At 58.6% G+C, this 56,670-nt stretch carries 56 protein-coding genes and 1 pseudogene (2 of these 57 only partly in view); 24 read left to right on the forward strand and 33 right to left on the reverse strand.

What is annotated here, in order from left to right:
• Positions 1–727, forward strand: partial view of an ABC-F family ATP-binding cassette domain-containing protein gene (locus tag LG290_RS16020; protein WP_499835635.1) — the final stretch only. Its footprint begins 1,232 nt before the window's first position; only the last 727 of its 1,959 coding nucleotides appear in the window; the start codon falls outside the window, past its left edge; its stop codon occupies positions 725–727.
• 23 nt (positions 728–750) lie between these two features.
• Here LG290_RS16020 and dtd read toward each other — a convergent pair whose 3' ends face one another.
• The 8 genes from dtd to LG290_RS16060 form a co-directional block, all read right to left on the reverse strand.
• A complete protein-coding gene (gene dtd / locus LG290_RS16025; protein ID WP_499835636.1) occupies positions 751–1,188 on the reverse strand; it encodes a D-aminoacyl-tRNA deacylase in 438 nt (145 codons plus the stop codon).
• Between the two features lie 27 nt (positions 1,189–1,215).
• Positions 1,216–2,025, reverse strand: a complete 810-nt coding sequence (thiD, locus tag LG290_RS16030; protein ID WP_499835637.1) for a bifunctional hydroxymethylpyrimidine kinase/phosphomethylpyrimidine kinase — start codon at positions 2,023–2,025, stop codon at positions 1,216–1,218.
• A 101-nt stretch (positions 2,026–2,126) separates the two neighbouring features.
• Positions 2,127–3,236: a TRAP transporter substrate-binding protein gene (locus LG290_RS16035; protein WP_499835638.1), complete on the reverse strand. Its 1,110-nt coding sequence runs from the start codon at positions 3,234–3,236 to the stop codon at positions 2,127–2,129.
• A 90-nt stretch (positions 3,237–3,326) separates the two neighbouring features.
• A complete protein-coding gene (locus LG290_RS16040; RefSeq protein ID WP_160418420.1) occupies positions 3,327–4,730 on the reverse strand; it encodes a TRAP transporter large permease in 1,404 nt (467 codons plus the stop codon).
• A complete protein-coding gene (locus tag LG290_RS16045; protein WP_499835640.1) occupies positions 4,730–5,302 on the reverse strand; it encodes a TRAP transporter small permease subunit in 573 nt (190 codons plus the stop codon). Before LG290_RS16045 ends, LG290_RS16040 begins: the two co-directional genes overlap by 1 nt.
• 168 nt (positions 5,303–5,470) lie before the next feature.
• Complete coding sequence (locus LG290_RS16050) at positions 5,471–6,268, reverse strand: endonuclease/exonuclease/phosphatase family protein (RefSeq protein ID WP_499835641.1); 798 nt, start codon at positions 6,266–6,268, stop codon at positions 5,471–5,473.
• The gene (locus LG290_RS16055) at positions 6,269–6,901 is read right to left on the reverse strand and encodes a thiol:disulfide interchange protein DsbA/DsbL (RefSeq protein ID WP_499835642.1); all 633 of its coding nucleotides are present in this window, start codon (positions 6,899–6,901) and stop codon (positions 6,269–6,271) included.
• Between the two features lie 137 nt (positions 6,902–7,038).
• Positions 7,039–7,659, reverse strand: a complete 621-nt coding sequence (locus LG290_RS16060; protein WP_499835643.1) for a c-type cytochrome — start codon at positions 7,657–7,659, stop codon at positions 7,039–7,041.
• Between the two features lie 326 nt (positions 7,660–7,985).
• Here LG290_RS16060 and yihA point away from each other — a divergent pair, with 326 nt between their 5' ends.
• Positions 7,986–8,633 (forward strand): ribosome biogenesis GTP-binding protein YihA/YsxC, encoded by a 648-nt coding sequence (gene yihA, locus LG290_RS16065; protein WP_499835644.1) that lies wholly within the window; start codon positions 7,986–7,988, stop codon positions 8,631–8,633.
• Here yihA and LG290_RS16070 read toward each other — a convergent pair.
• Positions 8,563–9,366 (reverse strand): HAD family hydrolase, encoded by an 804-nt coding sequence (locus tag LG290_RS16070; RefSeq protein WP_499835646.1) that lies wholly within the window; start codon positions 9,364–9,366, stop codon positions 8,563–8,565. The genes yihA and LG290_RS16070 overlap by 71 nt on opposite strands.
• A 162-nt stretch (positions 9,367–9,528) precedes the next feature.
• On the opposite strand from LG290_RS16070, the gene LG290_RS16075 reads away from it, so the two are divergent.
• From LG290_RS16075 to phoU, 5 genes are all read left to right on the forward strand, one after another.
• The gene (locus LG290_RS16075) at positions 9,529–10,491 is read left to right on the forward strand and encodes a PstS family phosphate ABC transporter substrate-binding protein (protein WP_499837129.1); all 963 of its coding nucleotides are present in this window, start codon (positions 9,529–9,531) and stop codon (positions 10,489–10,491) included.
• Between the two features lie 94 nt (positions 10,492–10,585).
• Positions 10,586–11,701: an ABC transporter permease subunit gene (locus LG290_RS16080; RefSeq protein ID WP_499835647.1), complete on the forward strand. Its 1,116-nt coding sequence runs from the start codon at positions 10,586–10,588 to the stop codon at positions 11,699–11,701.
• On the forward strand, positions 11,698–13,134 hold the full coding sequence (gene pstA, locus LG290_RS16085) for a phosphate ABC transporter permease PstA (protein ID WP_499835648.1): 1,437 nt from the start codon (positions 11,698–11,700) through the stop codon (positions 13,132–13,134). The genes LG290_RS16080 and pstA overlap by 4 nt, the downstream gene beginning before the upstream one ends.
• A complete protein-coding gene (pstB, locus tag LG290_RS16090; protein WP_499835649.1) occupies positions 13,134–13,949 on the forward strand; it encodes a phosphate ABC transporter ATP-binding protein PstB in 816 nt (271 codons plus the stop codon). Before pstA ends, pstB begins: the two co-directional genes overlap by 1 nt.
• Positions 13,950–13,989: 40 nt before the next feature.
• Positions 13,990–14,715 (forward strand): phosphate signaling complex protein PhoU, encoded by a 726-nt coding sequence (phoU, locus tag LG290_RS16095; RefSeq protein WP_160418430.1) that lies wholly within the window; start codon positions 13,990–13,992, stop codon positions 14,713–14,715.
• Between the two features lie 39 nt (positions 14,716–14,754).
• Here phoU and phoR read toward each other — a convergent pair whose 3' ends face one another.
• The 8 genes from phoR to argH form a co-directional block, all read right to left on the reverse strand.
• Positions 14,755–16,047, reverse strand: coding sequence for a phosphate regulon sensor histidine kinase PhoR (gene phoR, locus LG290_RS16100; RefSeq protein ID WP_499835650.1), 1,293 nt, complete (start codon positions 16,045–16,047; stop codon positions 14,755–14,757).
• A 1-nt stretch (position 16,048) separates the two neighbouring features.
• Positions 16,049–16,738 carry a phosphate regulon transcriptional regulator PhoB gene (gene phoB, locus LG290_RS16105; protein WP_160418432.1) on the reverse strand — a complete coding sequence of 230 codons (690 nt, stop codon included), beginning with the start codon at positions 16,736–16,738 and terminating at the stop codon, positions 16,049–16,051.
• A 152-nt stretch (positions 16,739–16,890) separates the two neighbouring features.
• Positions 16,891–17,817 (reverse strand): tyrosine recombinase XerC, encoded by a 927-nt coding sequence (locus LG290_RS16110; RefSeq protein ID WP_499835651.1) that lies wholly within the window; start codon positions 17,815–17,817, stop codon positions 16,891–16,893.
• On the reverse strand, positions 17,810–18,520 hold the full coding sequence (locus tag LG290_RS16115) for a DUF484 family protein (RefSeq protein ID WP_499835652.1): 711 nt from the start codon (positions 18,518–18,520) through the stop codon (positions 17,810–17,812). Before LG290_RS16115 ends, LG290_RS16110 begins: the two co-directional genes overlap by 8 nt.
• A gap of 47 nt (positions 18,521–18,567) precedes the next feature.
• A complete protein-coding gene (gene dapF / locus LG290_RS16120; protein WP_499835653.1) occupies positions 18,568–19,401 on the reverse strand; it encodes a diaminopimelate epimerase in 834 nt (277 codons plus the stop codon).
• Complete coding sequence (gene lysA, locus LG290_RS16125; RefSeq protein ID WP_499835654.1) at positions 19,401–20,672, reverse strand: diaminopimelate decarboxylase; 1,272 nt, start codon at positions 20,670–20,672, stop codon at positions 19,401–19,403. Before lysA ends, dapF begins: the two co-directional genes overlap by 1 nt.
• Positions 20,673–20,831 carry an LPS translocon maturation chaperone LptM gene (lptM, locus tag LG290_RS16130; protein WP_499835655.1) on the reverse strand — a complete coding sequence of 53 codons (159 nt, stop codon included), beginning with the start codon at positions 20,829–20,831 and terminating at the stop codon, positions 20,673–20,675.
• Positions 20,831–22,234 (reverse strand): argininosuccinate lyase, encoded by a 1,404-nt coding sequence (gene argH / locus LG290_RS16135; protein ID WP_499835656.1) that lies wholly within the window; start codon positions 22,232–22,234, stop codon positions 20,831–20,833. Before argH ends, lptM begins: the two co-directional genes overlap by 1 nt.
• A gap of 255 nt (positions 22,235–22,489) precedes the next feature.
• Between argH and hemC the strand changes: the two genes are divergently transcribed.
• From hemC to LG290_RS16155, 4 genes are read left to right on the forward strand one after another with little or no spacing between them, the layout of a single operon-like run.
• On the forward strand, positions 22,490–23,434 hold the full coding sequence (gene hemC / locus LG290_RS16140; RefSeq protein WP_499835657.1) for a hydroxymethylbilane synthase: 945 nt from the start codon (positions 22,490–22,492) through the stop codon (positions 23,432–23,434).
• Positions 23,431–24,210: a uroporphyrinogen-III synthase gene (locus tag LG290_RS16145; protein WP_499835659.1), complete on the forward strand. Its 780-nt coding sequence runs from the start codon at positions 23,431–23,433 to the stop codon at positions 24,208–24,210. Before hemC ends, LG290_RS16145 begins: the two co-directional genes overlap by 4 nt.
• A gap of 17 nt (positions 24,211–24,227) precedes the next feature.
• A complete protein-coding gene (locus tag LG290_RS16150) occupies positions 24,228–25,736 on the forward strand; it encodes a uroporphyrinogen-III C-methyltransferase (RefSeq protein WP_499835660.1) in 1,509 nt (502 codons plus the stop codon).
• Positions 25,733–27,016 (forward strand): heme biosynthesis HemY N-terminal domain-containing protein, encoded by a 1,284-nt coding sequence (locus tag LG290_RS16155; RefSeq protein ID WP_499835661.1) that lies wholly within the window; start codon positions 25,733–25,735, stop codon positions 27,014–27,016. Before LG290_RS16150 ends, LG290_RS16155 begins: the two co-directional genes overlap by 4 nt.
• 122 nt (positions 27,017–27,138) lie before the next feature.
• Here LG290_RS16155 and LG290_RS16160 read toward each other — a convergent pair whose 3' ends face one another.
• From LG290_RS16160 to LG290_RS16190, 7 genes and pseudogenes are all read right to left on the reverse strand, one after another.
• Positions 27,139–27,798, reverse strand: coding sequence for a hypothetical protein (locus tag LG290_RS16160; RefSeq protein WP_499835662.1), 660 nt, complete (start codon positions 27,796–27,798; stop codon positions 27,139–27,141).
• A 104-nt stretch (positions 27,799–27,902) separates the two neighbouring features.
• Entirely contained in the window at positions 27,903–30,686 is a 2,784-nt protein-coding gene (locus LG290_RS16165) for a two-partner secretion domain-containing protein (protein ID WP_499837130.1), read from the reverse strand.
• An 81-nt stretch (positions 30,687–30,767) separates the two neighbouring features.
• Positions 30,768–30,842: pseudogene (locus tag LG290_RS16170) on the reverse strand (ESPR-type extended signal peptide-containing protein); the annotation flags it as partial.
• Positions 30,843–30,907: 65 nt separating this feature from the next.
• Positions 30,908–32,596, reverse strand: coding sequence for a ShlB/FhaC/HecB family hemolysin secretion/activation protein (locus tag LG290_RS16175; protein ID WP_499835664.1), 1,689 nt, complete (start codon positions 32,594–32,596; stop codon positions 30,908–30,910).
• A gap of 580 nt (positions 32,597–33,176) precedes the next feature.
• The gene (gene aroQ, locus LG290_RS16180; protein ID WP_499835665.1) at positions 33,177–33,623 is read right to left on the reverse strand and encodes a type II 3-dehydroquinate dehydratase; all 447 of its coding nucleotides are present in this window, start codon (positions 33,621–33,623) and stop codon (positions 33,177–33,179) included.
• A 20-nt stretch (positions 33,624–33,643) separates the two neighbouring features.
• Positions 33,644–34,057, reverse strand: a complete 414-nt coding sequence (locus tag LG290_RS16185) for a fluoride efflux transporter FluC (protein ID WP_499835666.1) — start codon at positions 34,055–34,057, stop codon at positions 33,644–33,646.
• Entirely contained in the window at positions 34,051–34,443 is a 393-nt protein-coding gene (locus LG290_RS16190; RefSeq protein WP_499835667.1) for a fluoride efflux transporter FluC, read from the reverse strand. Before LG290_RS16190 ends, LG290_RS16185 begins: the two co-directional genes overlap by 7 nt.
• A gap of 160 nt (positions 34,444–34,603) precedes the next feature.
• On the opposite strand from LG290_RS16190, the gene LG290_RS16195 reads away from it, so the two are divergent.
• Both LG290_RS16195 and LG290_RS16200 read left to right on the forward strand, forming a co-directional pair.
• Positions 34,604–35,020 (forward strand): DUF72 domain-containing protein, encoded by a 417-nt coding sequence (locus tag LG290_RS16195; RefSeq protein ID WP_499835668.1) that lies wholly within the window; start codon positions 34,604–34,606, stop codon positions 35,018–35,020.
• Between the two features lie 225 nt (positions 35,021–35,245).
• A complete protein-coding gene (locus tag LG290_RS16200) occupies positions 35,246–36,589 on the forward strand; it encodes a sodium-dependent transporter (protein WP_160418447.1) in 1,344 nt (447 codons plus the stop codon).
• An 83-nt stretch (positions 36,590–36,672) separates the two neighbouring features.
• Here LG290_RS16200 and LG290_RS16205 read toward each other — a convergent pair whose 3' ends face one another.
• Positions 36,673–36,894, reverse strand: coding sequence for a PA3496 family putative envelope integrity protein (locus LG290_RS16205; RefSeq protein ID WP_499835669.1), 222 nt, complete (start codon positions 36,892–36,894; stop codon positions 36,673–36,675).
• 242 nt (positions 36,895–37,136) lie between these two features.
• Between LG290_RS16205 and LG290_RS16210 the strand changes: the two genes are divergently transcribed.
• The 4 genes from LG290_RS16210 (at position 37,137) to LG290_RS16225 (ending at position 43,139) form a co-directional block, all read left to right on the forward strand.
• Positions 37,137–38,603 (forward strand): dihydrolipoyl dehydrogenase, encoded by a 1,467-nt coding sequence (locus LG290_RS16210; RefSeq protein ID WP_499835670.1) that lies wholly within the window; start codon positions 37,137–37,139, stop codon positions 38,601–38,603.
• 207 nt (positions 38,604–38,810) lie between these two features.
• Positions 38,811–39,665 carry a transcriptional regulator HexR gene (gene hexR / locus LG290_RS16215; RefSeq protein ID WP_160418450.1) on the forward strand — a complete coding sequence of 285 codons (855 nt, stop codon included), beginning with the start codon at positions 38,811–38,813 and terminating at the stop codon, positions 39,663–39,665.
• A 64-nt stretch (positions 39,666–39,729) separates the two neighbouring features.
• On the forward strand, positions 39,730–41,931 hold the full coding sequence (uvrD, locus tag LG290_RS16220; protein WP_160418451.1) for a DNA helicase II: 2,202 nt from the start codon (positions 39,730–39,732) through the stop codon (positions 41,929–41,931).
• Positions 41,932–42,050: 119 nt separating this feature from the next.
• Positions 42,051–43,139: a TRAP transporter substrate-binding protein gene (locus tag LG290_RS16225; protein WP_499837131.1), complete on the forward strand. Its 1,089-nt coding sequence runs from the start codon at positions 42,051–42,053 to the stop codon at positions 43,137–43,139.
• 73 nt (positions 43,140–43,212) lie between these two features.
• Here the strand turns inward: LG290_RS16225 and LG290_RS16230 are convergent, their stop codons facing one another.
• Positions 43,213–43,635 (reverse strand): acyl-CoA thioesterase, encoded by a 423-nt coding sequence (locus LG290_RS16230; protein WP_160418452.1) that lies wholly within the window; start codon positions 43,633–43,635, stop codon positions 43,213–43,215.
• A 245-nt stretch (positions 43,636–43,880) separates the two neighbouring features.
• On the opposite strand from LG290_RS16230, the gene cysZ reads away from it, so the two are divergent.
• Both cysZ and LG290_RS16240 read left to right on the forward strand, forming a co-directional pair.
• A complete protein-coding gene (gene cysZ / locus LG290_RS16235) occupies positions 43,881–44,612 on the forward strand; it encodes a sulfate transporter CysZ (RefSeq protein WP_499835672.1) in 732 nt (243 codons plus the stop codon).
• 83 nt (positions 44,613–44,695) lie between these two features.
• Positions 44,696–45,181, forward strand: coding sequence for a copper chaperone PCu(A)C (locus LG290_RS16240; RefSeq protein WP_499835673.1), 486 nt, complete (start codon positions 44,696–44,698; stop codon positions 45,179–45,181).
• 23 nt (positions 45,182–45,204) lie between these two features.
• Here the strand turns inward: LG290_RS16240 and ubiA are convergent, their stop codons facing one another.
• Positions 45,205–46,095 carry a 4-hydroxybenzoate octaprenyltransferase gene (gene ubiA / locus LG290_RS16245; RefSeq protein ID WP_499835674.1) on the reverse strand — a complete coding sequence of 297 codons (891 nt, stop codon included), beginning with the start codon at positions 46,093–46,095 and terminating at the stop codon, positions 45,205–45,207.
• A 59-nt stretch (positions 46,096–46,154) separates the two neighbouring features.
• Positions 46,155–46,646 carry a chorismate--pyruvate lyase family protein gene (locus LG290_RS16250; RefSeq protein WP_499837132.1) on the reverse strand — a complete coding sequence of 164 codons (492 nt, stop codon included), beginning with the start codon at positions 46,644–46,646 and terminating at the stop codon, positions 46,155–46,157.
• A 128-nt stretch (positions 46,647–46,774) separates the two neighbouring features.
• Here LG290_RS16250 and LG290_RS16255 point away from each other — a divergent pair, with 128 nt between their 5' ends.
• From LG290_RS16255 to yccS, 4 genes are all read left to right on the forward strand, one after another.
• Positions 46,775–47,947, forward strand: coding sequence for an NAD(P)/FAD-dependent oxidoreductase (locus LG290_RS16255; protein ID WP_499835675.1), 1,173 nt, complete (start codon positions 46,775–46,777; stop codon positions 47,945–47,947).
• A 133-nt stretch (positions 47,948–48,080) separates the two neighbouring features.
• The gene (locus tag LG290_RS16260; RefSeq protein WP_114485402.1) at positions 48,081–48,353 is read left to right on the forward strand and encodes an HU family DNA-binding protein; all 273 of its coding nucleotides are present in this window, start codon (positions 48,081–48,083) and stop codon (positions 48,351–48,353) included.
• Complete coding sequence (locus LG290_RS16265) at positions 48,353–48,709, forward strand: hypothetical protein (protein ID WP_499835676.1); 357 nt, start codon at positions 48,353–48,355, stop codon at positions 48,707–48,709. The genes LG290_RS16260 and LG290_RS16265 overlap by 1 nt, the downstream gene beginning before the upstream one ends.
• 76 nt (positions 48,710–48,785) lie before the next feature.
• Positions 48,786–51,020: a YccS family putative transporter gene (yccS, locus tag LG290_RS16270; protein WP_499835677.1), complete on the forward strand. Its 2,235-nt coding sequence runs from the start codon at positions 48,786–48,788 to the stop codon at positions 51,018–51,020.
• Here yccS and recG read toward each other — a convergent pair.
• Together recG and LG290_RS16280 are read right to left on the reverse strand one after the other, a co-directional pair.
• Positions 51,011–53,092: an ATP-dependent DNA helicase RecG gene (gene recG / locus LG290_RS16275; RefSeq protein WP_499835678.1), complete on the reverse strand. Its 2,082-nt coding sequence runs from the start codon at positions 53,090–53,092 to the stop codon at positions 51,011–51,013. The genes yccS and recG overlap by 10 nt on opposite strands.
• On the reverse strand, positions 53,089–54,024 hold the full coding sequence (locus tag LG290_RS16280) for a hydrogen peroxide-inducible genes activator (protein ID WP_499835679.1): 936 nt from the start codon (positions 54,022–54,024) through the stop codon (positions 53,089–53,091). The genes recG and LG290_RS16280 overlap by 4 nt, the downstream gene beginning before the upstream one ends.
• A gap of 124 nt (positions 54,025–54,148) precedes the next feature.
• On the opposite strand from LG290_RS16280, the gene LG290_RS16285 reads away from it, so the two are divergent.
• Positions 54,149–55,030 carry an SDR family oxidoreductase gene (locus tag LG290_RS16285; protein ID WP_499835680.1) on the forward strand — a complete coding sequence of 294 codons (882 nt, stop codon included), beginning with the start codon at positions 54,149–54,151 and terminating at the stop codon, positions 55,028–55,030.
• Positions 55,031–55,047: 17 nt separating this feature from the next.
• Here LG290_RS16285 and thpR read toward each other — a convergent pair whose 3' ends face one another.
• The 3 genes in view from thpR to LG290_RS16300 are tightly spaced (at most 55 nt apart) and all read right to left on the reverse strand, a layout consistent with a single transcriptional unit that may run on beyond the window.
• Positions 55,048–55,569 (reverse strand): RNA 2',3'-cyclic phosphodiesterase, encoded by a 522-nt coding sequence (thpR, locus tag LG290_RS16290; RefSeq protein ID WP_499835681.1) that lies wholly within the window; start codon positions 55,567–55,569, stop codon positions 55,048–55,050.
• Between the two features lie 5 nt (positions 55,570–55,574).
• Positions 55,575–55,964: a RidA family protein gene (locus LG290_RS16295; protein WP_160418461.1), complete on the reverse strand. Its 390-nt coding sequence runs from the start codon at positions 55,962–55,964 to the stop codon at positions 55,575–55,577.
• Between the two features lie 55 nt (positions 55,965–56,019).
• Positions 56,020–56,670 carry the end of a RelA/SpoT family protein gene (locus LG290_RS16300; RefSeq protein ID WP_499835682.1) on the reverse strand. 1,485 nt of this gene lie beyond the right edge of the window, so 651 of the gene's 2,136 nt are visible here — the last part of the coding sequence; its start codon lies beyond the right edge, outside the window; it ends in the stop codon at positions 56,020–56,022.

The raw sequence follows: 56,670 nt of genomic DNA on the forward strand, positions 1-56,670 counted from the left end.
CGACCAGGAAATCCGCAATTTTCTGGGGGGCTTCGGCTTTCATGGCGATGACGCCTTCGGCAAGGTGGCGACCTTCTCTGGCGGGGAGAAAGCCCGGCTAGCATTGGCCTTGGTGGCTTGGGAAAAACCCAACCTTTTGCTGCTGGATGAGCCCACCAACCACCTTGACCTGGAAATGCGCGAAGCCTTGACCGAAGCCTTGGCGGCATTCGAAGGGACCGTCATCCTGGTATCGCACGACCGTCACCTCTTGCGAGCCACGGTGGATGAATTCTGGCGCGTGGCTGACCATCGCGTCGAACCATTCGATGGCGACCTCGAGGATTATCGCGCCTGGCTGAAGGCGCGTTTGGAAAACGTGCGCCGCGACACCCGCAACGAAAAAGCCGAACGCCAGGCAGAACAGGGGGGTGGCGAAAGCCGCGAAGAGCGCAAGGCAGCACGCAAGGCAGCCGCCGAATTGCGCGAAAAATTGCGCCCGCTCAAGCGCAAGCGCGACAAGGTCGAACGTGAGATGGAAACCACTCAGCAGGCACTCAGCCAAGTGGAGGAACAGCTCGGCGATGCCGACCTCTATACCGATAGTACACGCAAGGAAGAGCTGACCCGGACATTGGCGCGCCAAGCCGAGTTGACCACTCGCCTCAATGCCGCCGAACAACAATGGCTGGCCGCAGAAGAGGAACTCGAAGCCATGGAGGCCGAGTTAGTTTCCAGCAACGACTAACCAAGCGCTGAAAGCCACGAGCCTCAGCTTTCCAGCAGGAAAGTCACCGGGCCGTCATTGATCAGCGATACCTGCATGTCGGCGCCGAATTGCCCACTGGCGACAATCGGCCAGGCACGTCTTGCCTGGGCAAGCAGGTAAGCAAACAATTGCTCCCCCTCGGCGGGCACGGCAGCACTGGAAAAGCCCGGGCGCAGCCCTTTACGCGTATCGGCAGCCAAGGTGAACTGTGGCACCAGTAATATGCCGCCCTCTACTTGCTGCACGTTGAGATTCATCTTGCCATCGACGTCGCTGAAGACCCGGTAATGCAGCAACTTGTGCAGCAGCTTGTCAGCCGCCCCCTGATCATCCTGTTTTTCCACTCCGACCAGCACCAGCAGGCCCTGTTCGATGGCACCTATGCTGGTACCGGCGACGCTGACATCCGCACGGCTGACACGCTGAATCAATGCCTTCATGTTGCCTCCTTTTGGGCGATTAACCGTTTACCACCAGCAGTGAAAATGATGAACCGGACCTTGGCCCTTACCCACCTTCAATCGATGGCTTTGCCCTAAAGCCTCGCTCAACCAAGCCTTGGCAAAGGCTACCGCTGAAGATAATTCATCGCCTTGGGCCAGCCGTGCGGTAATCGCGGAGGATAACGAGCAACCGGTACCGTGAAGGTTAGGGGTCTCGACGCGTCGGCCTTCCATCCATTCGCAGCTGTCAGCACCGATAAGAAGGTCAGGGCAGTCGTTTTGCTCCAGGTGGCCGCCCTTGAGCAACACGGCTTTCGCCCGCAGTCGACGCAAGGCAGGCGCCAGCGCCAGCATTTCTTCCCGGCGCCGGGGTGCCGGTAGCCCCAACAAGACGGCAGCTTCCGGCAAATTAGGCGTAATGACATCCGCCAGAGGCACCAGAACGTCGCGTACGGCAGCGATACCCGCGTCATCCACGAGCGTATCGCCACTCTTGGCCACCATGACCGGATCGAGCACCACCCAGCGCGGTCGCTTTCGAGCCAAGGCCTGAGCAATCACCTCGGCGACATCAAGGCTCGCCACCATGCCGATTTTTACCGCATCGATGCGCACATCTTCCAACAGGGTGTCGAGTTGTTGGCCGATAAATGCCGCCGGTACAGGACAGACGCCAGCCACCCCTTGGGTATTCTGGGCGGTCAGCGCGGTTACCACGCTGGTGGCATAGGCCCCCAGGGCCGAAAACGTCTTGATATCCGCCTGGATACCGGCACCGCCCGAGGGGTCGGAGCCGGCAATGGTCAATACATTGGAAATAAAGTTTTTTGCCATGACATCCTGCTTCGCGGTCCTTGAAAATAGCGTGCCCCAGTGTACGCAAAAAGCCGCCCGTAGGCGGCTTCGTGCTGAAGGGCTTCTTTTATCCCGTCAGATCAATCGACAGTGCCGCCTTCCGGGTTGCGAGCATTGTAATAGGCCTGCTCGGAAATCGCATGGTAGTTGACGACCTTATCTTGGAAGTCACGATACGATTCATGGATGCGGCCTGCCAGCTCGCTGGATTCGGCCAGCTCAGCCACCACATCATCAGAGTGCTCGCGGGCCTGTTCCAGTACATCGTCAGGGATGCGACGCAGTTCGACATCGTGCTCGTTGAGCAGCGTTTCGAGCGCATCGTTGTTACGGGCGGTGTACTCGTCCAGCACCGACGCATTGATGTCGCGCACGGCGGTTTTCAGAATCGCCTTCAGATCGGCAGGCAATGCTGCCATGGCTTCTTCGTTGATGATCGCCTCGAACATCACGGTCGGCTCGTGCCAGCCCGGATAGTAGTAATAGTCCGCTGCCTGGTGCAGGCCGAAGGCCAGGTCGTTGTAGGGGCCGATCCATTCGGTGGCATCGATGGCGCCGGACTGCAGCGAGGTGAATATCTCGCCGCCCGGCATGTTGACGATAGCCACGCCCATGCGATTCATCACTTCCCCACCGAGCCCGGGCATGCGCATTTTCAGGCCGTCCAGGTCCTCGACAGAATTGATTTCCTTGTTATACCAACCGCCCATCTGCACACCGGACGCCCCGGCAACCAACACATCGACGCCGAAGGGCTCATACAGTTCGTTCCACAGCTCCATACCGCCGCCGTAATGCAGCCAGGCATTCATTTCCTGGGCATTCATGCCGAAGGGTACCGCGGCGAAGAATTGAGCGGCAGGTGCCTTGCCCTTCCAATAGTAAGAAGCGGAATGCCCCATCTCGGCAGTGCCTTCGGACACCGCATCGAACACCTCGAAACCCGGTACCAGTTGGCCGGCACCGAACACTTCGATGGTGAGACGGCCATCGGACATTTCCTCGACCAGTTCCGCCAGACGCTCCGGGCCTTGGCCAACCCCCGGGAAGTTCTTGGGCCAGGAGGTGACCATTTTCCACTCAAAAGTTTCCTGGGCCTGGGCTGCGTTATTGAAGCTTGATACCACCATCATTCCTGAAGAGGCGACGGTGGTCATGGCCACGGCCATGGCAAGTGACTTGAGTTTCATGCGATGTACCCTCGTTTTGTTATGAAGATTGCTTCGAGATGCCCGTTACCGAGCAAAGATGCATTGCAGCACCGCGGCCAGCTCTCATGGTCAGAACTGATCCGGCAGCCAGGTCGCTAACTGTGGCATGAATGCCAGCGCAGTCAACATGGCAAGTTGCAATACGATGAACGGGATGACGCCGCGATAAATAGCCGAGGTGGGTACCGAGTCAGGCGCAACCCCGCGCAAGTAAAACAGGGCGAAACCGAAGGGCGGGGTAAGAAAGGATGTTTGAAGGTTGATGGCGATCATGATGCCCAGCCAGACCGGATCCACCCCCATGGCCAGCAGGATAGGACCGACAATCGGCACCACCACGAAAGTGATTTCGATAAAGTCGAGAATGAATCCCAGCAGGAAGATGACCAGCATGACAATAATCGTCGCACCGACCACTCCACCCGGCATGCCCTCGAACAGGCTGGTGACCAGCTCTTCACCACCATAGGCACGAAATACCAGCGAGAACAATGCCGCACCGATAAGAATCAGAAAGACCATGGTGGTGACGTTGACGGTGGAACGCAGCACTTCTCCGAGCACCTTGAAACTCAAGCGCCGATAGATAAGCGCGAGCATCAATGCGCCGAAGGCACCCACGGCAGAGGCCTCGGTAGGTGTGGCGAAACCACCCAGAATCGAACCCAGTACGGCGACGATCAATACAATCGGCGGCACCATGCCTTTCAACAGCAGCAGCCCCAACCCCCCGGTGTGGCCTAGTTCTTCCATCAGCTCTTTGCGGTCGGCGGGAGGAGCCGCTTCCGGTTTCCACCAGGAAATGAAGGCCACATAAGTGATGTAGAGCACGACCAGCAGCAAACCGGGCACCAGAGCGCCCATGAACAAATCCCCCACGGAAACCGTCTTGGGGCTGAAGATGCCCATGGAAAGCTGGGCTTGCTGATACGCCGAGGACAGTACATCGCCCAATAGCACCAAAGCGATGGATGGCGGGATGATCTGTCCTAGCGTACCGGTGGCACAAATGGTCCCTGTGGCTAACGGCACGCTGTAACCGCGCTTGAGCATGGTGGGCAGCGACATCAGGCCCATGGTAACCACGGTAGCGCCAACGATACCGGTAGAGGCTGCCAGCAGCATTCCCACCAGGGTCACGGAAATGCCCAGCCCGCCACGCATCGAGCCGAACAGCATGGCCATGGCATCAAGGAGCGTCTCGGCCACCTTGGATTTTTCCAGCAATACCCCCATCAGCACGAACAAGGGTACCGCCAGAAGGGTTTGATTGGTCATGATGCCGTAGAGACGATTGGGAAAGGCCGAGAGATAGCCTCCATCAAAGTGGGCATCGATACCCATGGCTTCCAGCCCCATTCCCAAGCCGGCAAAGGCCAGCGCCGTACCCGCCAGGGATAACGCCACCGGATAACCGAACATCAATACGATACAAATAACAGCAAAGAGCACCAGTGGCATGAATTCCAACATCAGATGCGTTCCTCGAGGTGGGGCTCTTGTTCATCAATCAGGGGGACCAGACGTCCGGTCAGAATCCACCAATGGCGCACCGCTTCGACCAGGCCTTGGAGAATCATCAAACCGGCAAACGCAGGGATCAGCGTCTTGAGCAGAAAGACACCGGGGATGCCTCCGGTGTCCGGAGAGCCTTCAAAAATACGCCAGGAGCTACTCACGTAGCCCAGGCTGGTGAGGATCACGAATACCATGACAGGCATCAAAAGAAAGACCGTGCCCACGAGATCAACCAGCGCTTGGCGTTTAGGGCGCATGCCGCGATAGAAGATATCCACGCGAACATGCCCATCGTGGCGCAGGGTATAGGAAGCCGCCAGCATGAAAACCATGGCATGCATGTACATGACGGATTCCTGCATGACGATACTGTTGACATTGAAGATGTAGCGCAATACCACAATCAGGAACTGCACCAGCATCATTGCCAGAACCAACCAGGAAAGGCCACGGCCCAGCAGTTCGGAGCAACGATCCAGTTTGGCTATCACGGCAGGCAATTCACCGGAATAGGACGGGGAGGACATGGCGTTCTCACTATGAAAGGGGGACAATACTGTAGGATTTATTCTCCAGAGTGCCAAAAAACGCCCAAAAGCGCACGCTAAATCAACCAACGCTGCATATACGTTCGCATCGCATTCAACACAGGCTTATCGGTATGAAATCGTCGATCTGAAAACGTCGCTATAACGCTATTGCAATGCCAGGCGGCATTGCTCAGGCAACGCAACATCCACTGCAATGGGCAAATGATCGGAAAAAAGATGATCAAGCACACGGACGTTAGTTGCCTGAAGCGATTGCGACAATAGGATGTGATCCAGTCCACGCCGCGGCTGCCAAGAAGGATAGCTCAGCAGCGGCTTGACTGGATGCAGAGGAAAGGCGCTAGTGAAACGTTCATGGGCGTGCAGCTGATCCTGTGTACAGTTTAGATCCCCCATGACCACCACATGCCGCAGCGGCTGAATGATCTCGCTCAGGTAATTCAGCTGGCGCACGCGGCCGCGATGGCTAAGCGCCAAGTGCGCGACAAAGATATGCAGCGCATCCGGTCCTTCACCATAGCGGGCATGGATGGCTCCCCTACCCGGCAAGGTGCCTGGCAGGCGATATTCTTCAATCCGGCTGGGCACCCAATGTGAGAGCAGACCATTACTGTGCTGGGCGATGCGCCCCAGGTTGCGATTGAGCTGTTGGAAATGATGAGGGAACCCGGCGCGCATGGCCAGGTACTCCACCTGGTTGATTCGGCTTGAACGAAAGCTACCCCCATCCACCTCCTGCAACCCGACAATATCGAAGTTGCCGAGCACGTCGCTCATCATGTCCAGGCGTTTTAACCGCTGGGGATGAGGCAGAAGGTGCTGCCAACTACGGGTGAGATAGTGGTGATAGGCTGATGTCTGAATGCCGACCTGAAGATTGAAGGTCAACAGACGCAAGTGGCCGCCTTTATGCGGCGGCAACTTGATGTCCAACTTGGGCATTTACTCAGCGCGCTCCGTGCGGACACGCTCAACCAAGGCACCCGCGATCTGCGGCATATTGTCCAGGCTACCCGCACTGCTGGGAGTAATCACGTAACGACCATCCACGATCAAGGCCGGCACGCCCATCAGGCGCATGTCGCGCATACGGCTGTTGGCTTCATTGACGTGGCGACGCACATTGAACGAGGTAAAGGCATCACGCGCCTCGTCTACGCTGACGCCGTAGTCACTGAAAAACTCGGCCACTTCATCGACATCAGTCAAGCCCTGACCGTCTTCATGAATGGCATGAAAGAAGTCATCATGAGCGGCATCTAGAATTCCCAGCTCTTGAGCGGCATAGAATGCCTGAGCATGCTTGTTCCAATCGCCCCCCATGGTAGCGGGAAGCCGCTGGAAGGTGACGTCATCGGGCTGTTCGGCCACCCAGGCGTTAAGCGGGTCTTCGAGGTTGTAGCAATGCGGACAGCCATACCAGAAAGCTTCGGTGACTTCGATCTGACTTTCTTCGACCTTCGTTTCCACCGGTTTGTCGAGCACCGTGTAATGCTCGCCTTCCACCAACTGGGTGGCATTTGCCAACGTGGAAAGGGTCAAACCAGCTACCGCTACCATTAGCGTCTTTAACATGTCATTGATTCTCCGTGGGAAAGCAACATTGCGACAGCACTTGCCGCGCCGGGTTCCTCAACCGTTTCGCAATGATCCTGCTGAACCCGGCAATGGCCGGATTCGTCAATCAACCGAACCCCCTCCCGGGCGCTGTATCAATTCAGACCGTGAAGATAGTTGGCCACGGCCGCCATGTCGTCATCGCTCATTTTCGAGGCAATGTCACGCATGATACGACCCGGATCATTGGCACGATCGCCGGCAGCAAAATCTTTCAGAGTGGCGATAGTGTACTGAGTGAACTGTCCGGAAAGTGCCGGATAGACAGCACTGCCAATGCCTTGGCCGGTCGGCGTATGGCAGGCGGAACAGGCGGGAATGCCCTTGGCGATGTCACCGGCACGGAAAAGCTCTTCACCGCGCGCCAACAATTCACCTTCATCCACGGCTTGGCCTACGTTGGGCTCTTTAGCGGAATAGTAAGCCGCAGCGTCCCACGCATCTTGGTCGGAGTAGCCATCGACCAGACCGGCCATTTGAGCCACCACACGGTTGCCATCACGGATATCCATGATTTGCTTGGCGATATACGACATTTGCTGCCCCGCCAAGTGCGGAAAGGTAGGCGCGGAGCTAATACCTTCCTGACCGTGACAGGCTGCACAGACTTGCGCTTTTTCCCGACCTGCCGCCGCATCGGCGTCAGCTTGAAGGTCGGCGTGAACGGTGCCGACGGCACCCATGGTAATTGCCAGGCTTGCCAGTAACTTTCTCATTGCTGTTCCACTATGCCGTTAGGTTATTGACTGCTACGCATCCTGGGCGCCGCCCGGTTTCATCAACATTACCAAGCTGAGCCGCTCCTGCCACGGTGGCGAACAAGGCGTTGGTTGGTCGCTGCCGGCCAGAGCACGATGGTACACTAACGCCACAGGTCGCAGATACAAAACACTTGCATTATACCGAATCACCTAGGCGGCGGGAATGCAACTCCCGACCTGCTTTAGGGGTAGATTCACCTCTTTGCATCCAAATCGCTGTTCCAAGGAGTGGTTTGCATGCTATTGCCCTTGCGGTTTTGTCATTTTCAGGATCTTTCTACATGCCTACAAGCCCCCAGGACAACGCGCCTATCAAGCGCTTGAACTACCCCACTGCTCGCTTCATGACCAGCGCGCCGACACTCGCCCAGTGCCCATCCGACATAGGCGCTGAAGTGGCATTCGCCGGACGATCCAATGCCGGAAAATCCAGCGCCATCAATGCGTTGACTCAGCAAAAAGGGCTCGCCCGCACGTCGCGTACGCCGGGGCGTACTCAGCTGATCAATTTTTTCAGTGTGGCCAACGACGAAGCCCTGCGTCTGGTCGACCTGCCCGGCTATGGTTATGCCCAGGTGCCCGAGGCGGTCAAGCTCGAATGGCAACGTCACCTGTCCGAATACCTGCGCGAGCGCTTCAGCCTGCGTGGCCTGGTGTTGCTGATGGATGTAAGGCATCCCTTGACCGAATTCGACCAGATGATGCTGGGCTGGGCCGACAAACGCGAAATGCCGGTGCATATTTTGCTGACCAAGGCGGACAAACTAAAGAACGGTCCCGCCAAGGCGGCGCTGCAAAAGGTTCGCTCACGCCTGCATGAATGGGAAGACCTGGTGTCGATCCAACTGTTCTCCTCGCTCAAGCGTGAAGGGGTGGACACCTTGTCGCAGCGCCTGGATCAGTGGCTGGCGCCTCTGGACGAGGCATAGGCGCAAGGCGCTCGATCAACGCCGGCAAATCACTTACGTGAGCCAGGCGGTGCACCCCGGATGGCAAGCGAAGTGGCGGCGCCTGAAGGGGAGCTATCCAGGCGACCTGCATTCCCAGCCGCTGGGCCGGCAGCACATCGTCACACCAGGAATCACCCACATGCAGCGCCGCTGAGGGCGCCACCCCCATCCGCGCCAGTGCCGCCAGAAAAGGCCGCGGATCAGGCTTTGGCGCCAACATCTCACCGGCGGCAATCATGACATTAAAGTGGCTGGCAAAAGGCAGCCGGGCCAGGTGGATATTGCCGTTGGTGATCGCCGCCAGCTTGAAGCGTTGCCCCAAGGACGCCAGCAACGGCACTACTTCCGGATGAGGCGTGACCTCCAAACGCAAGCGGCGAAACTCATCCATGGCAGCGGCGGCCCACATGATCGCGCTGCTGCGTGGCAGTTTCAGAGTTTGCAGCTGCTCAGCCAAGGCCCGCTCACGCAGCCAGGTGAAATCGCCACGCCGCAAGGTATGCGTTTGCGCCAGTTGCAAACGGCGACTCTGATAATCGGCCAGCCCCAGGCGCTCGGCAAGTTGCAGGGGTTCGTCCCCCTGAGCGTGCTGCCAGACATCCAGGCACTGGCTCAGCCAGGCATAATGGCCGTGCTCCGTGCGTTGCATCACCCCGCCGTTGTCCCACAAAGTATCGTCCAGGTCGAAGGTCAGCGCTTGCAATCGCTTCATCGTTTACTCAGCTCAGGAAAAGGCATGGTAAGAAGGGCCTGATGGTGGCTCGGTGGTGCTATACACTGCCAAATGCACAGGAAAACACAAGAGGGCAACCGCTTGAACGAAGACGGCTCACTTCCTATTTACTACAATATCTGCAGCGGCATTCAAAGCGCCATGGGCAATCCAGTCAAGGTCCAAGCAACGCAACACAGAACATGCGTGCCGTTTATCCGGTTACTGCTGGTGGCGTTGCTGGCAAGCTCACCCGGAGCATGGGCCGGTAATATCAGTGGCACCCTGGGGGCCGTAGGCTCCGACACCATGGCCGGGCTGATGCTGCGCTGGGGGGAGGCCCTGGTGACTCGCCACCCCGACGTTCGGCTGCAGTTTCAGGCCAGCGGCTCCGCCAGCGCCCCACCAGCGCTACTTGCCGGTACCACTCGGCTGGGGCCGATGTCACGCCGGATGACAGCCGAGGAATACCAGGCTTTTGAGAAGCGTTATGGTTACCCGCCGCTTGAACTGAAAGTGGCACTGGATGCCTTGGTAGTGGTGGTGCATCGTCACAATCCTTTGCGCCAGCTGAGCTTGGCTCAGCTGGATGCCATCTTTTCCACCACCCGGGAGTGTGGAGCGCAGGCACCGCTGAGACGCTGGCAAGCCTTTTCCACCACCCTTGACTGGCCTTACGGCAAGATTGCCCTGCATGGCCGCAACCTGGCTTCCGGCACCTATGGGTTGTTTCGACAACGGGTGCTATGCGGCGGCGAATTTCGTCGTGATATCAGTGAATATCCTGGCTCCTCGGCGGTCATCGCCGCCGTGGGCGAATCTCCCGGCGCCATGGGTTATGTCGCCTACAATCATCTGACGCCGATGGTCCACCCGCTGGGGATAGCCGAGCAGGAGACTCAAGCCATCCTGCCCACTGAAGAAGCCATTCAGTCCGGCCGTTATCCGCTGTCGCGCTTTCTGTATCTTTACGTCAACCTACCACCGAATGAGCCACTTCCTGCTGCCGAACGGGCCTTTATCGAACTGATTCTCTCCGACGAAGGGCAGCGCATTGCCCGAGCAGCGGGTTTTGTGCCACTTTCTCCCCCTACACTTAAGGCGCAAGCGCTCACCGGGGATTAGCTGTCACCCGGTTGTCATAAAATTGTCTTACGCTGAGTCAGCGTCCCTCTTGCTCACCTTGCGTTTCCACTTGTGAGTCTTCATTGATTTCACCATGACACCACCATCCGATACGCTCAATCAGCGCTTGCGCCTGGCCCGCGATCGCCTTGCTACCGGTTTGATCACTGCCGGCGGCACCGGCGTTCTGTTAGCGGTACTGGCGATTGCCGTGTTTCTGCTCTGGGAAACGCTACCGCTGCTGCGTCTGGGTGACACCCTGGCCTTGGCCAAGCTGACACCGCTGGCTTGGGGCACATTGAAAGCCGCCTTCTATGCGCTGTTGTTCGCCGTGCCCCTGGCGCTGGGAGCGGCAATGTATTCGGCGCTGTTCATGTCCACCCGCCTGCGCCACCGGCTAAAACCCACGCTGGAAATGATGGAAGCCATTCCCGGTGTGGTAGTGGGATTTATCGCCGGTCTGATCATCGCACCCTGGGTTGAGCGTCACCTGGCCGGCACCTTGCTGCTGGTAATCGGGTTACCGCTGAGCGCTCTAGTCGCGGGAGCGATCTGGCATCACCTCGGCACTCGGCTGCAGCGCACATTTCCCTTAAGCTGGGCGGGATTGTGGCTGGTGCCCTGGTTCGTCTTGATGATCGCCTTGGCGTTCTGGGTCACGCCCTTGCTGGAACAGCAACTGCCCGAAGACGACTTGCGGCGTTTTCTGGATAAGCAGTGGGGCATCGACTATGCCACCCGCAATGCCATGATCGTGGGGGTGGCCATGGGTTTTGCCGTGATTCCCAGTATTTACGCCCTGGCTGAAGACGCCCTGGCCGACGTGCCTGGAAGCTTGCTCGAAGGTGCCCAGGCGCTAGGCGCCACCCGCTGGCAGGCGCTGTGGAAAGTGGCCTTGCCCACCGCAGGACCAGGGCTGTTTTCGGCGGTGATGATCGGGGCCGGGCGTGCGGTGGGCGAAACCATGATCGTATTGATGGCCAGCGGCAATACCGCCCTGTTCAGTGCCAGTCCCTTTGAAGGCATGCGCTCGATTTCAGCGGCCATTGCCATTGAATTACCTGAAGCCGCACCCGGCGGCCTGACCTATCATTTATTGATTCTCGCCGCCTTGGCGTTGTTCGTGTTCACTTTCCTGGTCAACACTTTGGCGGAAGCGGTGCGTCAACGTCTGAGACGCCGTTACCGGCGCCTGGAAGGCCATCCATGATCCAGTGCCTGGCAAAAAATCGGGATGAGGCCTGGCCATGGTTGAGCGCTGCAAGCGTTGCGCTTTCGCTGCTCATGCTGGCCGCACTGGTGAGTTTGCTGGTGGTGCGCGGCTTGGGCCATTTCTGGCCGGCGCCGATTGAAGAAGTCACGCTCGCCGACGGCCAGGTCATTGCCGGACATGCCGTACGCGAAGCCCCTCTGCCTGACCGCCCCGGCCATGAACGGCTGTATTACACCGCCAATCGCGACCTCGACGGTGCCCTCTGGCAATGGGTGGCGCTGGATACCATTCAAACGCGCTCCACCCCGATCGAACTGGTGCTTCTCGATCGCGCTTCCTGGGGAGATTTCATCGGCCGACTGGTGGCTGTGGTGATGCCGAATGAGCGTCTGGAAGGCGAAGCTGCTTGGCAGGCGTTGCAGCAACACCTGAACCAGAGAAACACGGTAGCCAATGGCGCACCCTCCAGGGCCGCCTCCGGTGACAGCTATGTGCCCGGAGATACCTATCTAATAGTGGAAAGCGTCGAGGGGCGTCAACGACAGCAACCCTTACATGTCATTCATGGGGCCCAGCGCCCCAATGCCATGTCCATGGGTGAGAAGATTCAGACGTGGGGCAACGCCGTATGGCGCTTCCTCAGCCAAGGGCCGCGAGCGGCCAATACCGGCGGCGGCGTCTGGCCGGCCATTTTCGGTACCGTCCTGATGGTACTGCTGATGTCACTTCTCGTGACCCCCTTCGGCGTGCTGGCAGCGATCTATCTCAATGAAATTGCGCATCAAGGACGCCTGACGCGGCTGGTGCGCATCGGGGTGCGTAATCTCGCCGGGGTTCCTTCGATCGTCTACGGTGTCTTCGGGCTGGGGGTATTCGTCTACGGCATCGGGGGAAGCCTCGATGAATGGTTCTTCAGCGACACCCTGCCCTCACCCACTTTCGGCACCGGGGGCTTGCTGTGGGCCTCCTTGACCCTGGCGCTTCTGACCTTGCCGGTGGTGATCGTGGCGACGGAAGAAGGTTTGGCGCGAATTCCCGATGCCCAGCGCGAAGGAGCGCTGGCCCTGGGCGCCACCCGCCTGGAAATGCTCACCCGGATCGTGCTGCCGATGGCCGCTCCGGCCATGCTGACCGGGGTGATTCTCGCCGTGGCGCGCGCCGCCGGCGAAGTCGCGCCCTTGATGCTGGTGGGCGTCGCCAAACTCGCACCCCAGATGCCTCTGGACGGTGAATTTCCCTACCTGCACCTAGAGCGCAAGTTCATGCATCTTGGCTACCATATCTTCGATACCGCCTTTCACGGCGAAGATGTCCAGGCCGCCTTGCCCCTGGTCTACGCCACGGCATTACTTCTGGTGTTGATTGTGCTGGTGCTTAACCTGACTGCCATATTTCTGCGTCATCATCTCAGGCGCCAACGAGGAAACTGATGCAAGCGTCGTTACCGAAATCCGCTCCCGACAATGCTGCGGTCATGCATTTCGCCACGGCCGAGAGCTGTCTGGAGATCAATGATTTCAGTCTGGCCTATGCCGGCGTGCCCGCCTTGCAGGGCTTATCCCTGCAGGTACCGCGCCACCGGGTCACGGCGTTCATCGGACCTTCTGGCTGTGGCAAGTCGACCCTGTTGCGGGCCATCAACCGGCTGCACGACCTGAACGAGTCGGTGACTCTCAGCGGGAACATTCAATTGGAAGGCCGGGACATTCACGCCCCCCAGCTGAACGTGGCGGAATTGCGCCGCCGGGTAGGAATGGTGTTCCAGAGCCCCAATCCTTTTCCTATATCGATTTATGAAAACGTCGCCTTTGGTCTGCGTCTGCAAGGTCGAATGCCCAAACGCAAACGCGATGACACCGTCGAATGGGCGCTACAGTCCGCCGCGCTGTGGGAGGAGGTAAAGGATCGCCTGTACCGCTCTGCCTGGACCCTGTCGGGTGGGCAGCAGCAGCGCCTGGTCATCGCCCGCACCCTGGCGGTGCGACCAGATGTCCTGCTGCTGGATGAGCCGGCCTCGGCACTCGACCCCATCTCGACACTCAAGATCGAGGAGCTAATACGCAACCTGAAGTCGCAACTGACCTTGGTGCTGGTCACTCATAACATGCAGCAGGCTGCCCGAGTCTCGGACTACACCGCCTTTCTCCAAGGGGGAGAGCTGGTGGAATACGGCCCCACCGATAGCGTATTCACCAATCCGCGCCTGCAGCGCACCGAAAACTACATTACCGGCCGTATGGCGTAACCAGCGGCTAACACAGGCCTACCGGCCCAGGAGCGATACAATGGATATCACCAGCGATACGCATAGCCAGCACATTTCCCGCCAGTTCAATCAGGAGCTCGAAGAGCTCAAGACCCACCTGATGGCCATGGGCGGCCTGGTGGAAAAGCAGGTACAGGAGGCGATCAAGGCACTGCTGGAGAACGACTCTCACCTGGCGGAAAAGGTCCGTGACAACGACCGCCAGGTCAACGACCTTCAGATTCAGATTGATGATGAATGCACCCGGATACTGGCACGCCGCCAGCCGGCCGCCTCCGACCTGCGCCTGGTGGTGGCGGTAATTCGCGCCACCTCGGATCTTGAGCGTATCGGCGACGAAGCCAGCAAGATCGCTCGCAATGCCCTCAGCTTGAGCGAAGGCAGCAATAATGTAAAAGGCTTGGTGGAAGTCCGGCATATCAGCGAGCATGTGCGCAAGATGCTGCGCGATTCGCTCACCGCCTTTGCCCGCTTCGATACTGATCTGGCCATGCAGGTGGTGCACGAAGACAAGCTGGTGGATGACGAATATGGCAGCGCCATGCGCTCGCTGATGACTTTCATGATGGAAGACAGCCGTTCGATCAGCTCGGTACTCAACGTCATGTGGGTGTTGCGCGCCTTGGAACGGGTGGGTGACCATGCCAACAACCTGGCCGAATACGTGGTCTATCTGGTCAAGGGCCTGGATATCCGGCACATCGCCCCGGAAGAGCTCGATGAAAACATGCTGAAGAAGTCCTGACTTGAGATTAAAACGATAAGGTCAAAGCCCGCCAGGTTACTAGGTAGGATAGACAAGGCGCTTGGCGGGAAACACGCAACGAAAGCGGGCTCCCTCGCCTGGGTGGGAGTCGATCTCCAGGTGCGCTTCATGGCGCAATAGTACATGCTTGACGATTGCCAGCCCCAGTCCGGTACCGCCGGTTTCAGTGCTGCGCCCCTTGTCCACACGGTAGAAGCGTTCGGTGAGGCGCGGAATATGCACCGGATCGATGCCTTCCCCGTTATCCTCGACTTCAATGCAGGCGCCCTGAGAGTGAGTCTTCCAACGCAGGGTGATGTGGCTACCTTCCGGGGTATAACGCACGGCATTGAAAGCCAGGTTGGAAACCGCGCTGCGAATTTCCTGCTCACTGCCTACCAGCTGAGCATGGCACTCAAGCTCGATAGTCACTTCATGGCGGTGATGGGAAAGGGCCAGCGCATCGCGGCGGATGCCGTCGAGCAACGTCTCCATGAGCAGCGGCCGGTGATCTTCGCCACCCTGGTCGATCTCCAGGCGTGACAGCATCAGCAGATCGTTGACCAGATTCTGCATACGGCTCGTTTGCGCCTGCATCTGCGAAAGCCCGCGCCCCAGGCGCGGCGGCATCTGTTCAGCCAGGTCGCTGTAGGTTTCCAGATAACCGGAAAGTACCGTCAGGGGTGTGCGCAATTCATGGGAAACATTGGCCACGAAATCGCGCCGCATCTGTTCCAGGCGATGCAACCGGGTGATATCGCGAGCCATGAGCAGGCATTCGTCATCGCCATAAAGCGTCAGCTGGTATTGAAGGATACGACGCTCGTCGATGGGAGACGTCAAGGTCAGGGGTTCGCGATAGTCATGCGCCTTGAAGTAACTGACGAAGTGGGGGTCGCGCAGCAGATTGGTAATGTGCTGGCCGCGGTCATGGGCAGCTTGCAGCCCCAGCATGTCGCTGGCAGCACTGTTCCACCACTCCAGGTCACCATGACGGTCGAGCATCACCACGCTGTCGCGCATGGCTTCCGAGGATTCCTGTATCCGCGCGAGTATCGCCCGTAAGCGTTGCTGAGTGATGCGCTGGCGTTTCTGATAACGGTAAAGCTGGTCGAACAGCTCGCCCCACATCCCGCTCGCGGCAGGAGGCTCCTGCTCCGGGTGCAACGTCATCCAGCGATACAGGGCGCGTAACTGGCGCAGATGGTAAACCAGGCACAGCGCCAAGCCCGCTGCGAGACCCAGCCCCGGCGTCACTAACAGCCAGCCGACCAGGGTTCCCAAGGTTGCCGGCCATACCAGACGCCACAGCTCACGGCTCCACAATCGCACCCTAGCCTCTGGCCGAAAACCGGTAGCCGGTACCGCGTACAGTCTGAATCAAGTGCTGATGGGCATCGCCCAATGCCTTGCGCAGGCGGCGGATATGCACGTCCACGGTGCGTTCCTCGACATAGACATTGCCTCCCCATACTTGGTCCAGCAGCTGGCTACGAGTGTAGGCGCGCTCCTGGTGAGTCATGAAAAACTGCAACAGGCGGTACTCGGTAGGCCCCATTTCCAAGGCCTTGCCATGCGCACTGATGCGATGACTCATGGGATCCAGCAAGAGGCCGTCGATCTCGACGGCCTCTTCGACACCGCGCGGTGTCGCTCGGCGCAGCACGGCCTTGAGCCTTGCCACCAGCTCACGAGGGGAAAACGGCTTGGTAATGTAATCGTCGGCCCCGGCTTCGAGACCCTGAATCTTGTTGTCCTCTTCACCCTTGGCGGTAAGCATGATGATGGGTAGCTCGGCGGTGGCTTCTTCGCGCTTGAGCCGACGAGCAAGCTCGATACCGCTGATGCCCGGCATCATCCAGTCCAGCAGCAGCAAGTCCGGTTGATGATCCACAATCATGGCGTGGGCATCCTGAGCATTGCTCGCTTCAAGGACGTGGTAGTCAGCCATTTCCAGGGCGATCGCGATCATTTCGCGAATCGGCGCTTCATCATCGACAATCAGAACGGTCTTGGCGGTCATTATGGGCGGCCTCGTGATCGAACAATGACAGGTCAATGACAATCACACCATGCCCTGATGACAATTCCATGACAAGACCGATTTTCCCAAGCAGCCGCCCTCGCACCCCAACAAATGCCTATGCAAACGGCTCAGCTGCCGCTGGGCGAGCGTTAGGTCTTGCCGGGTTCCTGTTCAGTTGCGGTCGAAGAACGTTTGGCTCGCGGATGGGCCGCATCGTAACTGGCTGCCAGGCTTTGCCAATCCAGCCGGGTATACACCTGTGTAGTGGCCAGATTGGCATGGCCGAGGAGCTCCTGCACTGCACGCAAGTCCTGGCTGGACTCGAGCAAATGGCTGGCGAAGGAATGACGCAATCGGTGTGGGTGCAAGTGCTCCGGTAAACCGCGGGCCACGGCCAGGTGCGCCAGACGCTTTTGAATCGCACGATGCCCCAGACGGGCTCCGCGCACCCCGACGAACAGCGCGGTTTCGCCCTGGCCGGCAAGCAATGGGCGTTGCGCCAGCCAATGGCCCAGCGCCACCTGAGCACGCTGGCCCACCGGTACCTGGCGGGGTTTGCTTCCCTTGCCCATCACCCGTACCTGATGGCCGTGAACGTCAGGCTCATCCAGAGCGGCAAGCTCCGCCAGGCGCAAGCCACTGGAATAGAAAAGTTCCAGTATGGCCTGGTCGCGCAATGCCAACGGCGAGCCATCATGAGGGGTGTCCAGAAACTGGCTGAGCTGGTCCACATCCAGCGGGCGCGGCAGGTGGCTGGGCTGGCGCGGCGTGCGCAATAGCGTTACCGGGTTATGTGCCAGGATTCCTTGCTTGACTAGGTAATCGGCAAAACGCGAGAGTGCCGCGCGGCGCCGGGCCAAACTGCTGGGAGCCAGCCCGCGGCTACGTTCACGTCCCAGAAAAGCCCGCAACAGGGCGGTATCCAGTGCTTCCGCGGCATGCACATCACGGCTCAGCGTGAAGGCCTGCAAGGCGCTGAGATCCTGAGCATAGGCTTTCAGCGTGGCGGGGCTGGCATGGCGTCGCATCTGCGCCAGAAATGCCGTGATACTTCCCTCGAGCGGGGTATCAAGCATAAGGGCCCAGGCGCGTCAGCAAGCGGGCCATGACATCGCCCAGATATTCAGTGAACAAGGTGTCCATGCTGGCGCAATAACTTGCCGGGTCGGGGCTGGCGAGCAGCAGATAGCCCAGCGGCTGCCCGGCGGAAAGTCGAGTGATGGCGCAGGAACCCGCCTTGCGCGGTGGCTTGGTATGCGGCAACAGGCATTTCCAGTCGCTGACACTCAACTTGGAACAGCGGCTGGTGCGTCCATCAAGCAGCGCGGTCAGGCGCTTGGTGGCATGCTGGTCCAGCACCTGACGCGGCGGCTGTGGCGGAGCGGGTTCGTTATCGCTGAGTTCCGCCGGACACCAGAGTGCCATGGCCGGCGTTGCAAAACGCTCGCTGAGCTGGGTGGCCAACGCCTGGGCCAAGGTATCTCGATCCTCGGCTTCGACCAATGCCAGCAAGGTTTCCCGCAGGCGCCGATACTGTGTCTCATTGTGGCGCGCGGTTTCCAGCAGGTGTTCCAAGCGGCTTTCGGCATGCTCGGCACGCCGGCGCAGGTCGAGCACCAGACGTTCCAATAGCGAGATCGCACCCTGGATATCCGGATGAGGGACCTTGAGCTGCTGCAGCAACCCTTCACGCCCGACAAAAAAGTCCGGATGACGCGCCAGCCAGAAGGCTACCTGATCGGGATCGAGGGTTTTGCGCGGCTCGGGGGCTGAAGACATCACCTTACTCCTGTTTACGCTATCGCGACGGTTTGCGCTTGGCCGCGTCAGCTTAACGCGACGCGCCCATCAAACACACGTGTTGCCGGGCCGACCATGATCAACGCAGCTTCCGGGTCCGACCATTCGATCATCAAGTCACCGCCCGGCAGCGTTACCTTGACCGGACTTTTCAATAGTCCCTGGCGAATCCCGCTGGCAACGGCGGCACAGGCGCCGGTACCGCAGGCCAGAGTCTCGCCACTGCCACGCTCATAGACGCGCAGACGAATCGCGCAGGGCGAGAGCACCTGCATGAAACCGACATTGACCCGCTGGGGAAAGCGCGGGTGCGCTTCCACCAAGGGTCCCAAACGCTCCACCGGGGCAGTATCCACATCATCAACCTGGATCACCGCATGCGGATTGCCCATCGACACCACCCCCAGCTCGAGGGTTTCGTCACCGACCGCCAGGGTATGCAACGGCTGATCACCCGGCGCATCGAACGGCAATGCCGAGGGAGTGAAGCGCGGCCGCCCCATGTCCACGCGCACCATGCCGTCATGCTGCACCTTGAGCACCAGCGGGCCACCGGCGGTCTCGACCCGAATCTCGTGCTTGTGGGTAAGACGTTGATCGCGCACGAAGCGGGCGAAACAGCGCGCTCCATTGCCGCAGTTTTCCACTTCACTGCCATCGGCATTGAAGATGCGGTAGCGAAAATCCATTTCCGGGTCGCGGGGTGGCTCGACGATCAACAGCTGGTCGAAACCGATCCCCAGACGACGATCAGCAAGCTGGCGAATCTGCTCATTGCGAAGACGGGCGCGCTGAGTCACCAGATCCACCACCACGAAATCATTGCCCAGCCCGTGCATCTTGGTGAAATGCAGCAGCATCAAACGCTCCCTGCCGGTAGCAAGGTTTCGCCGGCCCACAAATCCGCCAGGCGCTCACGAGCACGCACCACATGACACTCCGTGCCATCCACCATCAGTTCCGCCGGGCGGGGGCGGCTGTTGTAGTTCGAGGCCATCACAAAGCCATAGGCACCCGCTGAACGCACCGCCAGAAGGTCCCCCGGTGCAATCGCAAGTTCACGCTCCTTGCCCAGGAAGTCTCCGGTTTCGCATACCGGTCCGACCACATCGTAAAGCGCCGAATCCCGCGCATGGCGCGTGTCCACCGGCACGATGGCCTGCCACGCCTGGTACAGCGCCGGGCGAATCATGTCGTTCATGCCCGCATCGATGATGGCGAAGTTCTTGGTCTCACCAGGCTTGAGAAACTCGACCCGGGTCAACAGCACGCCGGCATTGGCGGCAATCGAGCGACCGGGCTCGAACAACAGCGTCAGGCGCTTGCCGCCCTCCCAACGCGAAAGCCGCTCGAGCAAGGCAGTAGCGTAATCGAACGGCTGCGGCGGCCGCTCATCGCGATAGGTAACGCCCAGGCCACCCCCCAGGTCCAGGTGGTCGATCTCGATTCCCTGGTCGCGCAGACGCTCGAGCAATACCAGCAGGCGCTCCAGGGCATCCAGGAAAGGTGCGGTTTCCGTCAATTGGGAGCCGATATGACAATCCAGCCCGACCACTTCCAGATGCGCCATTCCCGCCGCCTGGGTATACACATCCAGGGCGTCATCCACCGCAATGCCGAACTTATTGTCCTTCAAGCCGGTGGAAATGTAGGGATGGGTGCCGGCATCGACATCCGGATTGACGCGCAACGACACCGAGGCAACCTTGCCCAGGCGCGCAGCCACGCTATTGAGGCGTTCAAGCTCAGGGCGCGATTCCACGTTGAAGCACTTGATACCCACTTCCAGGGCACGGGCCATTTCCGCTTCTTGCTTGGCCACGCCGGAAAACACCACCTTGGCCGGGTCACCGCCCGCCGCCAGGACGCGCTCGAGCTCGCCGACGGACACGATATCGAACCCCGCCCCCAGCCGTGCCAGAAGCCCCAGCACCGCCAGGTTGGAATTGGCTTTAACGGCATAGCAGATTAAATGCGAATGGCTGCCTAACGCCTCGGTATAGGCGCGAAAATGCCGTTCAAGTGTGGCCTTGGAATACACATAACACGGGGTGCCATGCTCGGCGGCAATGCGTGAAAGCGGAACCTCTTCGGCATACAGCACGCCGTCGCGATAATTGAAATAATCCATTCAGGTCTCCTGCTCGACCGCTGGCGAGGTGGATGGCGCTTGTTCGGACTGCTCCGGTGAAGGCTGCTCTGGCGATGGCAAGTACAGCGGCCCTTTCTGGCCGCAGCCGGCCAGCAGTATCGCCACAGCAATTATTGCCAGGCTACTGACAGCACGCATCACATCGCGCCCTTGAGTACGATCACTGCATCACGTGCACGCTGTGCCGCCGCCCGCACCTGATTGGGCGCGGTGCCGCCGATATGGTTACGCGCCGCGACCGAACCTTCCAGGGTCAATACCTCGAAGACATCCTCTTCGATGATGTCGGAGAACTGCTTGAGCTCAGTGAGGCTCATCTCGGAAAGGTCTTTTTCTTCGCGTAACCCGAACGCGACCGACTGGCCGACGATCTCATGGGCATCGCGGAACGCCACGCCTTTGCGCACTAGGTAATCGGCGAGGTCGGTGGCGGTAGAGAACCCCTTGAGCGCCGCGATCTCCATGTTGGCCTTTTTGGGTTCGATGGCAGGCACCATGTCGGCAAAGGCTTTCAGGCAGTCGCGCACGGTGTCGACGGCGTCGAACAGCGGCTCCTTGTCTTCCTGATTGTCCTTGTTGTAGGCCAGCGGCTGGGATTTCATCAGCGTCAGCAAGGCCATCAAGTGGCCATAGACACGTCCGGTCTTGCCACGCACCAGTTCCGGCACATCGGGATTCTTCTTTTGCGGCATGATCGAGGAGCCGGTGCAGAAGCGGTCCGGCAAATCGATGAAATCGAACTGGGCACTGGTCCACAGCACCAGTTCTTCGCTCATTCGCGAAAGGTGCATCAATAGGATGCTGGCGAAGCTGGTGAATTCGATCGCGAAATCGCGATCCGACACCGCATCCAAGGAGTTCTCCGCCGGGCGCGAAAAGCCCAGCAATTCCGCGGTAACGTGACGGTCGATCGGGTAGGTGGTACCGGCCAGGGCGGCAGCGCCCAGGGGCATCACATTGACTCGCTTGCGGCAATCGAGCAGGCGCTCGTGGTCGCGGGCCAGCATTTCCTGCCAGGCCAGCAGATGATGACCAAAGGTAACCGGCTGGGCGGTCTGGAGGTGAGTGAAGCCGGGCATGATGGTCTCGGCTTCGCGGTCGGCGAGTTCGATCATGCCTTCCCGCAGGCGCACCAGCTCGACTTCGATCACATCGATTTCGTCACGCAGGAACAAGCGGATATCGGTGGCTACCTGGTCGTTACGTGAACGCCCGGTGTGCAGCTTCTTGCCTGTGATACCGATCTTGTCGGTCAGCCGCGCTTCGATGTTCATATGAACGTCTTCCAGTGGCACCGACCACTGGAACTCGCCGCGCTCGATCTCGGCGGCGATCTCGTTGAGACCTTCAACGATGGCATTACGCTCTTCGTCACTCAGCACACCGACGCGTGCCAGCATGGTGGCGTGGGCGACCGAGCCTCGAATATCCTGGCGCGCCAGGCGCTGGTCGAAGGTGACCGAGGCAGTAAAGCGTTCGACAAACGCATCGGTGGGCTCGCTGAAGCGACCGCCCCAGGACTGGTTAGTGACTTGGCTCATCTGGCGGATATCCTGCAAACAATGAAGTCGAAAACACGCATGAAAAATAATCACAAAAAATGATCATGGAAATTGCCCGAAAGTGTACCAGAGTCACCCCCTCTCGCGGCACGCCGATTTACTCATCGCAAAACCATCCTACGGTAGGGAACCGCACTTACTATTTTTACTACAGTTTTTACTGTGTGGCCGGGTGCTTTATGATGAGATCTATCAGAGGTTGACTGGCCGTGTCAGCGGCAAAGGGAGAATCACGTGCAAACCATTACCAAGCTACGCATTGCCACGCGTAAAAGCCAACTTGCCATGTGGCAGGCTGAATACGTTCGTGACCGCTTGATGGCGGCCAACCCGGGGCTTGAGGTGGAGCTGGTTCCCCTTTCCACCCGAGGCGACAAGATTCTGGATACACCGCTTTCCAAAATCGGCGGGAAGGCCTTGTTCGTCAAGGAGTTGGAAGAAGCGATGCTCGACGGTCGTGCCGACATCGCGGTGCACTCCATGAAAGACGTGCCCATGCACTTTCCCGAAGGCCTGGGGCTCTCGGTGATCTTGGAAGGTGCCGACCCCACCGACGCCTTCGTTTCCAACCACTACGCCAGCCTGGATGAGCTGCCGGAAGGCGCCCGCGTGGGTACCGCCAGTTTGCGGCGTGGACTACAGATGCGCGAAGCCCGCCCGGATCTGGAGATCCTGAATTTGCGTGGTAACGTCCAGACTCGCCTGAGCAAGCTCGATGCCGGTGAATTCGAGGCGATCATTCTGGCCACCTCCGGCTTGAAGCGTTTGGGACTTGAAGAGCGCATCGCCCTGGCACTCCCGCCGGAAGTCTGCCTGCCCGCCTGCGGCCAAGGAGCGCTGGGCATCGAGTGTCGCCTGCACGACCCCGAGTTGATCCATTTGCTGGCACCGCTGGATGACCCGGACACCGCGACCCGCGTACGCGCCGAACGTGCCATGAACACCCGCCTGGAAGGCGGCTGCCAGGTACCCATCGGGGGTCATGCCATCATCGAGGCCGACAATGTGACCCTGTGGTTACGCGGTTTGGTGGGCAACCCGGACGGCACCCAAGTGCTGCGCGCCGAAGGCCGTGGCTCGATGCACGAACCTGAAGCCTTGGGCATTCGCGTTGCCGAAGAGCTGCTTGACCTGGGCGCCGGCGAGATACTCGCTGAGGTCTACGGCGCCAGCGAATGAGTGCACCGGTGTTGATCTGCCGCCCGGGTGAGCGCGGCGAGGTATTGGCTGACGCCATTATCGAACAGGGCTTCGAGGTCGAGCGCCTCGAGGCGTTGACCCTGGAAGCCCTGCCCGAGACCCCCGCCTTACGTACCACCTGGCTAAACATCGACAATTTTCATAAGGTTGTAGTGGTCAGTCCCTTTGCCGCCCAATGCCTGAGCGAGGCATTCGACCGTTACTGGCCACAGTTGCCGGTCGGGATCGACTACTATGCAGTAGGTAACGCTACAGCGGCCACGCTGCATGAAACTCTCGGCGTGGCGGTACATGTGCCGTCTCCCCAAGCCGGGGAAGACACCAGCGAAGCGCTGCTAGCGCTGGGGTCGCTGCAAGCGCTGGCTAACCAGCGCATCCTGCTGGTGGCGGGGGAAGCCGGCCGCGCCTTACTTGGCGAAACACTGGCCGAACGTGGCGCAAACGTGACGCGCCTGGCGGTCTATCGGCGCTGTTTCAAAGCACCGTCTATCGACTTGCAGCGGCGTCTTCACGATGGAAATTATCAAGCATTAGTCGTCACTAGCGGCGAATTGCTTGAACATCTGGCAAAATGGTGCAATCAGGCAGCCTTGAACCAACCGCTAATCGTTTCCAGTCGCCGTTTGGCTACACTGGCCGACACACTGGGCTTTCGTGCCCCCATGGTGGCGTCGGGAGCAACACCGAATGCACTGACAGCCGCGTTGGCTCGGGCCTGTAACCCGAAGGGTGCCGATGTCGATCCAGGAACTTAACAAGGGCTAGCGACAGAATGAGCAAACAACCAAACGAACAGGACGACGCAAAGAAGACGTCCGACGCCCGTAGCGAAAGCTCAGAGCCACGCGGCGATACCGCCAGGGCGTCACCCTCTTCTTCTTCCGCCACTGAGCCGGGCAGCGACACCGCTGCCAAGAGCGATACGGCTACAAGCAAAGGCAATTCATCGCGCAATCATCGCTCCCGGCGACGTAACCGGTCCGAGAGCAACGCTGATGCCAAGCCGGCGGAACACAGCACTGAGCCGACGACACCCGGCACCAAGCCTGCTCCGTCCTCTTCTGCCAGCGGTTCTTCCAGCAGTGGCTCTTCTACCAGCGGCCCGTCCGCTAACAGCGCAACCTCTGCGGCTACCGGTAGTGATAGCGACAAGAAGACCGCCAGCGCCAAGGGCGCTTCGACGCCGCCACCGGCTTCCACCTCCTCCCAGGCCAGTAATGGCGGCAAGGGGGGTAGCGGCGGCAAGAGCGGTGTTCTGGCCTTGGTGCTGGTCATTCTGTTGGCCATTATACTGGCATTTGTTGCCTGGCAAGGGTGGCAGCGCCTTGAAACACAGCAACAGCGCCTGGAAAGCGTGGCTCAGCAGGCGGAAGACAGCGCTTCCATGCAGGCCTTGAACGAACTCGAAGCTCGCCTGGAAAGCAGCGAAACCGAGCGCAACCAGGTGTTGAATAGCGCGGTCGAGGAATTGCGTGACGATTTCGCCAGCTACCGCAGTGACGTCAATGAAACCCTGGATCAAGTGTTGGATGAGCTTTCCAGCGAACAGGACACTGACGAGCGCGAGTGGCTGCATGCCGAAGCCGCTTACTTGCTACGCCTGGCCAACCAGCGTCTGCAACTCGAACGTGACGTTGAAGGCGCCGCCGCCTTGCTACGTACCGCTGATCAGCGTTTGAAAGAAGCCGACAATCCTGCATTGACGCCGGTTCGCCGCGAAATCGCCCGTGAACTGGCCGCTCTGGAAGCCGTGCCCGAGCTGGACCGTACCGGTATTTATCTTGCCCTCAACGCCCAGCAAGAACGCATCGCCAAGCTGCCGCTTTCCCAGGAAATCGAAGAGCCGGCGGTGACTGCCGAACAGCAGATCGAGGAGCCGCCGGAAGGGTCTTTCCAGCGCCAGCTGGCCCGCTTCGGTGCCGAGCTGAAAGATCTGGTGGTAATTCGTCATCATGATGAAGCGCTGGAAGCCTTGATTACCCCGGAACAGGAATCCTACTTGCGCCAGAGCCTGCGCCTGGTACTCGAACAATCGCAGCTGGCCCTGCTCAAGGAAGAACAGGAACTGTTCGAAGCCAGCATCGACAAGGCCCTGCAACTGCTCAATGGCTACTATGACACCAGCCGCAGCGAAACCCAGGCAGTGATCGATCGGCTAGAGGAAATCAAGCAGACTCAAATTCGCCCGGAACTGCCGGACATCAGCGAATCTCAGCAAGCCTTGGCGCGTTTCATCGAACGCCGGTTCCAATCGCGCAGCGATGATGGAGGTGATGCATGAGAAAACTGCTACTGCTGATAGTCCTCGGCTTGGCGGTGGGGGCCTTGTTCGGGCATCTCATGATGTCGGTGCCCGGCTACTGGCTGATCCGTATCGGCGATACCTCAATGCAGACCTCGTTCTGGTTCGGCCTGGTACTGCTGTTGGGCGCCTTCATCATCTTGCACTTCGCCTTGCGCCTGCTGGGCGGGCTGATTCGTCCGGCAGGCCGCTTCAAGCGCTGGAACATGCGCGCGCGCAATCATCGGGCGATGAAAAAGACCGTACATGGCCTGGTGGCACTGACCGAAGGCCGCTGGAAACGGGCGGAAAAATCCTTGGTCAAGGCGGCTGATGATTCCAGCACGCCGCTGGTCAACTACCTCTCCGCCGCCCTGGCCGCGCATTACCAGGGGCATTATGAAAAAGCCCAAGAGCATCTCAACCAGGCCCAGGTGACCACGCCGGGCGCTGATACCGCGGTGGGCCTGATGCAGGCTCAGCTGATGATCGATCGTCAGCAACCCGAAGAAGCGCTGGCCATCCTGACCCGGCTGGACAAGAAGCTGACCAACCACCCCCAGGTACTCAAGCTGCTCAAGCAGGTGTATCTCAGCGTCAGTGACTGGGAAGGCTTGCGCCACCTGCTTCCCCGGCTCGCCGCTCAGCGTCTGATTTCGCTACAGGAACGTGAGCAACTGGAATACCGCGCCTACCGTGAACTGATCGTTTTCGAAGCGCAGAATCCCAGCGACATCGAGCGGGTTCGCAGCTTGTGGGCGGACATGCCCGATTACCTGCGCGCCAATAGCGAACTGATCATGCTCTATACCGAAGCGCTGGTACGGGCGGGTGAAGAGCCGATTGCCGAGCGCTTGCTCAGCCATTCACTGGATCAGCACTGGGATACGCGCCTGGTAACCCGTTACGGCCTGATCAACGTGGACGCCGCCCGCCAGCTGGCAAAAGCGGAGAAATGGCTGCAGGAGCGGCCCAACGACCCGGAACTGCTGCTGGCACTGGGACGTTTGTCACTGCGTACCGGCCAATGGGGCAAGGCGCAGGAGTACTTCGAAGCCAGCCAGCGCCAGCGGCCCAACGGCGTGGTATGTGCGGAGCTGGCTCGCTTGTTCGCCAGCCTCGGCGAACATCACAAGAGCCAGCTTTACTACCGCCACAGCGTGGAAATGCTGGCCAAGTCGTTACCTTCGCTACCCCAGCCAAGCGACGCCGAAGCGACCAAAGTCGACAAAGGCAAGGACAAGGATACCGGCAAGGACAAACCGAAAAAGAGCGCTTGAACGAACTTTGTGACCTTCGCCAAGGCGAAGGAACAGCCTGAAAGGCCCTACGGGGCCTTTCAGACGACTGACAAACCCCACTTTTTGTGGGGTTTCGTCGTTTGGGGTGCCCCCAAACAGGATCACTTCACATCGTAGTAGGATGCAAATACGGCATGATTCGAGCGGGTTTCAGGCAGCACATAGACGATACCATTGGAGTGTTTGAATGCGGTACTTACCACAGTTGTATAAAAGTTTTCCGGCACATTGATGCAGCCATAGGATATCCGGTTGTCGTCTGCCTGGGGGGACGCCAGTCGCTCCTCCCGGCGTTCCTTGGGGGTGCCGGTTACGACCGGGTGAAGGGAAATGGCGGTTTCATAATCTATCCAGAGTATCTCGCCGCCCTTGAGGTTGCGTCCCAACGAGGCCACGAAGCGGCCCGCAGGCGTCGTCCGCTCTTCTGGAAGAATGCTTGCCAGAGCTCGCTCGCCAATGCCCGGAACGGAATCATCCCCCACCGCCAGACCCAGCAAGGCGGATGCCTCTCCACGGAGTTGGCCTTGCGCATTGAACATGAAGACCCTGGCCTCTCGCTTGTCGATAATCATGAAGGGCATGCCGAGATTATCTTCTGAGTCAGCAATCCAGTTAACGATGGTTTTCACCTGCTCTGATGCGTGTTCAACAGTGAATCGTTGCGCTGAATATGACGCCTCATAGGAATTTGCCTGAGCAGCTTGAGGCGCGACAAAGGCAATTATCAGCCACCACAGACATAACGTTTTCAGACGATTCAAGAACATGCCTCCTGCGGCGATTTCCCAACGTTTTGGTCACTCACAGCCGCTTACCAGCGCCTTGATAGCGCTGGTAAGCGGCTTGTTCTCCCCATGCTTCAGGTTTAGAAGCGGTCCTGCTTGGGCGCATAGACTGGCGGTACATAGGCATCGACCGGCGGCGTTACGAGGTCGACTTCCGATAGCAGCCCTACCCGCTCGAGCTGCAATGTCGGAACATTAACGGCGGCGGTCGCGAAGGTCAGCTCCAGCCCCTCGCTGTTATTCACGGGCGGGGCGACAAACACCCTACCGTTTTCATCCAGTGCAGAGATGTCTGACCTGAGGGCTTCCTCAGGCAATTCAGACAATGCTGCTGCCAACGGCAAGCTCGGCTCCGATCCGTCGGGGTCGGTGGTGCTGGGATCCGTCGTACTCGGGTCGGTGGTGCTGGAATCTGTCGGCGTGGAGTCGACAGAAGCGGCGCTAACAAACAGCGCCCCCTCGACGTAGTTGATGGCGTAATTGCCGGGATCGAAAGTGCCCCCCGTGGCATCTGATGGAGTGATCGCATAAGGGCTGCCATCCACACTGGCCGTGGCAACCGTGCCGTCACTGGTCAGAGTGACGCTGTCCACTGTCTCCGCATTCACCAGCCCTTCAGAGGTAAACGCCTGGGGCGAAAGCACGAAGGTTTCCCCGAAGACCTTGGTGCCGTCATTGGCGGTGATGGTCAGCGGTGCCGGCGTGATATCCGCCCTCGTTAAGTAGGTATTCGCGGCGAAGTCGTTTGGGGCAAAGAGGGCATACTCATCATCGGCAAAGGTGGTTTCATAAGTAATCGGCTTCTCGACGCCCACGTCCTTGGTATCAAACAGCGCATTACTTACTGCGCCCATTTCAACCCCTGACGGCTGTGTACCGGTGATATCAGGCTCGAAACCACTGACGGTGGCGTCCCAAAGACCATCGTAGACTTTGTCCTCTCCAAGCCCGAATACCCAGGCCTTGGCATCCAGTTGTGTGGGGGGGTTGACCAGGGCCAGTTCATAAGCGCCAATCTCACTGTTGGTGGTGCCATAATCAACAGGGTTGAAGCGTACAGTCAAGGTACCCGTACCCAACGTGATGCAGTCGGTACAGTTAGTTAGCACGGTGCCGCCAAGGATGGCGCCCGGTCCGGTTCCGTCATTGTCGGCAATCAAATTAACATTGCCGGCGTTCGACGCCGTAATCGTTGATCCTGCATTAACAATGACATCCTGGCCGGCGAGTGCGGTGATGTTGCCGGTGGTGTTAGTGACGGTGGAGACCGCCGACAGGGTCACGTCGTTCTTCGCCTGGAAGGTGATGTTGCCGTTGGTGGTGGTGACAGTGGAGTCGACGTTCACGTCGCGCTCGGCGTTGGCTATCAGGCTCCCCTCGGTAGCTGTAATCGGCTCGTTGATGTTGACGTCGCGATCGGCATCGAGGGTCAGCGTCGTCGCTGCCGTCCAGTCGATGCGGTCATTCACACTGATGTCGCCGTTTCCAGTACCGCTTGCGCCGCTATTTTCGGTGGTGACGGTGATGTTGCTGCTAAGTAGGCCGCTTTCCAGATCGAGGACATTGATATTGGCCTCATTGACCCCGGAATCCGGGGCGAAGACGTTGTCGGTTTTGGTAACGTCCGACGACGTGGGCGCATTGGATATGGTGATATCCGCCGGGTCGAGCAACCACATGCCCACGGTGCCATTGGGTGCGCGGGTATCGATCCTGATGTCCGCCACATCCAGCCAGCCACCGGAGGTCTCGATCAGGCCGCCGTCACCGGATTGAGCACCGCCACGGGCGCTGATACTGCCGTAGGCACGGGTTGAATCATCCGCCCACAGCACTGCCGTACCGCCGTCACCCGTCGTGATGGCGTCAGCATAGATGTTTGAACCGGCGCTCATGTAGGTAGCGCTGGCGTTCTGCACAGCGGGATCGTTGCCCTGGTAACCGCCACCGATCAGCACGCTGCCACCGCCGGCATCGCCGGACGCATCAATCAGCGCGTCATAGAGGCCGACGTGATGGGCGGTCGCGGTGATGCTGCCCCCGGTTTCCCCGGCATCGGCGCCGGACACATCCAGGCTGCCGCCAAGGTTCAGGGTACCGCTCTGCATGTCACCCGTCAGCATGATGGTGCCATTGCGATTTTCGATGCTCCGGGCGCGGATCACCCCGGTGTTGTTGACCGTGGACTGGAACAGATCGCCCGCCGATTGGGCGGTCATCAGGACCTTGCCGCCATCGGCCTGGATCATCCCACCGTTCTGCACCAGCGCATCCAGCGCGCCCTGGTTGACGGCCACATTCAGCAAGCCGTCGCCGGCCACGTCGAGGGTGATGGCGTCGCCCGCCGCCAGCGCCACGCTACCGAGATTGGCCTGGAGGGTACCCTGGTTGCTGACATTGGCGCCGAGCAGGGCGATATAGCCGCCGTCGGCATTGATCGTGCCCTGGTTGACGATACTGCCGTCACCCGTGCCCGCGAAGTCGTAGCGACCGGCCATGAAGTCACTGTCGCTGAGGCTCAGGGTGGAGGCCACCAGGCCGCCGACGTTGACCGAGGCGTTCTGACCGAAGAGCACGCCGTTGGGATTGATCAGAAACACGTTACCGTTCGCAGTGAGAGTGCCCATGATGGCCGAGGGGTCTGACCCCAGCACTCGGTTGAGTACAACCGAACTACTGTCGGGTTGCCGAAAGTTCACCGCCTCTCCCGAGGCAATATCAAACGCCTGCCAGTTGATGGCGGCATTCTGGGTGGTCTGGGTGATTTCCATCGCAGTAGCGTCGCCACCGATAGTGGCACTGCCGGCCGACACCTCGCCTCCCACCGGCAAGGCCCAGGCATTGCCGCCGGCAACCAGGATCATCGAAGCGACAAGAGGTCTCAGTGCGAATCGGGCTTTACCTGCTGAAGCTCTGTTGCCACTGCTGGTGGTTTTCCTGCCGCCACTCTTTGCAAACTCGGATCCTGCGACAAAGGTGCCGATGTTTTGTTTCCAGATGGATTGGTAGATCCTGTTCATGATATTTCCCCGAATATGTCACAAGCCTTGTTGAACGGCTGGAGCTGATGTATCGAAAAGAGCGATCAGAAATACTTGACCAGCTGTAACCAGAATTGACCGTCCGAATCCGGTGCTGAAGTGGCTTCTTCGTTACCCAGCTTATGGGCGTAGTAGGATTTGACGGAAAAGTTGTCGTAGTCGATCCAGTTGACGCCCACGCCAGCTCCGCTCAGGGTCCGGTCATTGTCAGCACGATTTTCAGAATCGCCCCAAGGATCCTTGTGGACAGTGACGGTACCCGCATCGACAAAGCCGATCAGATGTACATTGCCTGGCACCTGCTCGGAAAGGCCTGCCAGCAGCAGCCGGGCTTCGAGGGTTGCCAGATAGCCTTCATCGGCGAAGGCTTCACCCTGGGGATAGGCGCGCACACCATACATGCCGCCGAGTGACATCTTCTCCGAGCTATCGAGATTTTCCGAGGCGAACTGGGCACTGACCGACCCATAGAGAGAGAAAATGTCGGTGAGTTGCTGCACGCGCATGACGCTCAAGCTCACTTTCTCGTAGTCACCGTTGGTCTTTGCCGTAATGGCATCTATATCGCGAACAGAGGGCGTTTCGATATCGACTTCGCCAGCATGCAAGGTGACGGAAGCAGCCGTCAGGCCGCCGGCACCCAAACTATCGCGGTGGTCACCATGGAGACTCGCCGTCACCACATTGACATTCTTTTCGCTGGAGAAACGATCGTAGCGGTCTTCGAAGGTCTTGTAGTCGTAGCCAATTTGCGCATAGAGATTGCTCTGGCGTGAGCGAATCAGCGGGTAACGTCCAAATAAACTAGCAATCTGTGCATCGCCCTCGGCACCCAGATCACTGAATTCCTTGCCCAACTCATACTCAAGATGGCTGTAGGCCACGCCGGCCGTCGCCTTGCCAAACTGCATCTGATAGGCGGCGCGAGCATAATCAAGGCCGTCGAAACTGCTCAGCACGCGCAGGCTGGCCACATCGCCTCGTCCTGCCAGATTGTTGATATGAATCGTTCCGCCCAGACGCTCCTCGCCGGTGTAGTAGTTGCCAGCGTTGTCGGCATCGATACTGCCTGTCACCCGCCGTCCGGGGGTGACATCAACGATCAGGTCAGCCGCACCCACCGTCCTACCCGGCACCAGCGTCGATTGGACGTTGACCCCGGGGATATCCGACATCAGCAGGAGGCGGCTCTCGAGAGGCGCGCGCTGGATCACCTCGCCATTGTCGAGCCCACCAAGCAGGCCATCGGCCAGTCCGTCCGAGAGATTGCTTTGATTGCGTAGGGTAATATCGCCATAACGACCCTCAACCATCGCGATCGTCACCTCACCACCCTCTATTTCCTGTGCAGGCAGGTAGGCTTGCGCGACAAAATAGCCGTTCTGGTGATAAAAATCGGTGATCCGGGAGGCCATTGCCTGTAGATCGCCAAGGCTGAGCTGTGCCCCTGGCCTGAAGCCGGTGAGGGAGACCAGCTCCTTCTCGGAATACAGGCTCTGTCCGCTCAGGTGCAGTGAATTGACCTCGATCTTTGCCGTGCTGGAAGCCCCTATCACCGGTACTTGTGGCTGTTGCACGTCAATTTCCGGTGCAACTCTCTCCACAGTCGGTGTTGGCGGGATCTGTTGAAGCTGGCTGCCGGCATTGGGTAGAGTGGCACCGGGAACTTGTGCGGCAAAAACTCCTGGACTTAACACTAGTAGTGCAAAGGGGATAAGCTTTTTATGCGCCATACTAATTTTCCTTAGCATTTTATATTCGAATTGATTAAAGCCTGTAGGCAAACACAGGCTCTTGTTGATTAATTTATTCGTAAATTTTTATAAAACTGTCACAGGCGCACTCACTGACTTCCGGCCCTTTAAAGCGCCGGAGAGCAAATGATATTGTTTTGAAGTCTTTGTCTTCTCGCCACAGCCGGCAAGAGGTTAAGAAAACAGAAAAAAGTGGTGAAAGAGGAGACGTTGGCTAAATAATAAAAATGCAATTCACTGAAGTGGAATGTATTCCGCTTTATCTAGAAAATACTATTTATTCTTTTAAAATGCTAATTATTTTGGATGAGAATTTTAAGTTCACGAATTACACTTTATTCATAGCCTCATCTAGAGAATAGTATGAGAGAGATTTTTTTATATAATACGTTGTAACTGCATAGATTTATGCCCGAGAGCGGGTTGTTCTCGAGCGTCTGCCAGAACGATTCCGCAAGCAACTGACTCAGATCAGGAAAATTCAATCAGCCAGGGTGCCGCAAGGCACCCTTTTTTATCTCGCTTGGCTCGAAAGACGAAGTGTTTTGAATAGCGAGACTCAGGTTCTTGCTGCTTTGATAAGAGCATCCAGCGCCGCCTGATAGCCTTGGGTACCCAGACCGGCGATCACAGCATCGGCACGTAGCGAGACATAGGAGTGATGTCGAAAGCTTTCACGCTTGTGCACATTGGAAATATGCACCTCGTAGACTCTCCCCTCGAATGCATTCAGCGCATCGAGTATCGCAATCGAGGTGTGGGTATAGGCGGCCGGGTTGATGATGATGGCAGCGGTTTCATCAAGGCGTGCCGCCTGGATGGCATCGATCAGCTCACCTTCATGGTTGCTTTGCAACGCCTTGATCTCCCATCCATTGAGAGTGGCTTTCTCATAGAGAGTGTGATTGACGTCGGCCAAGGTCTCGTAACCGTAAATCTCCGGTTGCCGGCTTCCCAGAAGGTTGAGATTGGGGCCGTGAAGCACCAGCACTTTGTCTTGACTCATCGTCTTAGTCTCCGAATTCACTAGATTGCTTGTCGCTTCGCTAAACGTTGCCCGCACCAAGCCGCTCCCAGCCACAAAAAAGGGCTGCCCAGGGCGTAGATCACTGCCAACAGGACAGCATCGCCTTGCCACAGCACGAAGACTTCCAGGCTGAACAATGAAAAGGTGGTGAAGCCTCCGCAGAACCCCGCTACCAGAAAGGGCTGCCAGCGGGTCAAGAAGCCTTGGCTGTAAGCAGCAGTGACCACGCCGGCAATCAAGGCCGACCCCAGTAGATTGACGCCCAAGGTGCCCCAGGGAAAATAAGCACCGAACAGATTCAGGGAAACTATGCTTACCAGATAGCGACTGCCTGTTCCCAAGGCGCTACCCAGCCCGACGGCAAGGTAAATCATCACCTCTCGACGGCGCCTCAGGGCAGTAGCCGTCACCATGGAGCTCGCCCCAACCAGTATCCCAGCGCCAGCAACATCAGTCCTCCCAGACAGGTACCCCCCATATTGAAGATAGCCGCCTGATGCCTACCGCTTTGCCATAGGCTCAGTGTTTGCAGGCTTAATGACGATACCGTGGAATAGCCTCCCAGCAAGCCGGCGACCAGCATATACCACACAAGGCTCCGGGCACTGAGATCAGGCGCTGGCAGCATCCCCGCCACTAGCCCGATCGCGGCGGCAGCGGATAGGTTGACTCCCAGGGTGCCCCAGGGAAAGTGGCTGCCCACCAGGCGCGCCAGTGCATTGGAAACTGCCAGACGTAGCATGCCGCCCAGTGCGCCCCCTATCATTATCATACCCAGCCATTGCCAGTTGATCCCCACCCTTGTCTCCTCGTGCTACATTGCGCTGGAATCGATGAAGGTGTTTTCCAGCGTAGAAGGCAATACTATCTTTTATAGCGGCCTTTTATAGCGGCGCGCCACGAAGTGACATCGTAGCGACCTGGGCGCAGCAGCTTGGCCGCGTGAACTACCCGGTGCCGTGGAAGTATATCACTCGGAATTCTTCCACAAGAGAGGGGCTGAAAAAGCCCTCAACCGATTGTTGATAACTTATCAGGCCAATCGGGTAATGCTGGATGTATACCCCTTGTTCTCCACGCCGTTCCATGGCCATTCCGGCCTGGTCAAAGCGCAACAAGAAAAACCCAAACTCCCATTACACGTGCTTTCCACGCGAGATACTCCGGCCATCAGGTTCATTGGCCATATTGACAAATTAATCAATAAGCGTCATTTCGCGCCTTGGGAAAAATGCCTGAACCTGTGGATAAGTCAGGGGAAAACCATTTTCTTGCTTGTGCATACCGCAGACAACCGCGAAGCTCCCGATATGGTACGTAGCCTCTATGAGCCACTGGCCAAGAACACACCTTCCCGATTTGCCCTCTTTTTTTGACGAACAGCAAACCCGGCTGTTTTAAGTTAAATTTTCAGGCCGCTTCGCTGGCATACACTGCTTTGATCGGATAAATTGCCTCCACTTCGGAAATTAATCTCAATTTGACGTTCCGAACCGTTGTTTTCCTCGCAGCGTTTTATGGCGTTGGCCCGAGGTACGCAATTCACTATCCAACTAAACAGTACTCGACTAAACGGTACTCAACTAACAAGAAGGTGATGTATGGCGAAGCTTGCACATGCGCAATGGTCATCCAGGATGACCTTTGTGCTAGCCGCTGCCGGCTCGGCGGTAGGCCTGGGCAATATCTGGCGTTTTTCTTATATGGTGGGCGACAACGGCGGCGCAGCGTTCGTGCTGATCTACCTGGCTTGCGTAGCACTGGTCGGTTTACCGGTGCTGGTTGCCGAATGGATGATCGGGCGGCGGGGACAGAAAAACCCGATCAATTCCATGGCTGAGCTGGCCAGTAAACACGGCAAGTCGCCGGCCTGGGCGCTGGTGGGAATCAGCGGTGTACTGGCCGCATTCTTGATACTCTCGTTCTACAGCGTGATTGGCGGCTGGTCGCTCAACTACACGCTCGGCACGGTCATCGGAACCTTCGATGGTCAGGATGCCGAGAGCATCAGCGACTTGTTCGGCGGCATGCTGGCAAGCCCCGGCACCTTGCTGCTGTGGCACACGGCTTTCATGCTGTTGGTGATCGGGATTGTGGCGCGTGGCGTGACCAAAGGGCTGGAAAGCGCGGCACGCTTGATGATGCCCGCCTTGATCGTGCTGATGTTGGTATTGGTGGGTTATGGGGTGGCCAGCGGTCACTTCGGCGAAGCGCTGGCCTTCATGTTCCGCCCCGATTGGAGCGCTGTGAATGGCGGCGTCGTATTGGCCGCGATGGGCCAGGCATTTTTCACCCTGTCATTGGGCATGGGCATCATGATGGCCTATGGCTCCTACCTGGGAGAAGACGTCAATCTGATCAGCACGGCGCGTACCGTCATCATCCTGGATACCAGTATCGCCCTGCTTGCGGGTCTGGCCATCTTCCCCATCGTGTTTGCCAATGGCTTGGGTGTCGGTGAAGGGCCGGGATTGATCTTCGTCACCCTGCCGCTGGCCTTCGGTAACATGGCAGGAGGCACCATACTTGGCTTGATGTTCTTCCTGCTGCTTACCTTCGCTGCCCTGACCTCGGCTATTTCGCTGCTTGAGCCGGTAGTGGAAATGATGGAGGAACGCACCTCCCTGGCACGTGTCGGCGCCACCCTGGTCAGCGGCGTTGCGGTATGGATGCTGGGGGTTGCGGCACTGCTGTCGTTCAATGTGTGGGCGGACTTCCAGATCATCGGGCTAAATATCTTCGATCTTCTGGACACCTTCACCAGCAAGATCTTGCTGCCGTTGACCGGCCTGGGTGCCATTGTCTTCGTCGCCTGGTGCCTCAAGCGTGAAAGTGTAGAAACTGAACTGGGGCTATCCGCCACCGGCATCAGCTTGTGGAATATCGTGGCACGCTTCATTGCGCCAATCGGCGTGATCATCGTGTTTGTCGCCGGGCTTATCTAAAGCCCTCACAAGCTCTAACGCTAACTACCAGGTTAGTTATCGGGCTACAAAGGGCCTCGTCACTCAGCGGGCGAGGCCTCCTTTCAATGCAATTCGCTTTCCAGCGCATCTTCCTCTTCTCCGGGTAGCAACTCGATATCCCGCGAGAGTTGTTGAAATTCCCGATGCAACTCTATTCCTCGACGGGCGCGAAAATTGCGCTGTGCGGCGTGGCGACGGCGTTCAATATGTTCATCAAGTCCCAGCGTCATGAAGATATCCAGAAGCTCACTTTTGACTGAAGTTAACCGTTCGACGTTACGCATAGCGTCGCTCCTCCAGATGCCTATTCCTGTATTCCCCTGTCCGCGTAGCATCATTTACTGATGATGCAGCGTGACACGTCATTTTTACTATAATCCAGTTGACGAAATGATAACGTTCCGGGAAAGGAGATTCCGTCAACGCTCGTTTACGCTATTCGCCCCTAACGTTTTATTCGTCATAACGTTCAGCGATTTTTTCAATGTCATCGTCAGGTAACTAATGTCACGCTAGAGGAGGTCAAATGCAGCAACGAGACGTCGATATCGCCATCATCGGAGCCGGCAGCGCCGGATTGAGTGCTTGGCATGCTGCCAATAAATACACAGATAACGTGGTGATCATTGAAGAAGGAGAATACGGCACCACCTGTGCCCGGGTAGGCTGCATGCCTTCGAAATTACTGATTGCTGCTGCTGAAAGGGCGCATCAGGTGGGTGATGCAGCAGGGTTCGGCGTAAAGGTGGATAACGTAACGATCGATGGTCGCGCGGTGATGGAACGCGTCAAGCATGAGCGTGACGGTTTTGTCGATAGCGTCCTGACGTCCATGCAACGTATTGATGCAGCCAAACGCCTGGAAGGTCATGCCCGATTCATCGATGCCCATACCCTGGCCGTCGGTGAGCATAGCCGGGTACGGGCGCGTAATATTATCATCGCCACCGGTTCACGCCCTACCTGGCCAGACAGCTTCGAAGGCGCAGGAGACCGGCTGATCGTCAACGATGATATCTTCGACTGGGACAATCTACCCGAATCAGTGGCGGTGTTCGGCCCCGGTATCATCGGGCTGGAGTTGGGCCAGGCCCTGCATCGCCTGGGAGTGCGGTTACGCATGTTCGGTATCGGTGGCAGCCTGGGGCCATTTCAGGACGACACCCTGCGTGACTACGCCGATCAGACCTTCAAGGCGGAGTTTTATCTCGACCCGGATGCCAAGGTGGAAAGCATCGAGCGGGAAGGCGACCAAGTCGTGGTTACCTTCCTTGAACGCGATACTGGCCAACGCCTGACTGAACGCTTCGACTACTTGTTGGCCGCTACCGGCCGACGCCCTAATCTCGATAAGCTTGCGCTGGAAAATGCCGGCCTGGCGCTCGATGACAAGGGAGTCCCCAGCTTCAATCGATTCACTCTGCAATGCCTGGATGCCAGCGGTGAGCCAAGCCATATTTTCATTGCCGGCGATGCCGACCAGGAACTTCCCCTGTTGCATGAAGCCATCAATGAGGGACGCATTGCTGGCGCTAATGCCGGACGCTACCCGGACTGCCGAGTCACTCAACGCAATGTGGCGTTGGCTATCGTCTTCACCGACCCCCAGATAGCCACGGTAGGTTCCAGCCGCGAGGAGCTGGAACAGTGCTATGGCGGTCATGGCTGCATTGCGGTGGGGGAAATCACGTTCAAGAAACAGGGCCGCGCGAAGGTCATTCGCGAAACGCGTGGCATGTTACGCCTCTATGCAGAACATGGCAGCGGCCAGTTTCTGGGCGCGGAACTGTTCGGCCCACAAATCGAACATATGGCGCACCTGCTGGCGTGGGCGCTGGAACAGAAGCTTTCCGTGAGCCGGATGCTCGAGATGCCCTTTTATCACCCGGTGCTGGAAGAAGGGTTGCGTAGCGCCCTGTATGACCTCAATGCCGACCTCCGCAAAGGGCCGGAAATCATCGAGCACTGCATGGAGTGCGGACCGGGGGATTGAGCGATAGCAGAACGTCACCGTCTGGTCGCCGCGACTCGAAAGAACCTTGCGTTACCTCACAGCAACGCCCTTGTGCACAGCGGCTGCCCATGTCGCTGTCTCCTCCAAGCGGCCACTTTCCCTGCCCATTTCTGCCATCAGTCAGGCATACTGTGACGGGCGTCGGTCGACCGGCGTCGCTTATGTATCATTACCGAGGAGCTGAACGTGAGTCGCGCCCTGTTCGATGAATTGAGACGCCGCATGGAGCACTTTCGCCGCTCCGAGCAAAAAGTGGCACGCTTTGTGCTGCGCAACCCCGATGATGTTATCCACATGCGGATTGTCGACTTGGCCACCGAGGCCAAGGTCAGCGAACCCACGGTAGTGCGCTTTTGCCGAGCATTGGGTTGCAATGGTTTTCAGGACTTCAAGCTGCAACTGGCCCAGATGCTGGCCACCGGCAGCCAGTTCGCCCAATTCTCGATGAACGATAGCGACTCGGTGGCAGAATTCTCCTACAGTATTTTTGACTCCACCGTGGGTACCCTGCTTTCCATACGTGACCGCCTGGATAACGATGCCCTGGGGCGTGCGGTCAATGCATTGGCCATGGCCAACCGCGTCGAATTCTACGGCTTCGGCGCCTCGGGCGCAGTGGCCTTTGATGCCCAGCACAAGTTTTTTCGGCTGCAGATTTTCACGTCCGCCTACGCCGACCCGCACATGCAGAACATGTCGGCGGTGACCCTCAAGGAAGGCGATGTGGTGGTGGCAATTTCCCAGACCGGGCGCACCAAGGCACTGGTCGCCAGCGTCCGCCTGGCACGGGAAGCGGGTGCCACAGTGATTGGCCTATGCCCCAGTGGCTCGCCGTTGGCCGAGGAAGTCAGCCTGCCGCTGTATATCGACGTCCACGAAGACACGGAAATCTACACTCCCATGAGTTCACGCATTGCGCATTTGGTACTGATAGACGTGCTTGCCGTGGGCGTGGCCAAAACCCGCGGACCCAAGTTGGCGCAACAGCTCAAGGCAGTGAAGAAAAGCCTCACCCCGCTGCGCTTTCCCGAAGAAGGATGAACGCCAAGACCCAACGGCGTCTGTGCTAGAATGAGCGCCCATTTTCGACCCGGCAGCGGCCTGTATGGAAGACGTCACGGCGATTCTCGATTCCTTGAACCCCGACCAGCGCGAGGCGGTCAGCGCCCCCCAGGGTAATCTTCTGGTGTTGGCCGGTGCAGGCTCGGGCAAGACCCGGGTGCTGGTACATCGCATTGCCTGGTTGATGCAGGCCGAAGGCCTTTCGCCTTATGCGTTGCTGGCGGTGACCTTCACCAACAAGGCCGCCCGCGAGATGCGTACCCGCCTGGAAGTACTTCTCGGCATATCCCTGCGCCATGTATGGGTGGGCACCTTTCACTCCATCGCCCATCGCTTTTTGCGTACTCACTGGCAGGCGGCGCGTCTGCCGCAAAATTTTCAGATCATCGATTCCGACGACCAGCTACGCCTGGTCAAACGGCTTCTCAAGGATTATTCGATCGACGTGGAGAACTTTCCGCCACGCCAGGTGCAGTCGTTCATTTCCGGCTGCAAGGAAGAAGGCCTGCGCGCCCAACAGGTGGACGTTCACGGCGATGCCTATCTGGGCCAGATGGTCGAATTGTACGAACGCTACCAGCTGACCTGTGAGCGGGGTGGGCTGGTCGACTTCGGTGAACTTCTGCTGCGAAGCCTGGAGCTGCTGCGCGATAACCCTACGCTTCTGGCCCACTACCGCGAACGTTTCGGCCATGTGCTGGTGGACGAGTTTCAGGACACCAATACCCTGCAGTACGCCTGGCTCAAGCTGCTTACCGGCCAACAGACGCCGATGACGGTGGTGGGCGACGACGACCAGTCGATCTATGGCTGGCGCGGTGCCAAGGTAGAAAACATCCGCCGCTTCGAGCAGGAATTTCCCGGCACCCATACCGTGCGCCTGGAACAGAATTACCGCTCCACCAGCGCAATTCTGGATGCCGCCAATGCCCTGATCAGCCACAACAGCGAGCGCATGGGCAAGAAGCTGTGGACCGAAGGCGCCCAGGGCGAGCCGATTTCGATCTATGCCGGTTTCAACGACCTGGAAGAAGCGCGTTTCATCGTCGAGACGATCAAGGAAAAAGTCGCCGAAGGTTTCCTGCGCCGCGAGATTGCCATTCTCTACCGTTCCAACGCCCAATCTCGCCTGCTGGAGGAAAGCCTGATCCGCCAAGGGGTGCCTTATCGCATCTATGGCGGCCACCGTTTCTACGAGCGCCTCGAGATCAAGAATGCCCTGGCGTACCTGCGCCTGTTGCTCAATCGCGACGACGATGCCTCGCTGGAGCGGGTGATCAACGTGCCCACCCGGGGTATCGGTACCCGCACGGTGGAAATTCTGCGCTTTCGTGCCCGCACGGAAAATGTCTCGTTATGGCAGGCGCTTCACGATGCCTTGGCCGACGCCACGCTCAAGGGCCGCGCCGCCAATGCCATCCAGGCCTTCGCCAACCTGATCGAGCGCCTGGACAACGACTGTGCCGGACTCTCCCTGCATGAAATCATCGATCATGTGATCACCCATACCGGCTTGATCGAACATCACAAGAGCGAGCGCGGTGAGAAAGGCCAGGCCCGGGTGGAAAACCTCGAAGAGCTGGTCACCGCCGGTCGGGCCTTCACCCAGGGTGACATCTTCGAACCGCCGGTGGCGGGGGAAGGCATGGCCGCCCTGGAAGCCTTCCTGTCGGAAGCGGCACTCAATGCCGGCGATCATGAAGCCGATGAGTTCGAGGACAGTGTCCAGCTGATGACACTGCATTCGGCGAAAGGCCTGGAGTTTCCCGTGGTGTTCATCGCCGGCGTCGAGGAAGGGTTATTTCCTCACAAGATGTCGCTGGAGGAACCCGGCCGCCTCGAAGAGGAACGACGCCTGTGTTACGTGGGTGTGACCCGCGCCATGCATAAGCTTTACCTGACTCATGCTGAAACGCGCCGCCTGCACGGTAAGGAGATTTTTCCGCGGCCCTCGCGTTTTTTGCGCGAACTTCCCGAGCATCTTTTGGAGGAAGTGCGCCTGCGCGGCCAGATCTCTCGGCCGGTCACCGCCTCCCGCCCGTCACCTTTTGCTCAGCAAGGCGTTGATGGTGGTGATGATTTGCCCAGCCTGCATGTAGGCCAGCGGGTCAGCCATCCCCTGTTCGGGGAAGGCGTGATTCTCAATGCCGAAGGCGAAGGGGCGCGAGCGCGGGTTCACGTCAGTTTCGAAGGCGAAGGCGATAAGTGGCTGGTGCTGGGCTTTGCCAAGCTGACGCCCCTTTGAGTGGGGTAATCTGCTTGCCCGACAAAACCGCCATGACGCATACTGATCGCCGGACATATGCATGTCATCTTGTGTATATGTATAAAAAATCAGACAATTTCCGGAGTCACTCTGCCATGATGCAACGTCGCAACTTTCTCAAGACCGTCGGTATCGGTGCCGCCGGCGTCGCTGCCGCGCCCTTTGTTTCCACTGCCAGTGCCCAGGAAACCATCACCTGGGATATGGTCACCTCCTGGCCCAAGAACTTTCCGGCGCTCGGCACCGGTGCCAATGATTTCGCTGCACGTATCGAAGCGCTTTCAGGCGGACGCATGCGTATTCGCGTACACGGCGCCGGTGAACTGGTGCCTGCGATGGAAGTCTTTGACGCCGTGGCGGCGGGCACCGCTGAAATGGGGCACTCGGCTTCTTATTACTGGCGCGGCAAGGTCGCCGCCTCCCAGTTCTTCACCGCCGTGCCTTTCGGGATGAATACCACCGAAACCAACGCCTGGTTGTACCATGGCGATGGGCAGGATCTGTGGGACATGATCTACGCCAAGCACAACCTCAAACCCTTTGCGGTCGGCAATACCGGTGCCCAGATGGCGGGCTGGTTCAAGAAAGAAATCAACTCGCTTGAAGACATGCAGGGACTCAAGCTCCGCCTGCCCGGGCTTGCCGGCGAAGCCATGAACGGCATCGGCGTTACCACCGTGAACATGCCGGGCTCGGAAATATTCACCTCCATGCAGACTGGCGTCCTGGATGCCGCCGACTGGGTAGGTCCGTATAACGACCTGGCCTTCGGCCTGCACCAGGTGGCGGATTATTACTATACGTCGGCATGGAACGAGCCCAGCGCAATTCTGGAAGGCACCGTCAATCTGGATGCCTGGAATGCGTTGCCCGACGATCTGAAGGCGATTGTCACTGAAGCCGCTCGCGCGTCCAACCTGGCAATGATCAGTGAATTTGCCTTCCGCAATGCGCAGGCCCTGGACGCTTTGGTCAATGAACACAACGTCCAGCTGCGCACTTTCCCAGAAGACGTCATGCAGGCCCTGTATGAATCATCGCAGATGGCGATTCAACAGCAGGTCGAGGCCGACGAGGAATCACGCATGGTCTACGAATCCTACGCAGCCTTCCAGAAGCTGGTGCGTCCGTTCACCGACATAAGTGAATACGCTTACCTGAAAAACCGCGATAACGTCATTTCCTGACACTAGCGAGACAGTCAGTAGAGGCTCCGCCATGGCAGAGCAAGGGCGCCTTCCGGGCGCCCTTATTGGTGGCTCAAGCGTTGTCATCCTGTACAGCGCGAATCCGACCATTATCATCCAGTGCCACCATCACGAAGCGGGCCTCGGTGACTTTCTGACGTTCGTCCAGGCTGCAGCCATGAGGCGGACGCACCCACACTTCTACGTCTATCTTGATTGAACTGCGGCCAATCTCACGCACCGCCGTATAAACACTCACCATTGACCCTGCCCGCACCGGGCTCAGGAAATCCATGGCTTCGATAGCCACCGTTGCGGTACGCCCACCGGCTTTGCGTCCCGCGGCAAGCTCTGCGGCCTGATCCATGTGGCTGACAAGCCAGCCCCCGGAAATATCGCCGTATAAATTGGTATCCTGGCGCGCTGCCAGAAGCTTCAAGGTGAGCTGCCCTTGGGGAGCCGGTGCATCATCCAGATCGGTTTCAAGAACGTTCATGGTCGCTTCGCTTTACAAGGTTATTGTTATACAAGAGAAAAAGGGTAATCCAAATCGGGTGCGAGACTATCACAACCCCGGCAACATGGCGTAAAAGTGCGGTAGGATGCCTCTTGGCTCGATTTGCTGCATTGCAGTAAACTGAGTCTTCAGTAAAGCACAGGATCCAGACGTGGTGAAGACCCTCCGTCCCACACGGCTAGTGCTCAATGTATTTATATTGCTCCTCTTCTGGGACACCACCCATGCTGAATGCTTCCACCGCCCTCCTTCGGGGAACCCGCCTGGTCTATAGCCGGGGGCTACGCCGTTACGTCTTCATTCCCATCCTGGTCAATCTGCTGGTCTATGTGAGTATGCTGCATTATGTCATTACTCACTTCGGCGGCTGGCTCGAAGGATGGATGGCCATGGTGCCCGCTTGGCTCGACTGGCTATCCTGGCTGATCTGGCCGTTATTCATGCTGAGCCTGGTGGTGGTGGTGTTCTTCACCTTTACCTTGGTCACGCATTTTATCGCCGCCCCTTTTTACGGTTTCCTGGCCGCCAAGGTAGAAATTCAGGCGACCGGACGTCAGCCTCTGGATGATCGTGGTCTAGCCAGAACGGCCGTGGATGCCTTGGGGCGCGAACTGGTCAAGCTGGCGTATATTTTACCAAGGGCCGTCCTGCTGTTCTTTATTAGCTGGATTCCCGGTCTCAACCTGTTCGCCCCCTTGCTCTGGGCGCTGTTTTCCGCTTGGGTCATGGCGATCACCTACCTTGACTATCCGATGGATAACAACAAGGTTACCTTCGCCGAGATGCGCAAACGTTTAAACGCCCGTTGGTGGCAGAGCCTAAGCTACGGCGGGCTGGTCATCCTGATTACCTGGCTACCCTTGGCCAACCTCTTCCTGATTCCCGGCGCCGTGGCTGGTGCCGTATTGATGTGGGATCGCCATTATCGTGAGCAACGCGACATGGTGACCCAGTAACGCCTTTTTCTGGATGGCAGCGCTATGATGTCGTCTGGCAATTCACTGCTCACTTGCTCAAGCTCACTTACCCAGGACAATTCATGATGCGCTTTTCTCTTGTGGCTCTTGTCACCGCAGGCCTGCTCGCCGCGGGTGGCGCGCAGGCTCAGGATGTAAGCCCTGAAGGGCTACGTCTGTTGCACCCGTTTGCCACCCCTACGCCACCCAGCGTGCCTCATGGTGCGGCGTACCTGTCCATTAGCGTGGAAGACGATACCCCGGCGGTCCTCGTCGGTGCCCGTACCCCCGTCAGTGAGAGCGTGGAAATACACGACATGAGCATGGACGATGGCATCATGCGCATGCGCCGTATCGAGCAGCTCGAAGTGGAACCCGGCACGACCCAAGTTATGCGCCCCGGCGGCGGCTATCATCTGATGTTGATGAACCTGGTCAGCCCACTCCAGGCAGGCGAGCGCTTTCCGCTGACGCTTGAGTTTGCTCACCGCGGCGATATTGAAGTGGAAGTTGACGTACAGGCCCCACCGGAAGATAGCTCAATGGGTATGGAGCACGGTCAGCACTGAGGCACGCCTGGCCCGAGCGGCCTTTATGTGCCGCTCGGCCACAGGCTCAGAGCGATGCCGGCAAAGACCAGCAGACCCGACCAGTGATTGTTCAAAAACGCCTGAAAGCAACGGTCACGCTGACGATCGCGAATCAGGTACTGCTGATAGATAAAGGTCGCCGCTATGGCGGCCAGCCCCAGCCAGAAAAAACCGCCCAGCGCCAGGCGAACACCCACCCAACCCAGCAATAACAAGGTGACTAACTGCAGTACGCCGATCATCAGACGATCGGCCCGGCCGAAGAGTACGGCGGTCGATTTGATGCCGATTTTCAGGTCGTCCTCACGATCGACCATGGCGTACTGGGTATCGTAAGCCACCGTCCAGGCGACGTTGGCGGCAAACAACAGCCAGGCTTCGAGGGGCACGTGACCCAGAACGGCGCCGAAGGCCATGGGAATCGCCCAAGAGAACGCCGCCCCCAGAAATGCCTGAGGAAAATGCGTATAGCGCTTCATGAACGGATAGATGAACGCCAGCACCACCCCTACCAGCGACAGCATGACGGTAAACAGGTTGGTGAACCACACCAGCACGAAGGCCGCCAGCACCAGCATGACGAACAATGCCTGCGCCTCACCCTCCCCGATACGCCCGGTCGCCAGGGGGCGATGCTTGGTGCGTTTGACGTGGCCATCGAAGTGTCGGTCGGCGTAATCATTGATCACGCAACCGGCGGCACGCATCAGATAAACCCCAACGATAAAGATCAGCAATACATCGCGACCGGGAATCCCCTCGGCGGCCACCCACAGCGCCCAGAGCGTCGGCCACATCAAAAGCCAAGTGCCGATCGGGCGATCCAGGCGCATCAGGTGCAAGAAATCGGGCACGCGCGCCAGTCCCGAAGGCCGCAGCAGGGAACGATCCATGATTACCTCGTGAATAAAAACCATTGAGCGTGAATAGAAAAACCCATCGAGAGAGTAGCCTAGCGCGAAGGCAGCGCCAGTTCATCCGCCATTTCGGTCAAAAAATATTCCTGCACCAGTAACGACAGAGCGCCATGGCGAAACACCGAACGCCGTGCCCAAGGGCCTTTTGCCTGAACAAGCTCCGCCTGAGCAAAGCGGGCCGAGTGATTGCTGACCTCCAGGGGGCCGCGCACCAGATCCGGCTGCTGGAACAACCAGCTGCCCAGCGAACGTTCCCCAAGCCGCTCCAGGCGTTGCCCGCGCAATTGGGAAAGCGGCGCCACCGAGCGAGCCACCACCCAAGGCGTCTCGTCCAGGCACAGCGCCACTTCCCGCAACCAGGCATGCCGGCCCAGGGGAATTCCCAGCGTCCGAGCCTCATCGGGTAAAGGGCGCCCCACTTCCTGGCGCAGCAGCTTGACGCGAAAAGCTCGTTCTTTGCCCGCTCGGGTCAAGCGTGTGGTCAGCGAATCGGTGGATGCGACCCACTGCCACCAAGCATGACTCATGGCCGGTCGCGCCGCTGCCACCGGACACCAGACAGGAAAAATAACATCAAGCGTCACTGCGCTCTCCGCAAAAAATAGCCGTGCGCCTAGTGTAACATGGTGGCCAAACAGGTTTTTCAGGTGAAACTATGCACGCTTCCAACCACCCCTTGGTGATAGTCGGCAGTGGTATGGCCGGTGTCGGCCTGGTACGCGCCCTCAGAAAACACGATACCCAACGTCCGATTACCGTGATCAGTCGTGACAGCGGCAACGAATATTCCAAACCGCTGCTCTCTACCGGTTTCGCCAAAGGGCTTTCGCCTGAAAGCCTCGCGGTACGCTCTGCCTTTGACTTGGCGACACAACTCGATATTAGCGTAATGCCGCATACCTCGGTCACTGGCATCGATGTTGCGCGGCGTGAACTGCTTTTCGCCGATGATACGCACCAAGCCTATAGCGACCTGGTGCTGGCCACCGGTGCCGCACCGCGGGTACCTTTTGTGATTCCTGAAGCGCTAACCTCGCGCCTGTTCACGATCAACGACCTTGACGACTACCATCGATTTCACACAGCCCTGAGCCAAATTAACGGTTCAGTGCGGGTGGCGATCATTGGGGCCGGCTTGGTGGGCTGTGAATTCGCCAACGACTTGCATGCCGGTGGGCATCAGGTACGTATTATCGCCCCGGAGGCCGCGCCCTTACCCCGTTTATTGCCACCTCCGTTAGGCAAGGCACTGGGCAGCGCCTTCGTCGAGGCCGGTATTCACCTTGAATTGGGACGCACCATCAACGAGCTGGCCCTCTCCGGCAACGACGTCAGCATTCACCTGGATAATGCGGCCATCGTTACGGCGGATATCGTGCTCATGGCCACCGGCCTTGCACCGCGCAGCGAGCTTGCGCAACGTGCCGGCATCCATGCCGATGACAGCGGCATTCACGTGGATCGTACCCTACAAACCTCCCAGCCCGGAATTTATGCGTTAGGCGATGCAGCCTGCGTGGATAGCCTCAATGCCATGTACGTTCAGCCGCTACAAGCCAGCGCCAAGGCACTGGCAGCCACCCTGAGCGGCACGCCCACCAAGGTAAGCTTCGGCGCTTGGCCGGTCATCGTGAAAACGCCGCTGCTACCGGTAGTTGCCTTGCCGCCACTTCAGCGGCCTGCGCACTGGCGAATCGAAGGCGAAGGACGCAATTTCAGTGCCTTGGCCGAAGACAAAGACGGACGTTTGATTGGTTTTGCGTTGACAGGCAGCTGCGTGAGAAGGAAAGTGGAGCTTTCCAGAGCGGCACCAGCACTGCTAGGCTGATTTTCGTTACATTCAAGGCTAGGCTGGGTAAGCCTGTTACGCTCGACTTGCTGTTACCCGGGTTGTCGTTCTAACGCCTCGTTAGCAACAAGCATTTTATTTAACCACTGCCATCGCTACAACGGAGTCCCCCATGCGCAAACCCGAACTCGCTGCTGCCATTGCCGAAGGTGCCGATCTGTCCAAGGATAAAGCCGGCCAGGTACTTAACGTGATCCTCGACGAAATCACCAACAGTGTCGCCCAGGGCGATGACGTGGCCTTGATCGGCTTCGGTACTTTCACTGTGCGTGAACGTGCCGCTCGTACCGGCAAGAATCCGCAAACCGGCGAGCCATTGCAGATCCCCGCCAGCAAGAACGTAGCGTTCAAGCCCGGCAAAGCGCTCAAGGACGCGGTTTCCTGATGAAGCTGAAACTGACGCTGTGGTTCCTGGGCTTTCTGCTCAAGCGAGCCCTGCGTCGCAAGCCGCGCTTTCGCGAGCAACTTGAGCGCATGCGCGGCCTGGATTGGGGCGTTGCTACGGAAGACCTGACGGTCGCCCGTTATTACCGCATGACGCCCAGAGGTATTATCACCGGCAAAGGACTGCCGGTGGATCTTGATCTCGAGCTACGCTTCGATGACCAGGACACCGCACTAGAAATACTCAAGAAACCCACCCAAAAAGCCTTTCTCGATGGCATGATGACAGGCAAGGTACGCTTGGTCGGCGACTCATCCGACATGACCAAGCTACAGAAACTGCTCAAGCACTTGTGAACGTTCAAGCAGTTGTGAATGCTCGAGTCGTCCATACCCGCCCTCAAGGGCTATACGTAAGTGCCACTTAACTACCATGTCGATTTCGCTCTCATTGTCCTTGCGGCGTCTCTGGACGCTCGACAAGTTCGCTTACAGCCTGCGGGTTTTCCTGGCGTTTAGCGGTATCATCACGCTGGGCTGGGTGCTGGACGAGGCGGCACTGGTGATTCCGCTATTTCTGGGGATCAGCGCCAGTGCCCTTTCGGAAACCGACGACAGCTGGCAAGGGCGGCTCCAGGCATTATTGGTGACGCTTGCATGCTTCGCGATTGCCTCGCTAAGCGTGCAATGGCTCTACCCTTGGCCCTGGTTATTCGCCCTGGGGTTGGGAGCCACGACGTTTACTCTGATCATGCTGGGGGCGATAGGGCAACGCTTCGCCACCATCGCCGCCGGCACCCTGATTCTCTCCATCTATTCGATGATCAATATCGAACATCATGGCGGCGTGCCCGAGGAGACTCCTTGGCGTCAGCCATTGCTGCTGCTTGCCGGCGCGGCCTGGTATGGGGTGATATCGGTCGTGTGGTGTGCGCTGTTCGAGCGCCAGCCCCTCAAACAAAGCATGGCGCGGGTCTACAAGGAACTGGGCAAATACCTGATCCTCAAATCGGCGCTGCTCGAGCCACTCCGCGATGTGGATATCGAAGGGCGACGCCTGGCCCTGGCGCGCCAGAACGGCCAGGTGGTCGAGGCACTCAACCAGGCCAAGGAAATGATCTTTCGCCGCCTCGAAGGCCAACGCGGTGACCACAAGCTCAACCGTTATCTGCGCATTTACTTCGCCGCCCAGGACATTCACGAACGGGCAAGCTCAACCCATTATCCTTATGCCGCCCTGACCGAAGCCTTTTTCCATCACGACGTTCTGTTTCGCTGCCAGCGGCTGCTCGACCAACAAGGGCTGGCCTGCAAGCGTCTGGGCAAGGCGCTGCTGCTCAACCGCCCTTTCGATCATCGCCAGAGCGAACAAGCCCTCCTGGATCTGCGCGCGTCGATCGACAACCTGCATGCCATGCGTGAGCCACGCTGGCGCGAGCTGCTGTTTCCGCTGGAGGCACTGGCCGATAACCTCGCCACCCTCGAAGAACAGCTGGCCACCGCGCATAACCCCGATGTCAGCGACACCCGACGTAATGAGGGCCTGTTCGACCGTTCACCTTCCAGCCTGAGCGATGCCTGGGAGCGCATTCGGCTGAACCTGACGCTGGGTTCGCCGACCTTCCGCCACGCACTGCGCCTTTCAATCGCTCTGTTGGCAGGCTACGGCTTGATGCGCCTGATCGATCCCGAACAAGGCTTCTGGATACTGCTGACCACCCTGTTCGTGTGCCGACCTAATTTCGCCGCCACCCAGCGTTTTTTCACTCAACGCATCATCGGCACCGTGCTCGGGCTGGTCGCCGGCTGGGCCTCGATCACACTGTTTCCCCATCCGCTGGCCCAGAGCTTGATTGCATTGATCGCCGGTGTCGCATTTTTCGCCAACCGCGAGGAACACTACATCATCGCGACGGCTTCGATCACCCTGCTGGTACTGTGCAGTTTCAATCAGGTAGGCAGCGGTTTCGATCTGATCTGGCCGCGTTTGTTCGACACCCTGCTGGGCGCCGCGATCGCTGGTCTTGCGGTGTTCTTCATCCTTCCGGATTGGCAGGGGCGACGCCTGTATCGTCAGGCGGCGGATGCCTTGAACGCCAACCGGCGTTATCTGGAAGAGATCATTCATCAATACGAAGCCGGCAAGCAGGATGATCTGGCCTATCGGTTGGCGCGGCGTGACGCCCATAACGCCGATGCCGCCCTGTCCACCATGCTCACCAATATGCTGCATGAACCCGGGCATTATCGTAAACACGATGCCGACGACGGCCTTCGTTTTCTGGTGTTGGATCATACCCTGCTGAGTTATCTCTCGGCGCTGGGCGCCCATCGTCATCGTCTTACCCAAGAGGAAGACAAGGCCACCCTGATACCGGTGGCACGGCGCATCGACGAGCTACTGGCGTACTGCGCCGATCAGCTGTTGCATCGTCAACCCATCAGAACGCTGGAAGGAGATGTGGAAGCGTTGCTGGTACAGCTGGATGGCGAGCCGTCCCGGACGCCTTCTCCAGACAAGAACCAGGCAGTCGTCGCCTATCGACCGGTGCAGAGCCAGCTCCGCTTGATTTGCCGCCAACTGGTACCCCTAGGCGATGCGGCAAATCGCTTGATCCTCAAGCCAGAAGCCAACCCCTCACCCGACCTTGACGCCTCTCACACCTGACCGTAGCGCCCCGCTTCCTCTCCCAGCCAGCGGCGAATCAGCACCGGGGCAGCCTCAGGCGCCTGCGCCTGCATTGCCCGGGCCAGCGCACTCACCTGATCCAGAAGGTCAGCATCGCGTTCCAGGTCGGCGACTTTCATCTGGGCAAGGCCCGTCTGACGGGTGCCCAGCACTTCGCCGGGGCCGCGAATTTCCAGATCCTTTTCGGCGATACGAAAACCATCGGTGGTTTCGCGCATCACTCCTAGTCGCTTGCGGGTGCCATCGGTGAGGGGCGGATGATAAAGCAGCACACAGAAGCTTTCGGTACTCCCCCGGCCCACTCGGCCGCGCAACTGATGCAGTTGGGAAAGCCCCAGGCGCTCGGGATTTTCGATGATCATCAAGCTGGCATTGGGCACGTCCACTCCCACTTCGATCACCGTGGTCGCCACCAGCAGATCCACCTCGCCTGCCTTGAACGCTTCCATCACCGCGGCTTTTTCGGCCGCCTTCATGCGTCCATGCACCAAGCCGATGGCAAGTTCGGGAAGGCCCTGAGTCAGTTCCTCAAGGGTGGCTTCCGCAGCCTGGCATTGCAGAACCTCGGATTCTTCGATCAGGGTACACACCCAGTACGCTTGGCGACCTTCGCTGCAGGCGTTGCGAATGCGCTCGACCACTTCAGGGCGGCGTTCATCCGGCACCACCACGGTTTTGACCGGGGTACGCCCCGGCGGTAGTTCATCGATCACCGAGACATCCAGATCGGCGTAGGCGCTCATCGCCAGGGTGCGCGGGATGGGCGTGGCAGTCATGATCAATTGATGCGGCGTCAGCCCCCCGGCTTCGCCCTTTTCGCGCAGCGCCAGGCGCTGGTGAACGCCGAAGCGGTGTTGCTCGTCGATAATCGCCAGACCCAGTCGGTGGAAATGCACATCGCCCTGAAACAACGCATGGGTGCCCACCACCATTCGGGCGCGCCCGTCGGCAATCGCCGCCTTGGCGTCCAGCCGCGCCTTGCCCTTGAGTTTGCCGGCAAGCCAGGCAACGTCGATCCCCAAGGGCTCGAACCAAGCACGAAAGTTGCGGTAATGCTGCTCGGCGAGAATTTCCGTGGGAGCCATGATCGCCGCCTGGCAGTTGCCTGACAGCGCGGAAAGCGCCGCCATCGCCGCCACCACAGTCTTGCCCGACCCCACATCGCCTTGCACCAGGCGAAGCATGGGCGCAGGACGTGCCAGGTCATGGGCGATCTCATCCAGGACGCGACGCTGGGCGCCGGTCAGCGAAAAAGGCAATTGCGTCAGAAAGCGCGCCTGAAGATTACGCCCCGACGGCAATACCGGGGCACCATCCGCCTGGATACGCCGCCTTACCTCACGCAAGCTGAGCTGATGGGCCAGCAACTCTTCCAGTGCCAGGCGCCGGGTCGCGGGGTGATGGCCGCTGGCGAGTCTCGAAAGGTCGGTATCCGGCGGAGGCTGATGCAGAAGATGCAGGCATCGCTGCAGCTCGGGCAGGCGAAAGCGTTCGCGAAGCGGCTCGGGAATCATGTCCGGCAAGGCCTGTGGCTCTGCTTCCAGCAGTGCCAATGCCTGTTGAACCAAGGCCCGCAACCGTGGTTGATTCAATCCTTCGGTGGTGGGATAGACCGGCGTGAAATACTCCTCCACCGGCGGTTCGGCATTGCCCGTCAGACGATATTCGGGGTGATACATTTCCAGCCCGGTGGCACCGGCGCGAGCTTCACCGAAGGCCCGCACCTGAGCGCCCGGGCGCAACTGTTGCTGTTGGGCAGGGGAAAAATGAAAGAACCGCAGGCTGAGAATACCCGCACCATCGCGCAGGCGCACCAGAAGGCTGCGCCTTCGTCCCTTGACCACATCGCAGGCGGTCACCTCCCCTTCCACCACCGCCTCCTGCCCCGCCTTCAAGGTCCCGATAGGCGTAATACGCGTACGGTCCTGATAACGCAGCGGAAGATGAAACAGCAGATCGGCGACCGTTTCCAGGCGCAGGCGCGCCAGTTTCAGCGCCAGGGCGTCACCGACGCCCTTGAGTGAGGTGACCGGCGCCTGAAGGGAATTCATGCCAGCGCCGAGGGGACGGTGGGCTTTTTGGGTTGACGACAATGCGCAATCGCATTAGCCAAGGCATCGATGGCCTTGGGCCGGGGAAAGCTCGCTCGCCAGGCGATCGCCACGGTACGCGACGGTGAAGGCTCTGCAAACGGGCGGCTCACCAGCATGGCGCTTTCATACTGCTCGGTGCCCAATGCCGATTGCGGCAGCACGGTAATACCCAGACCGGAGGCCACCATATGGCGAATGGTTTCAAGCGATCCCCCTTCGGCAATCAGGGTGTTAGTGGGGCTATTGAGCTTTTGGGTAATCGCCGGACAGGCCTCGAGTATCTGATCGCGAAAGCAATGACCCTCTCCCAGCAACAACAGGCGATCTTCCAGCAGGTTTTCCTTGTTAATGGTCTGGCGTTCCACCCAGCGATGATTGGCAGGCATCAGCACTTCAAAAGTTTCATCGTAAATCGGCTTGGTCACCACATCGGTCTCGGTGAACGGCAAGGCAATGATGATTACATCCAGCTCGCCACTTCTCAGCTTGCGCCGCAGGTTTCCGGTCATGCCTTCTTCAATGTACAGCGGCATTTGCGGAGCGGCCCTGGCCAGCGCCGGGATCAAATGGGGGAAAAGATACGGGCCGATGGTATAAATCGCACCGATGCGCAGCGGGTTGGCCAGTTGGTCCTTGCCCGCACTGGCCAACTCATAGATGGTGCTGCTTTCTTCCAGCACCCGTTGCGCCTGAATAATAATTTTTTCACCCAAAGGGGTGACTTGCACCGTGGACTTAGAACGCTCAAAAAGCGGGGTGCCCAGCTCTTCTTCAAGCTTTTTCACCGCCACCGACAGGGTGGGCTGCGAGACATGGCAACGTTCCGCAGCACGGCCGAAATGCTGTTCTTGAGCTAAGGTTACGATATAGCGGAGTTCTGTTAGAGTCATAGCAGTGCCAAATGGCATCCTCGCTTAGCAAGCACCGACGTTAGCAGGTCAAGCCTGATGAAGACATGATGTCTGATACAAACTTTGCATCTGATAGGGAATATTTATCAAGGGAGCAAGTAAGGTGAAGCTAACCACATTAATTATCGGCTGTGGCGATATCGGTACCCACTTGGGTAAACAACTGGTGGCGCAAGGCCATCGCGTCATCGGGGTACGCCGTAATACCCAAGCCTTGCAGAAGACCGGGATCAAGCCGTTGGCGCTGGATCTCGATGCGCTGGATACCAGCAAGCCCACCGCCTTGCCCCACGCCGATTATGTGATTTACGCCGTGAGTGCCGACCGCTTCGAGGAAAGCGCTTATCAGAGCGCCTATCCAGAAGGGTTGAAACGCGTCCTCTCCATTCTGGAGCAACAGGCTACGCCACCCCGGCGCGTGTTCTTCGTCTCCTCGACCAGTGTTTACGGCCAGCAGGAAGGCGAAGTGGTCAACGAGGAGAGTCCCACGGACCCCACCAGCTTTTCCGGCAACTTGATGTGTCAGGCCGAGCAGGCCCTTTGGGATCATCCGCTGCCCGGCACGGTGGTACGCTTTTCCGGGATTTACGGGCCGGGTCGTGACCGTTTGATTCATCAGGTAGCGGAAGGCCGGCTCTCGCCGGTCACGCCGGTGATCTACTCCAACCGTATTCATCGCGACGACTGCGCCGGTATTCTCGCGCACTTGATCGAACGCCAGGAAAACCATCAGGATGTAGCCTCGCTTTATCTGGGCAGTGACAACGAGCCCGTTACCCTGCACAACGTCATGCTCTGGCTGGCGCAACAACTCAAGGTGGAAGCGTCCGATACCATGCAGTCGCCCTTGCGTCGGCGCGTCAGCAAGCGCTGTGACAACCGCTGTATTCGTGAGTCCGGTTATACATTCCGCTACCCGACGTTTCGCGAAGGCTATAGCCAGGTGCTTGAGAAAGGCGGTTTCCTGACTTCCGAAAAAGCCTGACGACAGCCCAAGGCCACTCAATCAATAGTCGATTTCGAGTGGGCCAGGGTCGAATAGCAAGCGCCCCGATTATCGGTAACCGAGTGCACAAGCTCAAGCCGGTGATAGTGCCATTCAAGCTCGAATTCGGGCAGTGGCGTGGTTTCCAGAGAGTCGGCTCGCCGCAACAATGTGACATGCGGTACATAGTCGACGGGACGCCCTTGGATGCCGCGGCTTTCAAGCGCATCCCATAGCCGTTGGTGCAAGTGTGTCAACGCAGAATCAGGGCGTTGGCCACCCACCCAGACAATGCGAGGCCCACGAAAGCTGCCCCAACTGTCCAGACGCCAGCGGCCCGGTTCAATCGAAAGCCCCTGAACCCAGAACCCAAGTTCCACAGCGCGTGCCTTTTCCACCTCACCGATAAAAGCCAGCGTAAGGTGCATGCTCGGCTCAGGAATACGCCGCCCGCCGCAATGGGTGTGGGCGATACCGGCAAGTTGCCTGAGCCGCTTACGCAGCTCGGGCGGGGGCACCAAGGCCAAAAACAGTCGCATCCTGGTTAGTCGCCGATGACCATGACGGCTTCCGCCTCAACCTGGCTGCCCTTGGGCAGTGCCTTGATGCCCACCGCCGCACGCGCCGGAAAAGGCGAGGAGAAAAACTCCTCCATAACGCGATTGACGATGGCGAAGTTGTCCAGATCAACCAGATAGAGGTTGAGCTTGACGATGTCGCTCAATGAACCGGCGGCTTCTTCACATACCGCCTGCATATTCATGAACACTTGGCGTGCCTGAGCTTCGAAGTCCTCGGAAACCAGTTCCATCGTGGCGGGATCAAGCGGAATCTGGCCAGACAGATAGACGGTGTTACCGGCCTTGATGGCCTGAGAATAAGGACCAATGGCCGCAGGGGCTTTGGCAGTATTGATAACAGCCTTGTTGCTCATGTTGACTCCTTGAAAGTCTTTGAGAAGGTCTTTGAGAAAGTCTTTGAAATAGCGCCTAATTCACAACGCGAGTAATCTTTTCCACGTTAGGCATATTACGGATACGCTTGATGATCCGCGCCAAATGCACACGACCTTTTACCGCCAAGGTAAGATGAACCGTGGATAAGCGCACGTCGCGTTCCTCGATACCGATATGCTCGATATTGGCATCGGCATCGGTCACCAGCCCCGCCAGTTCAGCCACCAGGCCGCGACGACTCTCGATTTCAATGCGCAGCCCTACCGGGAAGTCCTCATTGATCTCATCGGACCATTCAAGAGTAAACAGCTTGTCGGGATCATTCTTGTGCTCGGCAATATTGCGGCATTCCGCACGGTGAACGACGATTCCCTTACCCACCGAAAGATGGCCGACCACAGGGTCGCCCGGCAACGGATGACAACAACGCGCGAAGTTTATCACCATGCCTTCACTGCCACTGATGACGAACGGTCGCAGTCCTTCACGCATATCCGAACCCTGTCCGGAAGGCATGCCTTGCTCCATATTCAACAGGCGCCTGGCCACCACATTAGACACACGAGTACCGAGGCCGATCGACTCCAGCAACGCCTCTTCGTTGGGAAGCTCCAGCTCGACCAGAAGCCGGGGCACGACGTCATCGCTCAGCTCTTCCAGACTGGTATCAAACTCCGCCAACGC

The sequence above is a fragment of the Halomonas sediminis genome (genome assembly GCF_044871105.1).
GTDB lineage: Bacteria > Pseudomonadota > Gammaproteobacteria > Pseudomonadales > Halomonadaceae > Vreelandella > Vreelandella zhuhanensis.

Coding starts and splice junctions, on each gene's coding strand:
- thiD (WP_499835637.1), bottom strand. CDS start 2,025: ATGGCAAAAAACTTTATTTCCAATGTATTGACCATTGCCGGCTCCGAC.
- lptM (WP_499835655.1), bottom strand. CDS start 20,831: ATGCGTGCTGTCAGTAGCCTGGCAATAATTGCTGTGGCGATACTGCTG.
- dapF (WP_499835653.1), bottom strand. CDS start 19,401: ATGCTGCTGCATTTCACCAAGATGCACGGGCTGGGCAATGATTTCGTG.
- LG290_RS16075 (WP_499837129.1), top strand. CDS start 9,529: ATGGGCAATCCAGTCAAGGTCCAAGCAACGCAACACAGAACATGCGTG.
- recG (WP_499835678.1), bottom strand. CDS start 53,092: ATGAATTCCCTTCAGGCGCCGGTCACCTCACTCAAGGGCGTCGGTGAC.
- LG290_RS16280 (WP_499835679.1), bottom strand. CDS start 54,024: ATGACTCTAACAGAACTCCGCTATATCGTAACCTTAGCTCAAGAACAG.
- ubiA (WP_499835674.1), bottom strand. CDS start 46,095: ATGGATCGTTCCCTGCTGCGGCCTTCGGGACTGGCGCGCGTGCCCGAT.
- LG290_RS16230 (WP_160418452.1), bottom strand. CDS start 43,635: ATGAACGTTCTTGAAACCGATCTGGATGATGCACCGGCTCCCCAAGGG.
- LG290_RS16110 (WP_499835651.1), bottom strand. CDS start 17,817: ATGCTTGATACCCCGCTCGAGGGAAGTATCACGGCATTTCTGGCGCAG.
- thpR (WP_499835681.1), bottom strand. CDS start 55,569: ATGCGACTGTTTTTGGCCTTGGTGCCCCCGCCCGAGCTGCGTAAGCGG.
- LG290_RS16265 (WP_499835676.1), top strand. CDS start 48,353: ATGAAGCTGAAACTGACGCTGTGGTTCCTGGGCTTTCTGCTCAAGCGA.
- LG290_RS16200 (WP_160418447.1), top strand. CDS start 35,246: ATGGCGAAGCTTGCACATGCGCAATGGTCATCCAGGATGACCTTTGTG.
- LG290_RS16155 (WP_499835661.1), top strand. CDS start 25,733: ATGAGAAAACTGCTACTGCTGATAGTCCTCGGCTTGGCGGTGGGGGCC.
- LG290_RS16050 (WP_499835641.1), bottom strand. CDS start 6,268: ATGCCCAAGTTGGACATCAAGTTGCCGCCGCATAAAGGCGGCCACTTG.
- LG290_RS16205 (WP_499835669.1), bottom strand. CDS start 36,894: ATGCGTAACGTCGAACGGTTAACTTCAGTCAAAAGTGAGCTTCTGGAT.
- LG290_RS16055 (WP_499835642.1), bottom strand. CDS start 6,901: ATGTTAAAGACGCTAATGGTAGCGGTAGCTGGTTTGACCCTTTCCACG.
- aroQ (WP_499835665.1), bottom strand. CDS start 33,623: ATGAGTCAAGACAAAGTGCTGGTGCTTCACGGCCCCAATCTCAACCTT.
- LG290_RS16035 (WP_499835638.1), bottom strand. CDS start 3,236: ATGAAACTCAAGTCACTTGCCATGGCCGTGGCCATGACCACCGTCGCC.
- LG290_RS16240 (WP_499835673.1), top strand. CDS start 44,696: ATGATGCGCTTTTCTCTTGTGGCTCTTGTCACCGCAGGCCTGCTCGCC.
- LG290_RS16045 (WP_499835640.1), bottom strand. CDS start 5,302: ATGTCCTCCCCGTCCTATTCCGGTGAATTGCCTGCCGTGATAGCCAAA.
- pstA (WP_499835648.1), top strand. CDS start 11,698: ATGATCCAGTGCCTGGCAAAAAATCGGGATGAGGCCTGGCCATGGTTG.
- yccS (WP_499835677.1), top strand. CDS start 48,786: ATGTCGATTTCGCTCTCATTGTCCTTGCGGCGTCTCTGGACGCTCGAC.
- phoU (WP_160418430.1), top strand. CDS start 13,990: ATGGATATCACCAGCGATACGCATAGCCAGCACATTTCCCGCCAGTTC.
- phoB (WP_160418432.1), bottom strand. CDS start 16,738: ATGACCGCCAAGACCGTTCTGATTGTCGATGATGAAGCGCCGATTCGC.
- LG290_RS16225 (WP_499837131.1), top strand. CDS start 42,051: ATGCAACGTCGCAACTTTCTCAAGACCGTCGGTATCGGTGCCGCCGGC.
- LG290_RS16080 (WP_499835647.1), top strand. CDS start 10,586: ATGACACCACCATCCGATACGCTCAATCAGCGCTTGCGCCTGGCCCGC.
- uvrD (WP_160418451.1), top strand. CDS start 39,730: ATGGAAGACGTCACGGCGATTCTCGATTCCTTGAACCCCGACCAGCGC.
- LG290_RS16165 (WP_499837130.1), bottom strand. CDS start 30,686: ATGATCCTGGTTGCCGGCGGCAATGCCTGGGCCTTGCCGGTGGGAGGC.
- LG290_RS16260 (WP_114485402.1), top strand. CDS start 48,081: ATGCGCAAACCCGAACTCGCTGCTGCCATTGCCGAAGGTGCCGATCTG.
- LG290_RS16175 (WP_499835664.1), bottom strand. CDS start 32,596: ATGGCGCATAAAAAGCTTATCCCCTTTGCACTACTAGTGTTAAGTCCA.
- LG290_RS16255 (WP_499835675.1), top strand. CDS start 46,775: ATGCACGCTTCCAACCACCCCTTGGTGATAGTCGGCAGTGGTATGGCC.
- yihA (WP_499835644.1), top strand. CDS start 7,986: ATGCCTACAAGCCCCCAGGACAACGCGCCTATCAAGCGCTTGAACTAC.
- LG290_RS16250 (WP_499837132.1), bottom strand. CDS start 46,646: ATGAGTCATGCTTGGTGGCAGTGGGTCGCATCCACCGATTCGCTGACC.
- LG290_RS16040 (WP_160418420.1), bottom strand. CDS start 4,730: ATGTTGGAATTCATGCCACTGGTGCTCTTTGCTGTTATTTGTATCGTA.
- cysZ (WP_499835672.1), top strand. CDS start 43,881: ATGCTGAATGCTTCCACCGCCCTCCTTCGGGGAACCCGCCTGGTCTAT.
- LG290_RS16060 (WP_499835643.1), bottom strand. CDS start 7,659: ATGAGAAAGTTACTGGCAAGCCTGGCAATTACCATGGGTGCCGTCGGC.
- pstB (WP_499835649.1), top strand. CDS start 13,134: ATGCAAGCGTCGTTACCGAAATCCGCTCCCGACAATGCTGCGGTCATG.
- LG290_RS16115 (WP_499835652.1), bottom strand. CDS start 18,520: ATGTCTTCAGCCCCCGAGCCGCGCAAAACCCTCGATCCCGATCAGGTA.
- lysA (WP_499835654.1), bottom strand. CDS start 20,672: ATGGATTATTTCAATTATCGCGACGGCGTGCTGTATGCCGAAGAGGTT.
- LG290_RS16210 (WP_499835670.1), top strand. CDS start 37,137: ATGCAGCAACGAGACGTCGATATCGCCATCATCGGAGCCGGCAGCGCC.
- LG290_RS16145 (WP_499835659.1), top strand. CDS start 23,431: ATGAGTGCACCGGTGTTGATCTGCCGCCCGGGTGAGCGCGGCGAGGTA.
- LG290_RS16295 (WP_160418461.1), bottom strand. CDS start 55,964: ATGAGCAACAAGGCTGTTATCAATACTGCCAAAGCCCCTGCGGCCATT.
- argH (WP_499835656.1), bottom strand. CDS start 22,234: ATGAGCCAAGTCACTAACCAGTCCTGGGGCGGTCGCTTCAGCGAGCCC.
- dtd (WP_499835636.1), bottom strand. CDS start 1,188: ATGAAGGCATTGATTCAGCGTGTCAGCCGTGCGGATGTCAGCGTCGCC.
- LG290_RS16150 (WP_499835660.1), top strand. CDS start 24,228: ATGAGCAAACAACCAAACGAACAGGACGACGCAAAGAAGACGTCCGAC.
- LG290_RS16185 (WP_499835666.1), bottom strand. CDS start 34,057: ATGGTGACGGCTACTGCCCTGAGGCGCCGTCGAGAGGTGATGATTTAC.
- LG290_RS16070 (WP_499835646.1), bottom strand. CDS start 9,366: ATGAAGCGATTGCAAGCGCTGACCTTCGACCTGGACGATACTTTGTGG.